Raw genomic sequence first — 56,899 nt, forward strand, 5'->3', positions numbered from 1 at the left:
CGGTGTCACCGGCCGCCAAGGTCAGCGCCACCATCACCACGCGGTCCTCGAAGCGCTCGAGATAGCGCTTCCCGTCGAAGGTCTTCAGCGTGTAGGAGGTGTAGTACTTGAACGCGCCGAGGAAGGTCGGGAACCGGAACTTCTTCGCATAGGCCCGATCCAGCAAGCTCTTGACGAAGTTGCGGCTGTACTGGTCGAGCACCTCGCGCTCGTAGTATTCCTTCTCGATCAGGTAGTCGAGCTTCTCGTCCTGGCTGTGGAAGAACACCGTGTTCTGGTTGACGTGCTGCAGGAAGTACTCCCGCGCCGCCCGCACATCCTTGTCGAACTGGATCTTGCCGTCGGCGTCGTACAGATTCAGCATCGCGTTGAGCGCGTGGTAATCAGTCTCTCCGGGCAGGGCGTGCCCGGCGTTGGTTACAGGCTCTGCAGCTGTGACGGTTGGTGGCACGTCTGATCCTTCCAAAAGTCTTTCAACCCCGCGCGGACTGCTTCGACATCGTCCGGGGTTCCCATGAGTTCGAAGCGATACAGGTACGGCACACCGCATTTGCGCGAGACCACATTGCCCGCGTACGCGAACTCCGCACCGAAGTTGTTGTTGCCCGCGGCGATCACGCCGCGGATCAACGACCGATTGTGTTCATTGTTGAGAAATGCGATGACCTGCTTGGGGACGTATCCCCCGTTGTTGATGTCCGGCGTGGCACGGCCGCCGCCGTAGGTGGGAAGGATCAGAACGTAGGGTTCGTTCACCTCGATGCGGCCGTGCAGCGGGATCCGGGTGACGCGGTCTTCGGGCCACTCCAGCTTCTGGACGAAGCGGTGGGTGTTCTCCGAAACGCTGGAGAAGTAGACGAGGTGGCTCATCGCGTCCTCCGTTCCTCTCCCCTGGTGGTGATGCCTTCCGTTACGCGGTCGCCGCGACCGAGCTCAGCGCCTTGATCCGGTCGGGGCGGAAGCCCGACCAGTGGTCGTCACCGGCCACCACGACCGGGGCCTGCAGGTACCCGAGCGCCATGACGTAGTCACGCGCCTCGCTGTCGAGGGTGATGTCGACCTTCTCAAACTCGATGCCCTGCTTTTCCAACGCCTTGTAGGTGGCGTTGCACTGCACGCATGCGGGCTTGGTGTACACGGTGACGGTCATCTTCGGTACGGCTCCTCTTGCGGAAAGTGAACAAGTGACTGGCAACTGATCGGGTCTTACGTTTCGCTTAAGTTCAGCGACCTTCGGGCCGCCAAAATTCCTGCCGGTCGAAGCCGCCCTCCGGCCGGTCTTGAAACCGACTCAGCCGGATTCGCTGCGCTCCGGCCGGCCCCCGAACTGTGGTGGCCTGTCGGTCTCACAGACACTACACCTAGTGGCCGACAGTTCGAAGTCATACAACATGTTCTGAATAACATTTCTGAAATTCCCAGGTCGTAAGCTTGCCAGCAACCACACCCACGGCGTGTCGCGCTCGACTTGACAGACCGTGTCGCGCCGCAGCCCTAGATGTAGCACCAGCCACCGACAAGTCGGGTCTCGCGGAAGCGCAACGTCCCCCAATAGCAAAGCCGCCGGCCGGGTCGGGACGACCCAGCCGGCGGCAGGAATTTTGCCGGAAAGCGACGCGGACGGCAAAACGCGATGACGGCCCCTCAGCGGACCTCAGATGTGAGCTTGCCCACAATGTCACGAAGCGCTCCGGCGACCTCGGCGTTCTCCCGCGGATGCTTGTCGTCGAGCGTCTTCGACGGCACGGAGAGCTTGAGGTCCTCGACCACGCGCGGCCCGGCGATACCGATGGACTTCCGCGTCTCGTCGTGAGCCCACACGCCGCCGTACTGCCCGAGCGCGGCACCCACCACCGCCACCGGCTTGTCCTTCAGCGCGCCGTTGCCCCACGGCCGCGACAGCCAGTCGATGGCGTTCTTCAGCACGCCGGGAATGCTGCCGTTGTATTCGGGAGTGACCACCAGCGCGGCGTCGGCCTCGGCGGCCGCGGCGCGCAGTGCGACCACGGGCTCGGCCACATCCGCGGTGTCGATGTCCTCGTTGTAGAACGGCAACTCGCCCAGCCGATCGAAGATCCGCAGTTCCACCCCCTCGGGCGCCTGTTCCACCNCCACCGCCACCGGCTTGTCCTTCAGCGCGCCGTTGCCCCACGGCCGCGACAGCCAGTCGATGGCGTTCTTCAGCACGCCGGGAATGCTGCCGTTGTATTCGGGAGTGACCACCAGCGCGGCGTCGGCCTCGGCGGCCGCGGCGCGCAGTGCGACCACGGGCTCGGCCACATCCGCGGTGTCGATGTCCTCGTTGTAGAACGGCAACTCGCCCAGCCGATCGAAGATCCGCAGTTCCACCCCCTCGGGCGCCTGTTCCACCGCCAGTTCTGCGAGCTGCCGGTTGATCGAGGCCGCACGCAGGCTTCCTACCAACACCAGGACCTTGTTATCGGCCATCTTTCTCTACTCCTTAGTTCGGCTCGTCCGATCTTCGCAACGATCAACCGGACTGTGGTCCGATTAATTCCGGCTGAGTTAAAGTGCAGTTGTGGCAGCCTCCGACCGCCCGACCCGGCTCATGGGCATCGACCCGGCGCCACCAGAACGCGGCCCAACACGTATCGACGCCGCCCGAAACCGCGCCCTGATCCTCGACGCCGCGCGCCGGCTCATCGCCGAACGCGGTCCCGACGCAGTCAGCACCGACGATATCGCGGTCGCTGCGGGCGTCGGGAAAGGAACAGTTTTCCGTAGGTTCGGCAGCCGCGCAGCGCTGATGATGGTGCTGCTCGACGAGGACGAGACCGCAGAACAGAACGCCTTCATGTTCGGCCCGCCCCCGCTCGGTCCCGGCGCACCCCCACTCGAACGTCTCCTGGCCTACGGTGCAGACCGTCTGAGGTTCGTACACTGCCATCAAGCGCTCATGTCCGATGCGATCAGGGACCCCGAACTGCGCTATACCGGTCCGTTCACCCTGCACCGCACGCACGTCCGGATGCTGCTCGAATCGGCAGGAACCACAGGCGATCTCGAAGCTCAGGCCGATGCGCTGATCGCACTGCTCGACCCGGACTACGTGGCACACCAGATCTCGGCCGGCCGCAGTCTCGACGAACAGACCACCGCGTGGCAGGACACCGCCCGCAAGTTGTGCGGCCACTAGGGCCATGACCGCCTGGGTGCTGCATGTCGACCTGGACCAGTTCCTGGCCTCGGTCGAACTGCGCCGCCACCCCGAGCTGGAAGGCCTCCCGGTCATCGTCGGCGGCAGTGGTGATCCCACTGAACCACGCAAGGTGGTTACCTGCGCGTCGTATCAGGCCCGCGAGTTCGGTGTACACGCCGGCATGCCGCTGCGCACCGCGGCCCGCAAGTGCCCGGACGCGACGTTCCTGCCGTCGGACCCCGACGCCTACGACGCGGCCTCCGAACAGGTGATGGGCCTACTCCGCGATCTCGGCTATCCGCTGGAGGTGTGGGGCTGGGACGAGGCCTATCTGGGCGCCGAGGTGAGCGACCCGGTCGAGCTGGCCGAACGCATCCGCACCGTGATCGCCGCCGAGACCGGCCTGTCCTGCTCGGTGGGTATCAGCGACAACAAGCAACGCGCCAAGGTGGCGACCGGACTCGCCAAGCCGAAACGTGGCACAGAGCACGCGCCGGGCATTTACGTCCTCACCGAGGCCAACTGGATGTCGGTGATGGGCGACCGTCCGCCCGATGCGCTGTGGGGCGTGGGACCCAAAACCACCAAAAAGCTTGCCACCATGGGGATCACCACGGTCGCCGATCTCGCCGCCACCGATGCGTCGGTGCTGACCGCGGCCTTCGGTCCCACCACCGGGTTGTGGATCCTCTTGCTGGCCAAGGGCGGCGGCGACAGCGAGGTCAGCTCCGAGCCCTGGGTTCCGCGGTCCCGCAGCCACGTCATCACGTTCGCGCAAGATCTCACCGAGCGCGGCGAGATGGACGACGCGATCCGCGACCTGACCCGCCGGACGCTGGACGAGGTGGTGGAACAGGGCCGCATCGTCACCCGGGTGGCGGTCACGGTGCGCACCAACACCTTCTATACGCGCACCAAGATCCGCAAGCTGGGGGCGCCGAGCACCGACGTCGACGTCATCACCGCCACCGCACTGGCGGTCTTCGATCAGTTCGACCTGGACCGCCCGATCCGGCTGCTGGGGGTGCGCCTCGAACTGTCCATGGACGAGCTTCCCACCGCCCCGGTTGTCGGGACCGACCAATAACCTCGACCCCATGCTGCAGACCATCGCGATCCGGGGCTACCGCTCGTTGCGAGAGGTGATCCTGCCGCTGACCGAACTCACCGTGGTCACCGGCGCCAACGGCACCGGCAAGTCGTCGATCTACCGCGCCCTGCGGTTGTTGGCCGACTGCGGGCGGGGCCAGGTGATCGGGTCACTGGCACGGGAAGGCGGTCTGCAGTCGGTGCTGTGGGCGGGCCCGGAGCAACCGTCCGAGGAAACCCAGGGCACCACCCGGACCCGGCCCGTGTCCCTCGAAATGGGCTTTGCCGCAGATGATTTCGGTTATCTGGTGGATCTGGGGCTGCCGCAGATGGCCGGGTCGGGCGGTGAGCCGTCGGCGTTCGCCCTCGACCCCGAGATCAAGCGCGAGGTGGTGTTCGCCGGGCCGGTGCTGCGTCCGGCTTCGGCGCTGGTGCGCCGCACCCGCGAATACGCCGAGGTCGCCGCGCAGACCGGCCGGGGTTTCGACGAGCTGACCCGGTCGCTGCCCTCCTACCGCAGCGTGCTCGCCGAATACGCGCACCCGGACGCGCTGCCGGAACTGTCGGCGGTGTCGGACCGGCTGCGCGACTGGCGGTTTTACGACGGGTTCCGGGTCGACGCCGGCGCGCCCGCCCGCATGCCTCACGTCGGCACCCGCACCCCGGTGCTCTCCGATGACGGCTCCGATCTGGCCGCGGCGGTGCAGACGATCATCGAGACCACCTTCGACGACCTGGCCCGCGCCGTGGCCGATGCCTTCGACGGCGCCACGATCTCCGTCGCGGTCAACGACGGGCTGTTCGACCTGCAACTGCGTCAACGCGGCATGCTCCGCCCGCTCCGTGCCGCCGAATTATCCGATGGCACATTGCGTTTCCTACTCTGGGCAACGGCCTTGGCCAGTCCCAGACCGCCCTCGCTGATGGTGCTCAACGAACCCGAGACATCCCTGCATCCCGACCTGGTCCGGCCGCTGGCCGCCCTGATCCGCACCGCGGCGCAGCGGTCCCAAGTGGTGGTCGTGACGCATTCACATGCGCTGCTGGATTTCCTGGAAACCACGCCGGCGGCCGACGAGCAGCGTGGCCCCGCGATCGAGGTGGAGCTCTACAAGCAGTGGGGTGAGACGAAGGTGGCGGGGTTCGGCATGCTCAACACACCGTCGTGGCACTGGGGAAAGCGTTAGCGCTGCACGCTTTTGGGCCGCAACGCCCGGGTGAACAGCACATTGACCTGCCGCATCGCCACACTGTAAGGCCACCACGCCACCCGCTTGAACGCGTAGAGGGCGCGGATATCCGACGAGGTGTAGATCAGGAAGCGGTTACGCCGCACCCCGGCGAGGATCTTCTCGGCGGCCTTCTCCGGCGAGATGGCGTGGCCGGCGAACCGGTCCACCCATTTCTGCACGTGGGGGTCCTCGCGATCCACCCCGGCGATCTGAACGGTCTGCACCAGACCGGTTTTCACCGCGCCGGGGACCACGACCGAAACCCCGATGCGGTTCCGGGCCAGGTCGAAGCGCAGCACTTCGCTCAGCCCGCGCAGGCCGTACTTGCTGGCGCTGTAGGCGCTGTGCCAGGGCAACGCGACGATGCCGGCCGCGGACGAGACGTTCACCAGATGCCCGCCGCGGCGGGCCCGCACCATGGGCGGCACGAACGTCTCGATCACGTGGATCGGCCCCATCAGGTTGACGTCGATCATCGACCGCCAGTGCTGATGCGTGAGTTGGTCGACGGTTCCCCAGGCCGACACCCCGGCGATGTTCATCACCACATCCATCGGCGAATGGGCCGCGTGGATGTCGGCCGCGAAGGCCGCCACCTGGTCGTAATCGGAAATGTCGAGGGCCCGGTGCGCGGGCACCTGCGCGCCCAGCGCGCGGGCATCGGAAACCGTGTGGGCCAATCCGACTTCGTCCCGGTCGGTCAGGTACAGCTCGGCACCGTGTGCGGCCAGTGCGAGGGCCGTGGCCCGGCCGATCCCGCTGGCCGCACCCGTGATCAGGCACCGCTTTCCCTGGAAGTGCTCCCGAAGCTTGGCCCGACCGTTACCCGCGGTATCGCTCCCCATAGCGGTGACCTTACCGGTGACGCTAACCGCCCTGGCCACCCCACAGTGCGTTGAGCCACAGTCGCTCGACCACATCGAGGGCACGGCTCGGGTCGGTACCGCGCCCGACGAAGGCCGAGTCATGGGACAGCGTCATCGCGGTGGTCGCCACCAGGGTGCGTACCAGGGCGGGAAGGTCGTCGGAGATCGGCTGTGCGCCCTGGTCCTGCTCCACGAGGCCGACGATCTGGTCGATCACGGCGTCCTCGTAATCGTTCATGAGTTCCCGGATCTGCGCGTCGGTGTTCTGCGCGACGGTGCACGCCGACATGATCGGGTCGTTGGTCGCGAAGACGGTCGCCGCGCTGCCGACCATCCGCTTGGCGAAGGCCGCCGGAGTTTCACCGGCGTCCCGGGGCGCGTAATTGTGGGTCAGCGCGGCGAGTTCCTCCATCGCGTCGGAGACGATCACCGCGAGCACCGCGTACTTCGAGTCGAAGTAGAAGTAGAAGCCCGACCGGGCCACCCCGGCACGTTCACTGATGGTGCTCACCGACAGATCGGCGAACGACTTCTCCTCGAGCAATTCCCGCACTGCCGTCACGATCGCCTCGCGCTGCCGGTCCCCCCGGCTGCGGCGGGCCTGCGGGCGCCCGGTGGCGCTGTCGCCGTCCCCCGGTATCGATTCGGCGGTCATGGCATAAGACCTTTGCACCCGCGACGCGCCAGTTCAAAACTTGACATGCGTCAAGTCTGGCAGCCAGGATGGCCTCAAGTGGTGACATCGACCACAATTCGTCAGCCCTTGTACGGTCAGGAGCGGCCCATGGCAACCATCAGCACCCCGCACTACCTGCTCGATCAGGCCAAGCGCCGGTTCACCCCGACGCCCAACACCCTGCCTGGCATGGGCGCGCTGGAGAATCGGCTGAAGGCCAAGCAGTGGGACCAGTTCGTGTTCGCCGAACCGCCGGCCGGCAGCGGCCTCAAGCCGATCAGCGGCGATTCTGGTTTGCCGATCATCGGGCACATGATCGAGATCTTCCGGGGCGGTCCCGACTTCATCGTGGAGCTGTACCGCAAGCACGGGCCGATCTATTACGCGCAGTCACCCGCGCTGTCGTCGGTGATGGCGCTGGGCCCCGATGCCACCCAGGCCGTCTTCTCCAACCGCAACAAGGACTTCTCCCAGCGCGCCTGGGATCCGGTGATCGGCCCGTTCTTCGAGGGCGGCCTGATGCTGCTCGACTTCGACGAGCACATGTTCCACCGCCGGATCATGCAGGAGGCGTTCACGCGCACGCGGCTGTCCGGCTATATCTCCCACATCGATTCGGTGGCCACGAGCGTGCTGGCCAACGACTGGGTGGCCAACGATCCGCGCTTCCTGCTGCACCCGGCGATGAAGGAGCTCACGCTCGACATCGCCTCCGAGGTGTTCATGGGCGTGCCGGCGGGTACCGACCGCGCGCTGGTCACCACGGTCAACAACGCCTTCACCACGACCACGCGGGCCGGCAATGCGATCGTGCGGACGCCGGTGCCACCGCTGAAGTGGTGGCGCGGCATCCAGGCGCGCAAGACCCTTGAGGAGTACTTCGCCAGTCGCATCGACGAGAAGCGCCGGTCGGAGAGCACCGACATGTTCAGTGTGCTGTGTCATTCCGCTGACGAGGACGGGCAGTCGTTCACCGACGACCAGATCATCAGCCACATGATCTTCCTGATGATGGCCGCCCACGACACGTCCACCTCGACGATGACGACGATGTGCTACCACCTCGCGGCCAACCCGGAATGGCAGGAGCGGCTGCGCGACGACTCCGCGCGGATCGGCGACGGGCCGCTGGACTTCGAATCGCTGGACAAGCTGGAAACTTACGATCTGGTGATCAACGAGGCGTTGCGGATGATGACGCCACTGCCGTTCAACTTCCGTCAGGCGGTGCGCGACACCGATCTGCTGGGCTATTTCATCCCGGCGGGGACGAGCGTGGTGACCTGGCCGTCGATCAACCACCGGTTGCCCGAGCTGTGGACCGACCCGGAGAAGTTCGACCCGGACCGCTTCGCCGAGCCGCGCAGCGAGCACAAGAGGCACCGCTACGCGTTCGCCCCGTTCGGCGGTGGCGCCCACAAGTGCATCGGCATGGTGTTCGGCCAGCTGGAGATCAAGACCGTCATGCACCGGCTGCTGCGCCGCTACAAGCTCGAGCTGGCCAGCCCGGATTACCGGCCGCGTTACGACTACGGCGGCATGCCGGTGCCGATCGACGGCATGCCGCTGGTGCTGCGCCCGTTGCACTGATCACCGGGCGCCGGCACTCACGCGGTGGCGGCCATCAACCGGTTCGCACAGGCGATCACGGCGCGCAGGGCCGATTGCACCGGGTCGGCGGCCACACCGATGGCCCATTCGGTGTGCATGCCGTCGCAGCCCTTGAGGAACGTGGCGGTCCGCCCGGCGGTCGGCAGCTGGTGGAACGAGGTGGTCTCGACGCTGACGCCACGTTCGTGCAGCATCGCGGTCAGCGCGGCCACCGGCCCGCTGGCCGCCGCCGTCGAGGTGGCAATCGTGTCACCGATGGCCAGCGTGGCCCGGTAGGTGCGAGCCTGTGGCCCCAGACCGCCCGGCGAACGCTCGTCGGCACAGCTGAACTGCCCGAGCCGCAGCGGTCCCGCGAACTGCGCGTACTCGTCGAGAAACTGGTCCCAGGAGGCGTTTTCGCCGGCCGCGCGGAGGTCCCGGGGCAGCGGGGCGGCGAAGTGTGCTGCGAACGGCATCGAATCACCCGAATGCGCTGCTGATGAAGTGAGAAACATGTGCCGGCCTTCTCTGGCTCAGAGGAAGTGACCGACGAAGTAGCGAACGACCCACAGCGAGGGGTCGGTCCGATCAGACCCCGCTGCGGGTTGCTACTACGAGTCGCCTTGGCACGTTGGCGATGCTAGACGCAGCGTGCCCGGTGGCGCAAACACTTTTGGTGCCTACGTAGGCTCGGCGGGGTGGAAGCCTCATGAGTGCCGGTGAGGCGGTTCTGCTCCTCGTCGCCGGAATCGGCGGCGGGCTGACCGGCAGCATCGCCGGTCTGGCGTCGGTGGCCACCTATCCCGCGCTGCTGCTCATCGGGCTGCCCCCGGTCACGGCGAATGTCACCAACACCGTCGCGCTGGTGTTCAACGGTGTCGGTTCGGTGCTGGGTTCCCGGCCCGAACTCGCAGGCCAAGGTGCCTGGATCAAGCGGATCATTCCGGTCGCGGCGGCCGGCGGTGCGGTCGGGGCGGCCCTGCTGTTGTGTACCCCGGCCGAGGGATTCGAGCGGGTGGTCCCCGCGCTGCTGGCGTTCGCGTCGGTGGCGATCCTGCTGCCGCGCAGCCGCCAGCGCGAGACCCGGGTGGCCGATCATCGCGAGCACCGGGTGAAGGTCACCGTGGAGGCCGGCGCCATCTTCCTGATCACCATCTACGGGGGCTACTTCGGCGCCGCTGCGGGAGTGCTGCTGTTGGCACTGATGCTGCGCACCGGTGAGGCGACACTGGCACATGCCAACGCCTCCAAGAACGTGATCCTCGGGGTGGCCAACGCCGTGGCGGCCGTGGCGTTCGCAGTGGTCGCACCGGTGTACTGGCCGGCGGTCCTGCCGTTGGGCATCGGGTGTCTGATCGGTTCCCGGCTCGGGCCGGTGATCGTGCGACACGCCCCGGCGACGCCGCTGCGATTCCTGATCGGCGCGGCCGGCGTCGCCCTCGCGATCAAACTCGCCATCGACACCTACTGATGTCACCTACTGACCGCACCCGCCGGCGATCACGTGAAGGGGTTGTCGCCCTTGGTGACCCGGGTTCCCAGCGTGAGGAGATTCTCGGCCGAGGCGTGCAGTTGCTCACCGGCATCGCGGCTGGCCCGCCCGGCCAGATATCGCGACCAGGTGCCCTCGATGACGATGCCGAGCTTGAAACAGGCCAGGGCCACATACCAATCCAGCCGGTCGGTCTGCCGGCCCCCGGCCGCACGGTGCGCCTCGATCAATTCGCTGCGGTGGGCCAGGCCCCCGAGCTCGGCCAGCGCCGACCCGGCATTGATCGGATTCGGATCGTCCGGCCAGCACACCAGCATCCACCCGAGGTCGAGCAGTGGATCGCCGATCGTGCACATCTCCCAGTCGATGAACGCGGCCAGCTCGGGTGACTCCCGGCGCAGCAGAACGTTGTTGAGGTGCGCGTCGCCGTGCATGATGCCCGGCTCGGCGTCCGGCGGCCGGTTGCCCTCCAGCCACTGCGCCAGCTCCCCCACACCGGTCAGCGATTCGGGTGAATAGCCGTCGTGGCGGTAGCTTTCCAGCAGGCCCAGGAACTGCGGAATCTGGCGCGCCAAGAACGATCCCGGCCGGCGGATCGCGGCGAGTTCGCTGTTCTCCCAGGCCACATTGCCCAGTTCGGCCAGGCTCGCGGCATACGACAATCCGACGCGGTGACGCAGGTCGGCGTCCTCATAGGCGGGCGCCACCTCGGTGCCCGGGTTGAAGCCGTCGACCTCCTCCATCAGGTAGAAGACCACGCCGATCACGTCGAGGTCGGTGCAGGCGGCGATGAATCCCGGATGCGGCACGGCCGAGCCGGCCAGGGTGCGCAGCACCGCGATCTCGCGGAGCATGGTCTTGTCGCTGGTGGGCCGGGGATGTAAAGGCGGGCGCCGCAACACCATTCGGCGGCCGTCGACGCACATTCCGACCACGATGTTCTGCGTCCCACCGGTCAGCGGGGCCACGTCGGTCAGGGTCGTCCCGATCCCCTGATCCTGCAGCCAGCGTTGAATCGCGTCCTGATCGGTGTCACTGAGCGTCGGCAACTGCGCTACATCGTCGGGCATGCAGCCATGGTGCCAGCTGCGGGCTGCGATCAGCGCACGTTCGCGACGGTCAGCAGGTACTCCCACGGCATCGATGATCCGGTGCGGAACCGGTCGCCCAGTGCGGCGATCTCGGCGTCGAGTGCGGCCACCTTGTCGGCATCGGCGGCGATGGCCCGGTACGCCGAGATCGTCGGACCGTAGTTGGCCTTGAAATGGTCACGGAACGCCGCCCCGTCGGCATATGCGCGAACGTCGAGTTCCCTCCGCTCACAGCTCAACTCGCCGACCCGGTCACCCAGCAGGGTCCGCACATACTCCTCGCCACCCCACAGCGGTGGCGGGGACACCCCCGGTGGCGGCGCGGGCACGTACGGCTTCATCGTGGCGAACAGCTGCCCGATGAATCCCTCCGGGGTCCAGGAGATCAGCCCGATCCGCCCACCGGGGCGGGTCACCCGGACCAGTTCGTCCGCGGCTTGCTGATGGTGCGGCGCGAACATCACCCCGATACACGACAGCACCGCGTCGAACGAAGCGTCGTCATAGGGCAGCGCCTCCGCATTGGCCTCGGTCCACTCGACCGCAACGCCGGCCTCTGCGGCCAGCACACGTCCCTGTTCCACCAACTCGGGGCACAGGTCACTGGCACTCACCCGGGCACCGGTCGCCGCGGCGGGGATCGCGACGTTGCCGGTTCCCGCCGCCACGTCCAGGACGCGGTCACCGGGCCCGACCCCACTGGCCTCGACCAGGACGGGCCCGAGTGGGCGCACGATATCGGCGGCGATGACCGCATAGTCACCCAGCGCCCACAGGGCGCGGTGCTTGGCTTCGAGTTCGCCATCGGTGATCACGGCGTCCATGGGAACGCTCCTTTCGCAGGTTGGTTCCATGGTCGACCTGTGCGGTGCGCCGTTCCAGTACCAGATCTGTAGCGGGCCGGGTTCTATATCTGTACTGGCTTCCGAGCCCCGACAGCGGTGTACTTAGAGGGCCGCGCACTCTCCGGGGAGGAAGACCGCCGATGTCGACGTATGGCCAGTTCTGTCCCGTGGCCAAGGCCATGGAACTGCTCGACGAACGCTGGACCCTGCTGGTGGTGCGAGAGCTGCTGCTCGGCAGCGCGCACTTCAACGATCTGCGCCGCGGCGTTCCGAAGATGTCGCCGGCTCTGTTGTCCAAGCGGCTGAAGTCCCTGACCCGCGCCGGGGTCATCGAACGCACCGAAATCGACGGACGGACAAGCTATTCCCTCACCGAATGCGGTCGGGAACTCGCCGGCGTGGTCGACGCCCTCGGGTCGTGGGGGGTGCGGTGGATCGGTGAACTCGGCGAGCAGGATCTCGACCCTCACCTGTTGATGTGGGACATGCGCCGCACGATCCCGATCGCGGACTGGCCGCGCTCGCGCACCACGATCGCGTTCGTGCTCGACGGCGTGGCGCCGAAGGCGGCGCGGTGGTGGCTGGTGGTGGCCGACGGCCAGGCCGACGTGTGCGATTTCGATCCGGGGCACGAGGTGGCGGGCACGGTGCAGACCAGCCTGCGCACCTTGACCGAGATCTGGCGCGGCGATGTCGGGTGGGCGCGGGCGGTGCTCGATGGCCGGGTGGCGCTGTCGGGATCGGCCGATGTCCGCCGAGCCATCCCGAAATGGCTGGGCCAGAGCAATGCGGCCGCGATCCCGCGGCCGGCCTGAGTCCTCGGTCAGTCCAGGATGCGTCGGGCGACGTTGGTGGTGACCAGGTCCAGCAGCTCGTCGGCCCGACCGGCGAGAATGGTGCGGATCGCGTAGAGCGAGAAACCCTTGGCCTGTTCGACGGTGATCGCCGGCGGGATCGACAGCTCCTGACGAGCGGTGTGGACGTCGACGACGGCGGGTCCGTCGTGGGCCAACGCGTCGGAGATCGCGCGTTCGAGGTCGGCCGGTTCGGTGACCCGCCTGCCGAACATCCCCATGGACTGGGCCACCGCGGCGAAGTCGGGATTGACCAGGTCGGTGCCGAACGTGACGATGCCGGCGGCCTTCATCTCCAACTCGACGAAGTTCAGCGAGGAGTTGTTGAACACGATCAGCTTGACCGGCAGATTGTTCTGGATCAGCGTGACCAGTTCGCCGAAGAGCATGGTCAGCCCGCCGTCGCCGGCCAGGGCGACCACCTGGCGCCCGGGAAACGCGGTCTGCGCGCCGATCGCGTGCGGCAGCGCGTTGGCCATGGTGCCGTGGTTGAACGACCCGATCAGCCTGCGGCGGCCGTTCATCGTCAGGTACCGCGCGGCCCACACCACCGGGGAGCCGACGTCGCAGGTGAACACCGCGTCGTCGGAGGCCAGCCGATCAGCAAGTGCGGCAACATATTCGGGACGGATCGGGGTCTTGTCGCGGTCGTTGACGGCCAACGAGTCCAGCTGAGCCCGGGTCTTGCGGTAGTGCTTCAGGGACCGGTCGAGATGATCCCGGTCCGCCTTGGGCCGCAGCAGCGGTTGCAGTGCGGCCAGGGTGTCGGCGACGTTGCCGCGCAACCCGAGATCGATCGGTGTGCGCCGTCCGAGGTTGCGCCCGCGGATGTCGACCTGGATGACGGTGGCACCCTCGGGATAGAACTGCTGATACGGGAAGTCGGTCCCGAGCATCAGCAGGGTGTCGGCCTCCTTGATGGCCTTGTAGCCGGAGGCGAAGCCGAGCAGCCCGGTCATGCCGACGTCGTACGGATTGTCGTATTCGATGAATTCCTTGCCCCGCAACGCATGCACGATCGGCGCCTGCAGCGTCGAGGCCAGCTCGATCAACGCGTCGTGTGATCCGGCCACGCCGGCGCCACCGAGGATCGTGACGCGCTGCGCCGCGTTGAGGATGTCGGCGGCTCGGCGCACGGACTCGTCGTCGGGGCGCACGATCGACCGGGTGGGCCGGACCGGACAGGTCGCCCAGCCGGTGTCGCCCGCACGCTGCAGGAAGATCTCGCCGGGGATGACGACGACGGCGACGCCGTTCTCCTCGACGGCGGCCCGCATCGCCATCTCGAGGATGCGCGGCGCCATCTCGGGGGTGCTGACCAGTTCGCAGTACACGCTGCACTCGCGAAACAGGTTCTGGGGATGGGTTTCCTGGAAGTACTCCGAGCCGATCTCGGTGCGCGGAATGTGCGCGGCGATGGCCAGTACCGGGACGCGACTGCGCTGCGCATCGAACAGGCCGTTGATCAGATGCAGATTGCCCGGGCCGCAGCTGCCCGCGCACACCGCCAGCTGACCGGTGAGTGCGGCATCGGCCGCCGCGGCGAACGCCGCCGTCTCCTCGTGACGCACGTGCTGCCAGGTGATCTCGCCACTACGGCGAATCGCATCGGTGAATCCGTTGAGACTGTCACCGGGAAGGCCGTAGACCCGTCGTACCCCGCTCACCGTCAGGGCGGAGATGACTTGATCTGCGATGGTCGCCATGATGCCTCCCCGGTATGCGATTTCGGGGTGATCGGCGGCGGCCGGCGCCGCTGATCACCCCGAAATCACTCTACTTGGGGGCGAAGCGCTGGCCGGCGTCCAAGCGCAGGCACTGGCCGTTGAGCATCGGATTCTCGGCGATCGCCACGGCGAGCTTGGCGTACTCCTCTGGCTTACCCAGCCGCTTGGGGAACGCGGCGTCCTTGGTCAGCACCGTGGCGAACTCGTCGGGGATGCCCTCGGTCAGGCCGGTGGCGAACAGGCTGGGCGCGATGGCCAGCACGCGAATACCGAGGCTGCCCAGGTCGCGCGCCATGGTCAGGCACATGCCGGCGATGGCGGCCTTGGACGCGGTGTAGGCGACCTGCCCGATCTGGCCCTCGAAGGCGGCGATCGAGGCGGTGTTGATGATGACGCCGCGCTCCTCGGCCTCGGCGTCGACGGGCTCGTTCTTGCTCATGTGCCAGGCCGCCAGGCGGCTGATGTTGAACGTGCCGATCAGGTTGAGGTCGATGGTGGAGCGGAACGAGTCCAGGCTGTGCGGGCCGTCCTTCTTGATGGTGCGCTCGCCGATGCCGCCCCCGGCGGTGGTGACGATGATGTGCAGGCCGCCCAACGCCGCGACGGCCTCTTCCAGCACCTTCTCGGTGCCGTCGAAGTCGGTGACGTCGACGGCGAAGAATGAGCCACCGATCGCGTCGGCTACTTCTTGGCCCTTGGACTGCGGACGGTCCAGGACGGCCACGCTGGCGCCGCGCTTGGCCAATGCCTCGGCAGTGGCCCGGCCGAAGCCCGAGGCGCCGCCGACGACGATCGCCTTCTTGCCTTCGATCTCCATCTAGCTTCCTTTCCAAAAATGACCGAAATCGTAAAGCAACCTATCCCATCGACCCTTCCCGTAAGCCTTTCGGGTTCGCCTCGCCTCTCCCCTTGCACCGCGACCGTGCGTGTTTGTCCCCCCACACGCCGCATTTTGTCGACACGCAGCGCACGGTCGCCGTCGACGAGCGTGCATAAATCCCTCGACGCCGCCACCCGAGACCGAATAGGTTCGCCTGCCATGACACCCGCAGAGCTGTGGCGCGAGCGGCTGCGCCGGTCGCTGCTGTCGGCGCGCAAGTCCCGCGACGCCACCGGCGTCACCGCCATCCGATCGGCATTGAGCGCTATCGACAACGCCGAGACCCCGCAGCCCGATCAGACCGATACCCGCACCGGCGAAGCGATCGCCGGCGCGGTGTCGGGTGTCGGCTCCACGGAAATGGCGCGCCGGGTGCTCAGCGACGACGAGGTGCGCGTCCTCATCCGGGCCGAGATCGACGAACGGCTCGTGGCCGCAGACCAGTACAGCGCGAACGGGCATCTCGACCGCGCCTCGGAGCTGCTGTCGCAGGCCGATGTCTTGACCCGGCTGCTCGGCCAAACCCCGGAGGCTGTCTGACCCCCGTGGCACGCTGAGCGTGTGCTGCTCGCCGAAATCGCCGCCGCATCCGCCGACATCGCGGGAACCTCGGCGCGGCTGGCCAAGATCAACCGCATCGCGGCCCTGCTGTCCCTGGTCGCCGCGGAGGGCGATGCCCGTTCGGTCGCGGTGACGGTGTCCTGGCTGTCCGGCGAACTCCCGCAACGCCAGATCGGTGTCGGCTGGGCGGCGTTGCGGGCCTTGCCGGAGCCGGCAGTGACACCGACGTTGACGGTCGACGCGGTCGATGAGCGCTTCACCCGGATCGGCGCGGTCTCGGGCAAGGGCTCCCAGGCCCGGCGCTCGGAGTTGGTCCGCGAGTTGTTCGGAGCGGCGACCGAGAACGAGCAGGCCTTCCTGCGCCGGCTGCTGAGCGGCGAGTTGCGCCAGGGCGCCNCTGAGGTCCGCCGGGCGGCCATGCTCGCCGGCGATCTGCCCGTCGTGGCCGCGGCCGCCTTGACCGGCGGACGGTCCGCGCTGGCTGAGTTCGGATTGCAGGTGGGGCGTCCGGTCGGCCCGATGCTCGCGCAGACGGCGACCGGTGTCGCCGACGCACTCGAACGGCTCGGTGGCACAGCGGTTCTGGAAGCGAAGCTCGACGGTGCCCGTGTGCAGATCCACCGCAAGGGCGCCGAGGTCTCGGTCTACACCCGCAGCCTCGATGACGTCACCCACCGCTTGCCCGAGGTCGTCGAGGCGACGCTGGCGCTGGCCGCCACCGACCTGATCGCCGACGCCGAGACCATCGCGCTGCGTCCCGACAGACGCCCGCACCCGTTCCAGGTCACCGCCGCCCGGTTCGGCCGCAAGACGCCGAACGGCCTCGAACCGTTGTCGGTGTTCTTCTTCGATCTGCTGCACCTCGATGGCCAGGACCTGCTCGACCTGTCCACCGAACACCGCCTGGCCGCACTCGACGCGCTGGTACCGCAGGACCGCCGTGTCGATCGCGTCATCACCGCCGACGCCTCCGTCGCACAGCAGTTCCTGGACCGCACGCTGGCCGCCGGCCATGAGGGCGTGATGGCGAAGTCGCCGACGGCCCCCTACGAAGCCGGCCGTCGCGGCGCCGGCTGGCTCAAGGTCAAGCCGGTCCACACCCTGGATCTGGTGGTGCTGGCGGTCGAATGGGGGTCAGGACGACGCACCGGCAAACTGTCCAACATCCACCTGGGCGCCCGGGACCCCGAGACCGCCGGATACGTGATGCTGGGCAAGACATTCAAGGGCATGACCGACGCGATGCTGGCCTGGCAGACCGAGCGGTTCCGAGAACTGCAGGTCTCCGACGACGGCTGGGTGGTCACGGTCCGGCCCGAGCAGGTCGTCGAGATCGCGTTCGACGGCGTCCAGCGGTCCACCCGCTACCCGGGCGGTGTCGCCCTGCGCTTCGCCCGAGTACTGCGCTACCGGGACGACAAGACCCCCGGCGAAGCGGACACGATCGACACCGTGCGGGGCTTCCTCGCCTGAGCGTGACCGCCCCGGGAGGCTGCCCGCCCTGACGTCATTGCGATTTCCTGGTTAGGGTTCGGAAACCGTTGGCTCGATGAAAAGATCGAACGACGCGTACCACCATGGGCGAGCGAGGAGAGACCGTGGCAACACCGGATGCCCCACCAACGGATCGCATCAAGGAGCAGGACGGCGACGTCACCTATATCCGCACCGACAAAGACCTTCCGCCGGTGGCCATAATTGATCGTCGCGGTGTCACTGCGAAACACAAGGCCATCTTCGCGATCATCGCGGTGCTCGGAGCGGTCGCCTGGGCGGTGATCGCGTTCTTCCGCGGTGAGACCGTCAACGCGGTGTGGTTCGTCATCGCCGCGATCTGCACCTATGTCATCGGCTTCCGGTTCTACGCCCGGCTGATCGAGATGAAGATCGTCCGGCCGCGCGACGACAATGCCACTCCGGCAGAGCTTTTCGAGAACGGCACGGACTACATGCCGACCGATCGGCGGGTGCTGTTCGGTCATCACTTCGCCGCGATCGCCGGGGCGGGGCCGTTGGTCGGCCCGGTGCTGGCCATGCAGATGGGCTATCTCCCCGGCACCATCTGGATCATCATCGGCGCGGTCGTGGCCGGCTGCGTCCAGGACTACCTGGTGCTGTCGATCTCGGTACGCCGGCGCGGCCGCTCGCTCGGTCAGATGGCCCGCGACGAACTCGGCGTGGTCGGCGGTGTGGCGGCGATCGTCGGCGTGCTGGTCATCATGGTGATCCTGCTGGCGGTGCTGGCCTTGGTGGTGGTCAACGCGCTGGCCGAGAGCCCGTGGGGCGTGTTCTCGATCGCGATGACGATCCCGATCGCCATCTTCATGGGCCTGTACCTGCGCTTCCTGCGGCCCGGCCGGGTTTCGGAGGTCTCGCTGATCGGCGTGGTGCTGTTGCTGCTCGCGGTGGTCGCCGGTGGGTGGGTCGCCGAAACCTCTTGGGGAGCAGACTGGTTCACGCTGTCCAAGGTGACGCTGTCGTGGTGCATCATCATCTACGGCCTGGCCGCCTCGGTGCTGCCGGTCTGGTTCCTGCTGGCCCCACGCGATTATCTGTCGACGTTCATGAAGGTCGGCACCATCGCGCTGCTGGCCGTCGGCATCCTGATCGCGCGGCCGGTGATGGAGGCGCCCGCGATCTCGACCTTCGCCGGCAGCGGCACCGGCCCGGTGTTCGCCGGCTCCCTGTTCCCGTTCCTGTTCATCACCATCGCCTGCGGTGCCCTGTCGGGCTTCCACGCGCTGATCTCTTCGGGCACCACGCCCAAGCTGCTGGAGAAGGAAAGCCAGATGCGGCTGATCGGTTACGGCGGCATGCTGACCGAGTCGTTCGTCGCGATCATGGCCCTGATCACCGCGGCGATCCTCAACCAGCACCTGTACTTCGCGATCAATGCGCCGACGGCGGCCACCGGCACCACCGCCCAGACCGCGGCCGATTACGTCAACGGTCTCGGCTTGTCCGGCCAGCCGATCACGGCCCAGGAGATCACCGCTGCCGCCGAGGGGGTCGGGGAACAGTCGATCGTGTCGCGCACCGGCGGCGCACCGACGCTGGCCTTCGGCATGTCCGAGGTGCTGCACCAGGTGTTCGGCGGGGCCAGTTTGAAGGCGTTCTGGTACCACTTCGCGATCATGTTCGAGGCGTTGTTCATCCTCACCACGGTCGATGCCGGCACCCGCGTCGCGCGGTTCATGTTGTCCGACGGCCTGGGCAACCTCGGTGGGCCGCTGAAGAAGCTGCGCAATCCCAGCTGGCGGGTGGGCGCCTGGGCCTGCTCGGTGATCGTGGTCGCCGCGTGGGGCTCCATCCTGTTGATGGGCGTCACCGATCCGCTGGGCGGCATCAACACCCTGTTCCCGTTGTTCGGTATCGCCAATCAGTTGCTGGCCGCGATCGCGCTGACGGTGGTCACCGTGGTGGTGATCAAACGTGGGTTGGTGAAATGGGCGTGGATCCCCGGTCTTCCGTTGTTCTGGGACCTGACGGTGACGATGACGGCGTCGTGGCAGAAGATCTTCTCGGGTGATCCCAAGGTCGGTTACTGGAAGCAGCATTCGCAGTATGTCGCGGCCAAGGAGGCCGGGCAGTCGTCGTTCGGGGCAGCCAAGAACCCCGACCAGATCGACGCCGTCATCCGCAATACGTTCATCCAGGGCACGCTGTCGGTGGTGTTCGCACTATTGGTCTTGATCGTGTTCGTCGCGGGCGTGGTGATGGCGCTGCAGGCGCTGCGCGGTACCGGCAGGCCCTTGACCGAGGACGAGGAGGTGCCGTCGCGCATCTTCGCCCCGTCCGGGCTGATCGCCACATCGGTCGAGAAGGAGGTGCAGAAGCAGTGGGACGCCTTGCCCGGAGCACACGCCAGGCCGCACGCCACATCGGGTGGTACTGGTCAACATTGATGGGCGACAACCACTATCGCCGCTACGTCACACACCGGCAGCGCACGCATCCGGGTGAGCCGGTGCTGTCCGAGCGCGAGTACTGGAAGTTGCGGCACCGCAACACCGAGGCCAACCCGGGCGCGCGCTGCTGCTGAGCCGACGAATCTGCTGATCGCCTGGCCGGGACCTCACGCGCGCGGCTAAACTGTTGGCCATACGGTAAGGCAGTCGTGAATGGAGTGGGTTCGTGAACAAAGACGACATGATCCTGATCAGCGTGGACGACCACATCGTCGAACCACCTGACATGTTCAAGAACCATCTACCCAAGAAGTACGCCGACGAGGCACCGCGATTGGTGCACAACCCGGACGGCAGCGATACCTGGCAGTTCCGCGACATCGTCATCCCCAACGTGGCGCTCAATGCCGTTGCCGGCCGCCCGAAGGAGGAGTACGGCCTGGAACCCCAGGGCCTCGACGAGATCCGCAAGGGTTGTTACAACGTCGACGAGCGGGTCAAGGACATGAACGCCGGCGGCATCCTCGGCTCGATCTGCTTCCCCTCGTTCCCCGGCTTCGCCGGCCGACTGTTCGCCACCGAGGATCCGGAGTTCTCCCTGGCGCTGGTGCAGGCCTACAACGACTGGCACATCGACGAATGGTGCGGCGCCTATCCGGCCCGCTTCATTCCGATGGCACTCCCGGTGATCTGGGACGCCGAGGCGTGTGCCGACGAGGTCCGTCGGGTGTCGAAGAAGGGCGTGCACGCGCTGACGTTCACCGAGAACCCGGCCGCCATGGGTTACCCGAGTTTCCACGACGATTATTGGACGCCGCTGTGGAAGGCGTTGTGCGACACCAACACCGTGCTCAACGTGCACATCGGCTCGTCGGGCAAGCTTGCCATCACAGCGCCCGACGCGCCCCTGGACGTGATGATCACCCTGCAGCCGATGAACATCGTGCAGGCCGCGGCGGACCTGTTGTGGTCCAAGCCGATCAAGGACTACCCGGATCTCAAGATCGGGCTGTCGGAGGGCGGCACCGGCTGGATTCCGTACTTCCTGGAGCGCGCGGACCGCACCTACGAGATGCACTCGACGTGGACACACCAGAACTTCGGCGGCAAGGTGCCGTCCGAGGTGTTCCGTGAACACTTCCTGACCTGCTTCATCTCCGACCCGGTCGGGGTGGCGCTGCGCGACAAGATCGGCATCGACAACATCAGCTGGGAGGCCGACTACCCGCACAGCGATTCGATGTGGCCGGGTGCGCCCGAGGAGCTGTGGGATGTGCTGACCGAGAACAACGTTCCCGACGACGAGATCAACAAGATGACGCATGAGAACGCGATGCGCTGGTACTCGTTCGATCCGTTCACCCACATCTCGCGCGAACAGGCCACCGTCGGGGCGCTACGCAAGTCCGCCGAGGGCCACGACGTGTCGATCCGGGCACTCAGCCACCACGCCCAGGGTTCCCGGGGCGACGCGCTGCACGCGGCGGCCAAGGCCAACTCCGGTTCCGAGTAGTCGCCTTCTCCCGCGAGCAGACGCAAAACTGCCCTTTTTCATGCGAAAAGGTACAGTTTTGTGTCTGCTCGGCGAGCCCTACCGCAGCGAATACCGCACCGGGAGATGCTTGAGCCCGCCGACGAACGTGGTGGCCATGTGCTGCGGCACGCCGGCAAGCTCTGCGGAGCGTAACCGTGGCAGCAGCTCGGAGAAGAAGCTGTTGATCTCCAACCGGGCCAGTGCGGCACCGAGGCAGAAGTGCACACCGTAGCCGAACGCGATGTGTTTGTTGGGATCTCGCCCGACATCGAAGCGGAACGGATCTACGAAGACGTCCTCGTCGCGGTTGCCCGAGACATAGGACAGCAGCACCGACTCGCCCTTCGCAATGTGTACACCGCGAATCTCGTAGTCCTCCTGCGCGGTACGCATGAACTCCTTGACCGGTGTCGTCCACCGGACCATCTCTTCGACCGCCAGCGGCATCAGACTCATGTCGTTCTGGAGCCGGGCCAGTTGGTCGGGATTCTGCAGCAGGGCGTGCATGCCGCCGGAAATGCTGGCACTACTGGTGTCGTGGCCGGCAGCGGCGATGATCGCGTAGTAGGACACCGTGTCGATGTCGGACAACGGCTCCCCGTCCAGGGTGGCGTTGGCGATCGTCGAAGCCAAGTCGTCGGTCGGACTGGCCCGACGCGAGGCGGTCAGTTCGGTGAAGTACTGAAACATCTCGAGTAGCGCCATGCCCTGCTCTTCCATGCTGGTGCCGCGCTTGAACTCGTCGTCGTCGCTGCCGAACAGTTCTTGGGTGAGCTTGAGCATGAACGCGAAGTCGGACTCGGGCACGCCGAGCAGCGTCATGATCATGTACAACGGATAGTTCACGGCGACCTGCTGCACGAAATCGCATTCCGGGCCTTCATCGACCATCCGGTCGACGAACCGCTTGGCCAGTTCGTCGGCGCGATCCTTCAACGCGCGCATGGCCTTCGGCCGAAACCAGTTGGCTCCGATGGCCCGTAGGTCGCGGTGCAGTGGGTCGTCCGTATGGATCAACGTCCGGATGCCGATCGCGGCCTGCTGCTCGTCGCCCTCGCGGGTGACCAGCACCGGACGCGGCGAGTTGGTGAAGATGTCGTTGGCACGCTCGATCTTCATGATGTCCGCGTGCTTGGTGATCGCCCAGAACGGGGCATAGTCGGGGACCTCGACCCACGACACCGGGGCGTTGGCCCGCAGGTGGGCGAGATCCGCGTGCAATGTCGCCTCGTCGGCGTACGCCGACGGGTCGGCGAACATCTTGGCGGCATCGTCGATCACGCGTGTGCTCACGAACAACTCCTCAGTTCCTCTAGGACGGCCGTCACGGTGGACTGCGGAACGGCGGCGGGAAAGCTCGGCAGGACGCGGTCGATCACGCCCGCGCAACGGCGGCGCAGGGCCGCAGCCAATGTGTCGACCGGCTCGACGACGGCGAATGCGCCGAGCACGTCGTCGTCGATCAGCGTGCCCATCAGATCCCACTCACCGCGCTTGGACAGGCCGTGCAATTCGGTTTGCAGGTCACCCCATCCGTGCAGTTCGAGCACCCGGCGATAGGCCGGCGTCGACGCATAGAAGGCGATCTGCTTGCGCACCGGTTCAGCGGCCGAGCGCATCTGCGCCTCGTCCTGCCCCGTCACCACGAACACCGGACAGGACACCGCGACGTCCGCGCGGGACCGGCCGGTGCTCTTCATCCCGCGCTCCAGCGCCGGGACGGTGACCTCGTCGAGGTATCGGCGCGTGGTGAAGGCATGCGCCAGTAGACCGTCGGCAACCTCGCCGCACATCTCGGTCATCAGATCGCCGACCGCGGCCACGAATACCTTTGGCACACCGTGCGGCTGGGCCTCCGGGGTGAACATCGGTGTCATCAGGGTGTGGGTGTAGAACTCGCCGTCGAAGCTCAGCGTCGTCCCGTGGTGCCAACAATCCCAGATGGCATGCAGCGCCAGGATGTACTCGCGCATCCGGCGCACCGGATGGCTCCACGGCATGCTGAACCGCTTCTCGATGTGCGGCTGGATCTGAGATCCCAGACCGAGGATGAAGCGGCCCTGAGAGTAGGCCTGCAGATCCCAGCCGAGGTGGGCCACGGTCATCGGGCTGCGGGCGAAGGCCACCGCGATACTGGTACCGATCTGCAGCCGCGTGGTGTGTTCGGCCGCCAGCAACAGCGGAAGAAACGGGTCGTGGCTGAGTTCGCCGGTCCAACAGCCGTCGTAGCCCTGGCTCTCCACGGCGGTCGCGACCTCGGGAACCCGCCGCAGGTCACTGGGAACACCCCGATCGATCCTGAGCCCGGACGCGCTACCGCCACCCATGGCCGCAGACGCTACAGTAAGCAATTCAGTATGGTCAACGGCGGTAGGCTTGGGACCCGATGGCGAACGCTCGACAAGTGAGGACGGCGCGATGACGAATGACCCGGAGTGGAAGGAAACTCTCGAGGATCTCGCGGCCCGGCGAGCGCGCTCCCACGGCATGGGCGGAGCCGAACGGCTGACCAAGCACCACGGCAAGGGCAAGCTCGATGCCCGGGCGCGGATCGCCCGGCTGCTCGATCCCGACACCTTCCAGGAGTTCGGCACGCTGGTGGGCGGCGACATCGCCGCCGACGGTCTCGTCGCCGGCTCGGGCCGCATCGACGGCACGCCGGTGATGGTGGGCGCCGAGGACTTCACCACACTGGCCGGCAGCATCGGCCCGGGCGGCAATGCCAAGCGGTATCGCCTGGCCGAATTGGCGCTGCGCAACAAGATTCCGTTGGTGATGCTGTTGGAGGGCGCGGGTTTTCGCCCCAGCGGGGAGCACTACGGGCGCACCCCCACCGACCTGATCGCGCAGGCGAAGTGCTCGGGGAAGGTGCCCACGGTATCGGCCATCCTCGGCCCGTCGGCCGGTCACGGCGCCCTGGTGGCCCCGGTGTGCGATTTCACGATCATGAGCCGCCAGGGGGCCATCTTCACCGCGGGCCCGCCGGTGGTGAAAGAGTCGACCGGAGAGGACATCTCGAAGGAGGACCTCGGCGGGCCGGACGTGGCGCTGTCCAGCGGCGTGATCCACAACTACGCCGAGGACGACGAGACCGTCATCGACGACATCCGGCGCTACCTGTCCTACTTCCCCTCCAGCGCATGGTCATATCCCCCGACCCGGCTTGCCGACGACACCGCCGACCCACGACTCACCCCGGAGATTCTCGACATCGTCTCCCGCGACAACCGGCAGATCTACGACATGCGGGCGGTGCTCGACGAGATCTTCGATCGTCCCGACTGGTTCGAGGTGCAGCCGAAGTTCGGCCGCGCGATCATCTGCGCGCTGGCCCATCTCGGCGGCTATCCGGTCGCGGTCGTCGCCAATCAGCCGCAGGTGATGGCCGGTTCGATCGACGCCGACGCTGCGGACAAGGCCGCGCATTTCATCACGGTGGCCGACTCGTTCCACCTGCCGATCGTCTTCCTGGCCGACAATCCGGGCATGTTGCCCGGGAGCCGATCCGAGCGCAGCGGCGTGCTGCGAAGCGGGGCCAGGATGTTCGCCGCCCAGACCGCGGCGACCACCCTCAAGCTGCACGTCACGCTCCGTAAGGCGTTCGGATTCGGCTCGATGGTGATGTCGCTGTTGGGCTTTGACGATCAGGTGGCGACGTTCGCCTACCCCGGAGCGACCATGGGCGCGATGGGTGCGGCGGCACTGAGCGCTGCCACCCACGCCGGCGAGGACTACACCCAGGTGCTCAAGCGGATGGAGCTCGAGGCGTCCTTCCGCTCGGCCGGCCACCTCGGGTTCGACGAGCTCATCTCCCCCGAGGAGACCCGCAACGCGCTGCTGGTCACCCTGCAACACGGCATCTTCAGCCGTCAGGCCGTCGCCGAACCGGTGTCGCGCACGCTGATCATGCCGTAATCCTCGTCTTGCACCGCGAGCGTGCGTGTCTGCCGGTCGAAACGCCGTGCCCCATCAGCATTCTGCGCACACTCGCGCAGGACCGACCGTGCCCAGACCGTCAGCATCAGCATGCCTCAGCGCCGAACCACCTCTGCAGGTGGTCCGCAAGGTCCGCCTGCGCGTCCCCCACCCACGCCACATGCCCATCGGGCCGTAGCAGCACCGCGGGCACATCCAACTCCTCACTGGTGTCGACGACATGGTCGACACGGTCGGCCCACCCGCCCAGCGACAGCCGGCCGGTTTGATCGAGCAGCAGTCCCCGCCCGGCGTGCATCAATCCGTAGAGGCGACCCCGGGTGAGCTCGATGTCACGCAACCGCCGGCCGACCAGATCATGGCTGTCGCCGAAGTCGTAGCGGATGGTGATCGCGATGATCTTCTCGGTCAAGCGACGGCTCACCCCGGGGAAGTCCATCAACTCGGCCACCAGTCGACGCACCGCCTGCGCTCCGGGTTCCAGCGACATCAGCTCCATCTGTGCCCGCGTGTTGTCGAGCACATCGGCGGCCACCGGACGACGTTCGGCCTCATAGCTGTCCAACAGATCCGCGGGCGCCCAGCCGTTCACCGACGCTGCCAGTTTCCACCCGAGGTTGAAGGCATCCTGGACCCCGAGGTTGAGGCCTTGGCCGCCGGTCGGCGGGTGCACGTGCGCGGCATCGCCCGCCAGCAGTACTCGCCCGCTGCGGTAACGCTCCGCCAGCCGGGTCCCGTCGCCGAAACGCGACAGCCAGCGCGGGGAATGCACACCCAGATCCGTGCCTGCGGTGTGCACCAGCTGTCGCCTGAATTCGTCGAGTGTCGGTGCCGTGGCACGATCCTCGGTCACCCGGTCGGCCGGAACGATCACGCGGTACACCCCGTCACCGAGTGGCATGGCCCCGAATCGCAATTGCGTCTTGCGAACCTCGGCCGTCACGGCATCGAGGGTCTCCGTCGGCACATCCAGCGCGACCTCGCCGAGCAGCGTCTCGACCGTGGCGGGTTCTCCGGGGAAGTCGATGCCCAGCAGTTTGCGCACCGCACTGCGGCCGCCGTCGCAGCCGACCAAGTACCGCGCCCGCACCTGCGTCCCGTCGGACAACTCGACCGTCACCCCATCGTCATCCTGGTTCAATCCGACCAGCTCGCATCCGCGCCTGATCTCGGCGCCCAGTTCGATGGCGTGTTCGGTCAACAGGCGCTCGGTGATGGTCTGCGGAATCCCGAGCACGTAGGCATGGGCGGTGTCGAGGCCCTCGGGCTGCGGTTTGGGGATCCCGGCGAAGAACCCGCCTACCGGATACTTCTGACCGCGCTCCAGAAAACGAGCCAACAAGCCGCGCTGGTCCATCACCTCGATGCTGCGCGCATGCAGCCCGAGCCCGCGGACCACCTTGGAGGGCTCGGCCTCCTTCTCCACCACGAGCACGTTCACCCCGTGCAGCCGTAACTCGGCGGCGAGCATCGTGCCGGTCGGCCCCGCGCCGGCAATGATCACGTCGAACATGAATCCCCCTGTTTCCGCAGCTGAGCACTGCGGGAGGAGATTCTGCACCAACCTCGGGGTCTTGCCGCAAGACCCCGGGTGCGCTATATGTTGAAAGTGGCAGGGAGCGTATGACGCCCCTGCTGTTTTATTTTCCGGTTGCCGACGATGCCTCGGTCGCCCGGTATTCGGCGACGATCGGCTCGAGCTCGTCGGGGGTGGCCCCGTGCATGATCACCGCGTCGGCTCCGTAGTCGAACTCCTTGCGGATTCGGTCGACGCACTGGCCTGCCGATCCGGTGGCCGACGGTTCCAGCCATTCGTCGGGGATCAACGTGGCGATGTGTTCGATCTGCTCGGCGCTGGCCTTGTGGTCGATGCCGCCCGGAATCGACGTGACCACCGGATCCTCCCGAAATCGTTGCAGCACAGCCGGATCCCAGTTGTTGGTGCTTACCAGCAGGTCACCGTAGCCCTGCAGGTAGGTGGCCAGCCGGGCCACGGTCTTCTTGAGCCGTAGTTCCTCGGGCAGGTGATCGCCGACGGTGGCGAAGCACGACCACACCCGCACACTGTCCGGGTCACGGCCCGCCTGCGCTGCGGCGTCCTTCACCGTCTTGACCGCGCGCTGCAGTGTCTCCGGGGTGAAGTAGGTGTGCAGGATGACGTCATCGAACTCCCGCCCGCCCAGTGCCAGGGTCTGCGGGCCGAAGGCGACGATGGCCAGGCGGATGTCTTCGTTGAAGTCGGGGTCGAGGAACAGCACCTGATACTTGCCGATCGGGCCGTCGTGGTTGAAGATCACCTCGCCGTGCCACAGCTTGCGCATGACCTGCGCGAAATCCTCCATCTGTGCGGTGGTCACCGCGGGCACCCCGAACGCGTTGTACATGGCCGCGATGCCGCGGCCGATGCCCAACGTGAATCGTCCCTGAGACAGCCGGTGCATCGTGGTGGCCCAGGACCCGGTGATCAGCGGGTGGCGGGTGTTGTGATTGGTTGCCGCCGTGGCGATCTGCATCCGTTCGGTCACCGCACAGGCGGCGCCGACGAGCGAGGACGCTTCCTTGACGTTCCACCGCTCGGAGATGAACGCAGTGCCGAAGCCGAGTTCCTCACCACGGCGAGCCTCGTCCATCAACGTGGCCGGCCCCTCGCCGCCCGCGCCTGCCAACAGGTAGTAGCCAAGCTCGTCGAGAACTCGCTCACTCATGCCCAAACTCCTTGTTTGTAACCACAATTCCAGACTTCGGTGATCCGGCCATCGACGACGCGGAAGATCTCCATGCTGCTGATCGTCATGGAGTTTCCGTCGGGGAACGACATCGGCGATTCGTAGACGATGGTGACGTGTTCGCCGTCGTCGCCGGCGATCACCAGCTTGAGGTCGAAGCGGATGGTCTCGAACATCGCCCAGTGGTCGACGATTCGCTGCACCGCCTGTCGATGGGTCAGCGTCTGGGCCTCCCCCACGTCGTGACGGATCACGGTGTCGCCCATCAGTTCTTCGGCCAGTACGAAGTCGCGCTCATTCCAGACCACCAGGTTGTAGAGCTCGACGACTTCGCGGGCGGTACGCGCATTCACGCGAACACCTCCAAGGCGTCGATCTCGTCGATGCAGGCGACGGCCCGGTCGACCAGGGTCAGACACAGTTGTCGCGAACGCTCCGGCATCGCATCCCAGCCCACCAGCGTGATGACGGGCAGCACCATCAGATAGGCGACGGCGAACCGGTAGTGCCGCCACGCTTCGTCGAAGCGATAGTCGGTCAATCCGTGGCCGCGCAATCGGTCGAGGTATTCGCGTACCAGGACCTGATCCTGACCACGCCGAGTGTCGGTGGGCAGCCCCTGGCTCACCAGGTAGCCGATATCGGCCGCACCCGCGCCGTGGCTGGCGAATTGGAAATCCACCACCTTCAGGCGATCTCCGTCGAAGAACATGTTGTCGGCCCGGATGTCGCCGTGCAGCAGCATGGTCCGCTCGGTGAGCGCCGCCAGGGCCTGCGGGGCCAACTCGACGAAGTGCTCGGCGAACCGGGCCACTCTGGGCGGGAGGGCCATCGACGAATGTTCGCGGTAGACCTGCCATCCCAATCCGAAGACCGGCAGGAACAGGTCGCTGGCCATCGGCGTGTCCAAGCTCGGGAACTCGTCGACCAGCACCGGGTCGGCCTCCGTGACCGACCACGCATGCAGGCCGGCGAGTTCGTCGATGGCGATCCGGGCCCGGTCCAGCGACAGGCCGGCCAGGTGGTCAGCATTCACCCAATGCTGCAGATCTTCCATCACCAGGACGAAGTCCGCCGTGCCCTCGACCATGCGTGCCGTGTGCACATGCGGCGTGGACATCGGCGCATGCCCGGCGACCCGCTGGTAGAAGGCGAGTTCGCGACGATAGCCACCGAGCATGTCCATGGCGCCGCGAGCCTCCGACTGCGCCGGCAGTTTGACGATCACCGTGGGTGGAACACCCACACCGCGCAGGTGCACTCGGTACAGCAGGGACGAGAAGCCGCTGTCCATCGCGATCTGCTCGGCGCGGATGTCGGTCACGATCGCGGTGTCGGGTACCGCCGGGTCGGTCTGCAGCACCTCGGTCAGCCAGGCGGCGGTGACGGCATCGATCTCGGTCGGCACGCCGGCGGCGTCCCGGGCGTGAGCGTCGGTTACCATCGCACTCCCCGGAGATTAGTTGACAACGGCATATAGCGGCTCAAGAAAGCGATTGGTCGCGCTCTGGACCGGTCCGGAGAACAAGTGCCCGACGTGACCGCCGTCGTGCCAGTGCAGTTCACCGCCCCACCGATCGTGCAGGGCCACAGCTGATTCACGCATCGCCATCCGGTCATGCCAGGCCCCGACGATCAACCGGCGTTCGGCACGCGGAACGGTAGTCAGCGGATCGATCACCGACGTCAGTGCGGTCACGACGTCTGACTTCAGCAGACTGCCGGCAGCTCGCCCGGCCGTGCCCCACCGGCCGAGATGCAGTCCGATCATCGTATTGAGACCGAGGATGGGCGTGTACACCGCAACCGCCGCGACCCGGGCGTCGAGATGCGAAACCAGGGCCGCCACAGCGCTACCCAGCGACAACCCGGCCATCGCGATCGACGACGCCTGCGGCTCCAGCCAGCCGATGAATGCCCGCACCTCCGACACCGCGCGCATCATGCCTGCCACATTGGCCAGCGGATCGCGGGCCGGGTATTCCGGCCAGTCCCGCCGGCGTGGCCCGTGGCCGGGCTGTACCGGCAGCGCAACATTGAATCCGAGTGCACGCAGCTGACGCACCCGGGCCACCAGGAGGTCCATCGGATCCCCCTGACCGGCGCCGTGCACCCAGATCAGCCAGGGCCGAGCATCGTCGCCGCAGCGGTACAGCCGCACGCGTGCGGTGGCCGTCCCGCCGTGGCCATCGGCCATCACCGACGCAGGCAACGCGGGCTCGTGGTCGAAGACCAGTTCCTCGAAGGTCAGGGCACCGAAGCGGCGCGGCCGGATGTGCTTGACGTCCAGGGCATCCGGGTCCGGGTGCGCGCCGTCGATGCCTAGTGCGGCAAGCTCAGCCGCGGCGTTCTCATAGTCGGTGAGCGGGCGGGGCAACCGGGGCGGCGGACCGGTCAGCGTCATCCCGGTGACCACCAGCTCGTCCATCGCGACCTCACCGAGCTGGCGCAGGCCGGTCACCGACAGCGCCCGCCAATCCCCCGCGTCGATGAGTGCACCGACCGAACGGGGCACCACGCCACCGAGTTCCCAGGCAATCCGCGCTGCCCTACTCAAGGGTGAATCCCACATAGCCGTCAGCGGCGATCTCGTCACAGCGGCGACGGTACTCCGGGATTCCGGCGGTGTATCCCAGGTACATCCGCTTCTTACCGGGCACATTGCCGCCGTTGTACCAGGAGTTACAGCTCGGGTGCACCAGTACGGTGGGCGCCACCAACGCGGTGGTGTGCTCGATCCATTCGGCCTGAGCCTGTGGCGTCGCCTCGATGCTGCGATGTCCACCGCCCCTCAGGTACGTGATGCAATCCGCGATCCATTCTACGTGCTGCTCCAGGGCCGCCACGAAGTTGGTTGCGGCCGAGGGACTTCCCGGTCCCTGGATGGTGAACAGATTCGGAAACCCGGCGACGGCCAGCCCCAGGTAGGACAGGGCACCCTCTTTGGACCAGTACTCGCCCAGCACCAGGCCGTCACGGCCACGCACATCGATCCGGCTCAACGCGCCGGTCATGGCGTCGAACCCGGTGGCGTACACGATCACGTCGAGGTCGAAATCGCCCCGCTCGGTGGAAATCCCAATTTCGGTGATCTCACGGATCGGGCCCTTGCGCAGGTCGACGAGAGTCACGTTGGCGCGGTTGTACGTCTCGTAGTAGCCCTGATCGATGATCGGCCGCTTACATGCGAACGGATGGCTGGGCGTCAACGCCGCCGCCGTATCCGGGTCCTTGACGATACGGGCCACGGCCCGGCCGTACAGTTCGGTGGCCATTCGGTTGGCTTCGATGTCGAAGAAGACGTCGCCCCAGTTCAGCGCGCCCATCACCCCGTGTTCCTCGACCGCACGCTGTTTCTCTTCGGGCGTAGCCGATTTCACCGGCGGTCGAACCAACATGTCCAACAGCACCGAGAACGCGCTGAGCCGAGCCGCCCCGACCGGATGTTCCCGCTGCGCGGCCCGGATCTCGTCGTAGTTTGCCTTGAGCGCGTCGAGCTCCCCGGGTTCGAATGGCCGGACCTGCCAGGGCAGCGTGAAAGCCGGGGACCGCTGGAACACCGTCAGCTCTGCCGCCTGCGAGGCCACCACCGGGATCAGCTGGACACCGGTGGAGCCGGTGCCGATCACCCCGACGCGCTTGCCGGCCAAGTCGATGCCTTCACGCGGCCACCGACTGGTGAACAGCGACGTGCCGGTGAAGCGACGCATCCCGGGAATGTCGGGTTCGAGAGGGACGGACAGGATTCCGGTGGCGGCCACCACGAATGGTGCGTGCAGCGTCTTTCCGTCGGCGGTGCCGACGCGCCACTGTGCAGCGTCCTCGTCGTAGGTCATCGCCACGACGTCGGTGCCGAATGCGATGTCGCGGCGTAGGTCGAGCCGATCGGCGACGAAGTTCAGGTACGCCTCGATCTCGGGTTGGGCCGGCATCGTCTCGGTCCAGACCCAGTCCTGCTGGATCTCTTCGCTGAAGCTGTAGGAGTATTCGATGCTCTCGATGTCACAGCGGGCGCCCGGATAGCGGTTGACGAGCCAGGTGCCGCCGACCGCGTCGGCCTTTTCCAGCACTCGCACCCGCAGCCCGGCTTCCCGCAGCCGGTGCAGCGCGTACAGGCCGGAGAACCCGGCGCCGACGACGACAACGTCCAAGTCCGGGGCAGTCACAGGTCGATGACCTTCTCGTTGCGGTCCTTGCGCTCGACATAGAACTGCGCGGCGCGGGCGATGAATTCCGCGGTCGGCGCCGGCTTCCATCCCAGGTCTCGAGTGGCCTTGCTGTGATCGGCCGGCGAGGTCAGCCACATCAGCCGCGCTGCGGTTAAGTTCATCGGAATGTCAGTGCCGAACAGCCGGTTCGAGAGTCCGGCCAGCCAGCCGAAGACATACAGCGGCGCCATCGGTATTCCGAATCGGGGCGGCCGGGCGCCTACTGCCTCGGCTGCCACGGTGAACATCTCCCGCTGGGACAGGTAGCGCTCGGACACGACGTAGCGTTCACCGATCCGCCCGTGCTCGGCGGCCAAGACCAGTGCCTGTGCCGCGTCATCGATCCCGACCACCTCCGAGCCGACGCCGCGCACGTAGACCGGTAGCTTGCCGAACGCGGCCATCGCGACCAGCGCTCCCTGCTTCGGCTGCCAGTCGGGCGGGCCGTACGGGTTGGACACACACATCGCCACGGCGGGCAGGCCACGCTCCCGGGCGTAGGACAGCACGAGGTCCTCGGCCTGGCGACGGGATTCGATGTACGGCCCACCTTTTCCGGCCCAGTTGAACGGGGTGTCCTCGTCGACGGTGGCGCCGTCGTCGCCAACCGCGATGGTTCCGATGGTGGACAGGAACACGAAGCGCTGCAGGTCGACGCCCACCGCGACGTCGAGAACATTGCGCAGGCCCTCGACGTTGGTGGAGAACAGCGGCGCCGGGTCGGACAGATGGGCGCGGGTGTCGACGACACAGTAGAAGGCCACGTCGCGGTCGGCCATGGCCGACGCGACCGCCTGTGTGTCGAAGATGTCGCCGTAACAGCGCTCGACGTCGAGGCCGTCGATACCCTTGGTCGAACTGCTCTCACGCAGCAGCACCCGCACGTCGTCACCTCGCTCGACGAGCTGTCGGGTGACACAGGCGCCCACGTTTCCACTGGCGCCCATGACGAGCACTTTCCGTCGGCGATCCATGCCCCGCTCCATCCCGGTCGACATCAAAGATGGATGCTACGGTAATGCTTACAGTATCAACCGGGAAACGCGTCAGAAACCTGGAGATCGATGAAGTACACCCTCGAATATCCCAGCGAGCTGCCCACCGCACCTGACGATTTCCTGCAGCCCGAGGTCATCCGCGCGGTCGCCGCCCAGGCCGAAGCGGCGGGATTCTCAGCCGTCGCCCTGAGCGAGCATCCGGAGCGCCTGCACAACCGGCTCACCGAGGCCGGCCGTGATCCGTCAGTCGTCGACATCCAGGTGGTGTGCCCACATACCGATCTCGACGACGAGGCCTCGCGGCGCCGCGCGCGCGAGGTTCTTGCCGAACTCGCCGGACACGGTGCCACCTGGGCCGTCGTACACGTGGACGGCAGCGGCCCCCCAGGCCTCGCTCGATTACATCAAAGCGTTCGGCGAGGCGATGGGCCTGGTGGCAGAACGGGATATCTCGGCTTCGCGTTTGTGACGTGGTGGCGGTGATTCACGCGATTTTTCGCCACCGCGTTACGCGCGCGACCGCCTATGCGGACGTGAACTTCAACAGCGTGCGGGTCAAGTGCAGACTGGTGATCTGCCATGTGCCGTCACGCTTTTCATAGGTCTCGTGATAGTGACCTGCGCCGTGTAGCTCGTTGCCGTTGGCGAAGAACAGCATGTCCTCCATGGCCCAGATGCCGGTGGCGGTGGTATCGGAGGTCAGCATGATCTCGGGGGTGTGGCAGTGGTGCACGGTCGCCGCATGCTCCACCCCTCCCCACACCACGGGGAAGAATTCCTCGAAGCCGTTCAGCGGTGGAGCGGTCTGCGGATCGGCACCGCCGGTCGAGACCGCCATGTCGAGCTTCACCACGACGTCTTCGGCGAACAGACCCCGCCAAGAGTCGATGTCCTTGGTGTCCAGGTAACGGCAGTATCGAGCCTTGAGCTGCTTGATCGCCTCGATGTCGTCGGACATATGCGCCTCCTGTTGACGGGGTGAGATACACGGTAAGCATGGCCGTCGGCGCTCTTTCACCCACGTCCACTTTCGATGCAGTAAACACTACTGTAATGTCTTCCGTACACAATGCGGGAGCAGGGAAACAGGAGGCAGCTGGCCATGAAAGTGCCGTTCACCTGGAAGGTCACCGGCTGGTTCATGATCGGTTGGTCGGCGGAGTTCGCCATCGGTGAGGTGAAGGCGCTGAAGTACTTCGGCGAGGACCTCGCGGCCTACCGCGACGAGTCCGGAGACCTTCATGTGCTGGAAGCCCATTGCAAACATCTGGGGGCCCACATCGGGCACGGCGGCAAGGTGGTGGGCGACTGCGTCGAGTGCCCGTTCCACGGCTGGCGCTGGGGACCCGAAGGCAACAACACCTACATCCCCTACCAACCGGACAAACCCAACCGCGGCCTGCGCCTGCGCTCCTATCCGGTCAAGGAGCAGTACGGCTGCATCTTCATGTGGTACCAGCCTGACGGTAAGGAACCGCAGTGGGAGCTGCCCGACATCTTCCACAAGTTCCCGCAGTTCGAAACCGATCCGAATGCGTACTACCGGCCCTACCCGGAGTTCTCCAGCCGGGCCGATGCGATTCCGGTCCACCCGCAGATCGTGGCGGAAAATGGCCCGGACAGTTCGCATTTCCGCTATGTGCACGGAGCCACCGTGACGCCGGTGTGCCTGCACTGGGAGCATGTCGACGAGGAATGGCGCTTCCTGACCGGCTGGCCCGATGCCCGCAGCGACGATCCGGACAAGATGGCGCTGCGGATCCACAGCCACTTCTCCGGACTCGGCTTCGCCATGAGCGCCTTCGAAGGTTCGTCGAACCACCGGTTGATCTTCGCCTGCACTCCCGTCGACGACGAGGTGTCGGACATGTTCTATTCCATCTGGTGGCCCAAACTTCCGGGTGAGACTTCCGATGTCCCGCCCGAGCAGGTGCGCAAGCAGGTCGAGAAGCAGTTCCTCAAGACGGTGTGGGAGGACTGCGACATCTGGCGCTACCAGAAGTACGTCGAGCCCCCGCCGCTGGCCAAGATCGACGCGAAACCGTATATGGCCATGCGTAAGTGGGCCACCCAGTTCTACGAGGCACCTCCGGTCGGCGCCCCGGCATGACACCCGATCTGACCGAGCTCGTCGCACCCGCGCACACCGCGATCGTCACCCAGGAATGCCAGGGCGCCGTCGTCGGCCCCGACGCCGGGCTGGCCGCACTCGCCGACGAAGCCCGCCGCGAGGCGCTCCCCAACATCGCGCGCCTGCTGCCGGCCGCCCGGGCTGCCTCGGCACAGGTGGTGCACTGCTTGGTCCAGCGACGCCCGGACGGGCGGGGCTCCAACCACAACGCCAAGATCTTCGCCATCGGCCGCAGCGAGGTCGGCATCCTGCCCGGCAGCCCGGGCGCCAGCCTGCTCCCTGAATTCGGCCCGAAGCCAGACGATCTCGTCCTATCACGCTGGCACGGCCTGGGTCCGATGGGCGGCACCGACCTGGATGCGATCCTGCGAAACCTCGGGGTGAGCACCATCGTGGCCGTGGGCGTCTCGGTGAACATCGCGATCATCAATCTGGCGATGGACGCGGTCAACGCCGGATACCGAGTGGTCCTGCCACGCGACGCCGTGGCCGGAATTCCGAAGACCTATGCCGACGCGGTGATCGACAATACGTTGTCCCTGCTGGCCACTGTGACCACCACCGAAGACCTACTCCGCGCCTGGCAGCGCTGACCGCTCAAGAGGAGATACCCGTGCAGTTCACCGTTCCGGCCGTCGCCGAAGCCGTCGCCGCCGCCATCGGAGACCGCCCGCTGATCGTCCAGGGCGACCGCCGATACACCTACCGGGAGATCGTCGACCGGTCGAATCGACTGGCGGCCTATCTGCATTCACGCGGGCTGGGCGCGCAGACCGAACGGGATGAACTCGCCGGCCACGAGGTGGGGCAGGATCTGCTGGGCATCTACGCCTACAACGGGCCCGAGTACGTCGAATCGATGCTCGGCGCGTTCCGGGCCAGGGTGGCGCCGTTCAACGTCAACTACCGGTACGTCAAGAACGAATTGCAGTACCTGCTGGCAGATTCCGGCGCATCGGCACTGGTGTATCACGCCGCGTTCGCGCCCCGGGTGGCCGAGATCCTTCCCGAGTTGCCCGCGCTGCGCGTGCTGATCCAGATCGCCGATGGCTCCGGCAACGAGCTGCTCGACGGCGCAGTGGATTACGAGTCGATCGTGGCCGGCACCGAGACGTCCGCGGCGGCCCCGGTGCAACCCAGCCCCGACGACCTCTACGTGCTCTACACCGGCGGCACCACCGGCATGCCCAAGGGTGTGTTGTGGCGCCAACACGACATCTTCATGACCGCGTTCGGGGGCCGCAACATGGTCACCGGCGAGAAGGCGCAATCCGTCGACGAGATCGCCGCCAGAGCCACCGAGAATCCCGGCACGAAGCTGATGATCCTGCCTCCACTGATCCACGGCGCGGCGCAATGGGCCGCGATGACCGCGATCAGCACCGGCCAGACTCTCGTATTCCCCACCGTGGTGGACCGATTCGACGCCGAAGACATCGTTCGCACCATCGAACGCGAACAGGTGCTGGTGGCCACCGTGGTGGGTGACGCCATGGCACGCCCGCTGCTGGATGCCATCAGGGCCGGCACGGCCGACGTGTCATCGCTCTCCGTGGTGGCCAACGGCGGCGCGCAACTGACCCCGTATGTCAAACAACAACTCATCGACGCCAAGGACAACCTCATCGTCGTCGACGGGGTCGGGTCTTCCGAAACCGGCGCCCAGATGAGCCACATGTCGGCACCCGGTGCGGTGTCCACCGGAACCTTCAATGCCGGGCCCGATACCTGCGTGGTCGCAGAGGATTTCACCACGGTACTGCCCGCCGGGCACGACGGACTGGGCTGGCTGGCACAGCGCGGGTTCGTGCCGCTGGGCTATAAGGGCGATGCCGCAAAGACCGCGGCGACCTTCCCCGTCATCGACGGGGTGCGCTATGCGACACCCGGTGACCGGGCCCGCCACCTGGACAGCGGGGCAATCGAACTGCTCGGCCGCGACTCCGTCACCATCAATTCCGGTGGGGAGAAGATCTTCGCCGAGGAAGTCGAATCCGCGCTCGCCTCCCATCCCGCGGTGCGCGACGTGGTGGTCACGGGCCGACCGAGTGAACGCTGGGGCCAAGAGGTGGTGGCCATCGTCGCGTTGAGCGGAAACGCGCCCGCCACCGCCGACGAGCTGATCCGGCATGCCGAATGCTCGATCGCCCGTTACAAGCTGCCCAAGGCCGTGTTGTTCCGACCGACCATCGAGCGCAGCCCGGCCGGCAAGGCCGACTACCGGTGGGCCCGCCAGCAGGCGATCAGCGAAACTTCTTGAGCCGTGCTGCGGTTCGGCCGCGCGCCCGCCGCAGGGCGAGGTTCGTGCTGAACCGCATCGGCGCGGTGAAGGGGTTGGCCGCATGGCCGGTGACGCTGAACGGCAGGTCGGTGCCCACCACGGTGCGGTAGTGGCTGAACGCATCGAAGCCGGCCTTCCCGTGATAGGCGCCCGTCCCGCTGCGGCCGACCCCGCCGAACGGGGCATCTGACGGGATCATGTGTGCGGCAAAGTCGTTGCGGGCCACCCCACCGCTGCGGGTGTGGCTGACGAAGTGCCGGAAGTCGGCGTCGTCCGGCCCGAACCAGTAGGCCACCAGGGGCGACGGGTTCGCATTGATGTGGTCGACGGGCTCCTCGAGCCGTGAGTAGCCGCGGACCACGAGCACCGGCCCGAACACCTCTTCAGTCGCGATCCGCATCCGGTGATCGACGTCGCGCACGATGGTCGGGGCAATCTTGCGCGAGCCCGGATCGGGCAGCGTCTCCCCCGGTGGCACCACGGCGTCGATCCGGGCCCCGTTGGTGCGGGCGTCGGCGATCAGCCCGACCACCCGGTCGAAGTTCGCCTGGTTGACCGAGGCGCAGTAATCGGGATTGCCCACGATGCTCGGGAACAGATCGCTCCACGTCCGGCGGGCCACCGCGACGAACCGGTCCACCTGGGCATCCGGCACGAAGACGTAGTCCGGGCAGACGCACACCTGCCCGCCGTTGACCATGCGCGCCTGGGCGATTCGGCTCGCCGCCCGTTCGATGTCCGCCCCGGGAGCCACGACCACAGGGTTCTTGCCGCCCAACTCCAACGTCACCGGGACGAGGTTGTCGGCGGCGGCCCGGGCCACCAGCGCCCCGATCGACGGCGAACCCGTGAAGAACAGGTGGTCGAACGGCAGACCGGCGAACTGCGCGGCCACCTCCGGACCGCCGGTGACGACCTGGAGTTCGGTTGCGTCGAAATACCTCGGAGCCGTCTGCGCCATGAGTTCGGCGGTGTGTGGAGTCACCTCGGACATCTTGATCATCACCCGATTCCCCGCGGCGAACGCCGCCGCCGCGGGCAGCACCGTCAACTGGATCGGGAAGTTCCACGGGCCGATGATGCCGACCACCCCGAGCGGGCTCGGAAGCACTTCGGCACGCAGGCCCGCGAACCGAGCGACGCGCATCAGCTTCGTCGCGCGCATCCACCGCGGGATATGCGCCCTGGTGTGCTCGATGACCGAGAGCATGCCAAGGATCTCGGCCAGGAACGCGGCAGAACGTGACCGCGATCCGTAGTCGGCCTCCGTGGCGGCGACGAAGTCCTCGGAGTTGTCCAGGATCATCGCCAGCAGACAGTCGATTCGATTGCGGCGCAACGTCACATCGGGTGGGCCGGCGGCGATGAACGACTGGCGTTGGGCAGCCAGCATCTCATCGAGGCCGGCGTACTGCGGCCGCGTCGCCGCCCGTTCTTCGATCGCACTCATCGATTCCGACCTCTCACCAGGCACGTCGCCCGAGCCTCCGAAACCCCTCCGGTAAGGCTAACGGTAGCACCTGGAAGTACGTCGGACTCGATTGTCCAGCTTGGTCGAATTGTTTACAGTCATCCTTACTGTCGCTCATTCAGTTGGAGGTCGGCCATGCCGGAAACCGCACGCAGAATCGTCGTCGTCGGCGCTGGATCCGGGATCGGAGCAGCCGCCGCGGCGCACTTCTACCACCGCGGCGACCACGTCCTCGCGGTGGACCTGCGTGCCAACGACACGCCGGCATCCGAACACGCCACCTGCGACCTCCGAGACGCCGGCGACATCGCCCGACTGCTGTGCGAGATCGGGGACGGCTGGGACGCGCTAGCACACGTGGCCGGAGTACCGGGCACAGCGCCGGCTGCCGATGTTCTGAAGGTCAACTATCTCGGCATGCGGCTGATGGCCGAGGGGATGCTGCCGCTGCTGCGTCACGGCGGGTCGATCGTCACCGTGGCCTCCACAGCGGCGCTGGGTTGGCAACAGCGCCTCGACATCCTGGACGGATTGCTCGAGCTGACCGATGGAGATGCGGTGGCGCAGTGGCAGACCGGGCAGGATCCAGATTTTCCGGTCTACACCACCTCGAAGCAGGCTGCGATCCTGTTCACCAAGCGGGTGGCCGGACCCGCCTGGACGAAATTCGGGGTACGGGTCAACACCGTCAGCCCGGGGCCGGTCGAGACCCCGATCCTGTCCGACTTCGAGCAGACCATGGGCAAGGACGTCCTCGATTTGGTGCGCACGACGGTGGGCCGGCACGCCACCGTCGACGACGTGGTGCCCCTGATCGCGTTCCTGACCTCCCCCGAGGCACGGTGGATCAACGGTCAGGACATCCAGGTCGACGCCGGGTTCATCGCGACGATGACCCACGGTGCGCCGATCCCGCTCTGACGGTAGGCAGAGCAGCGCAGATTCCATTACTGTAATAATTACAGTAATATGCATCAGGATGACGGATCCGTTCCGAGTGGTGGGGTGAGCTGTGGGTAGTGAAGTTCAGGATGTCGTCGAGGAATCGGCCGCCGACGACACCGCTGGTCTGCTCCGCGACCCGTACCCGATCTTCGCGCGACATCGTGCCGCGCACGGGGTGTTCCGCGGCTCGGTGATGGATTGGTCCAAGACACCGGAAGCCCTGATGCCGGAACACCAATTCGCGGCGGTGTCCTTCGACGCGGCCAACACGGTGTTCCGGGACGGCAAGTCGTTCAACTCACGGATCTATGACAGCACCATCGGACTGTTCATCGGTCCCACCATCCTGGCCATGGAGGGCAAGACCCACCGCGACCACCGCAACCTGGTCTCGGCCGCATTCAAATCCCGCTCCCTGCAACGCTGGGAGCCCGAGATCGTCCGCCCGATCTGCGAGGCACTCGTCGACGAGTTCATCGAGGCCGGCACCGCTGATCTGGTGCGCGACTTCACGTTCGAGTTCCCCACCCGGGTCATCTCGAAGCTGCTGGGCCTGCCCGAGGAAGACCTGCCCTGGTTCCGGCAGCGCGCGGTGGAACTCATCAGCTACACGGTGAAGTACAAGCGGGCGTTCGAAGCCTCGGCGGCGCTGAAGGATTACTTCCTCGATCAGATCGAGCGGCGCAGATCCACCCCCACCGAGGACATCATCGGCGACCTCGTCACCGCGGAGATCGACGGCGAGAAACTCACGGACGAGGCCATCTACTCATTCCTGCGGTTGCTGCTGCCGGCCGGGCTGGAGACCACCTACCGGTCCTCGGGCAATCTGCTCTACCTCCTGCTCACCCATCCCGATCAGTTCGCCGCCGTACAGGCCGACCAGGAGTTGATCGGCCAGGCCATCGAGGAGGGCCTGCGTTACGAAACTCCGCTGACCACCGTGCAACGCTCGACCACCCAGGACACCGAGCTCGGCGGGGTCACACTCCCCGCGGGCGCGGTGATCGACGTCTGCATCGGGTCGGCGAATCGCGACGAGAACCGCTGGGAACGCCCCGAGGAATTCGACATCTTCCGGAAGCGATTACCGCACATCACCTTTGCCGCGGGCGAACACACCTGCCTGGGCTTACACCTGGCCCGGATGGAAACCCGGGTGGCGCTGGAATCGCTGCTCGACCGGGTCACCGACCTCGACCTGGTCACCGACGACGATCCGCACATCTTCGGACAACCCTTCCGGTCCCCCACCGCCATTCCCGTCACCTTCAAGCCGATCCGCTAGGGGACGCTGACATGGCCGGGCCCGAGGGCGCAGGTGGTCGTCGACGCCGCGAACGCGGATCGATCAGCGTCGACGAAATCCTGCGTGGCGCTTTTGAACTCGCCGGCGAGGAATCGATCGACCAGCTCAGCATGCCGCAACTGGCCCGTCACCTCGATGTCGGGGTGACCAGCATCTACTGGTACTTCCGCCGCAAGGACGAGCTACTCGACGCGATGACGGAACGCATGCTGCACGACTACGACTTCAGCGTGCTGGCCATCGATCCCGGCACCTGGCGCGAATCCCTACGGGCCCACGCTCATCGCATGCGGGAGATGTTCACGCGCAATCCCATTGTCTGCGACCTCATCTTGATCCGCGGCACCCGTGGCCTGCCCGCCGCGCGGACAGCACTGGAAAAGATCGAGCAGCCGGTGGCCGCGCTCGTGGCGGCCGGGCTCACCGCCAGGCAGGCCTTCGACACCTACACCGCCATCGCCGTGCTGGTGCGCAGCTCGGCGGTGCTGCAACGGCTGCAGACCCGCACCGCCGAGGTCGAATTCCCCCGGGAGTACTGGGAACAGGTGATCGACCCCGAGGCAATGCCGCTGATCGCGTCGATCCCCGGACGGGGTTACCGGATCGGCATGGCCGACGATATCAACTTCGACCACATCCTCGACAGCATCCTCGATCGCGCGGCATCCTTCGCCTGACTTCTACTGCCGGGGCAGCCGCCAGCCGATCGTCTTGGTCTCGGTGTACTGCGCGAACCCCTCGATGCCGCACTGTCTTCCGATGCCGCTGTTCTTGTACCCGCCGAACGGCGCATCGGCGCCGTAGTACATGCCGCCATTAACTCCAATGGCCCCGGTGCGGATGCGCCGGGCGATGCCCATCGCGCGCTCGGGTGACGCCGATACCACCGCCCCGGCCAGACCGAACGCGCTGTGGTTGGCGATCCGCACCGCCTCGTCGTCATCGTCGAACGGCAGCATCACCAGCACCGGCCCGAACACCTCGTCCTGGGCGATGGGCGATCCCGGGTCCGCCCCGACGATGACGGTGGGCGCGACGAAGTGGCCGTCGCGCAGGTGATCATCCAACCCCGCGGCCTCACTGCCGCCCACGACGACGTCGGCGCCGTCACGACGGGCACCGTCGATGGCGTTGAGCACGCGTTGCTTTTGCGCGGCACTGATCAGCGGGCCGACGAGCGTGGTCGGTAACGCCGGATCACCCACCGGGACCGCGGCGAACGCCATGGATACGTTGGCGACGGCCTCGTCGAACAGGCTGCGGTGCACCAACATCCGCGTATTGGCCGCGCACGCCTGTCCGGCGTGCACGCAGGCACCGATGGCGCCGGGGATGATGTGACCGGGCTTGGCGTCGTCGAGCACGATCATCGCCGACTTGCCGCCGAGTTCCAAGAAGGTCCGCTTCATGGTGTCGGCGCCCACCCGCATCAGATGCCGGCCGACCGCCGTCGACCCAGTGAACGACACCAGGTCGACGCGGGGGTCGGTGCCCAACTGCCCGGCCACCTCGTTGGACGGGGTCGGCACCACGTTGACGACGCCGGCCGGGATGTCGGTGCGCTCGGCGATCAGCCGGCCCAGCCGGGTGGCGTTCCACGGCGTATTCGGATCCGGTTTGAGTACCACCGTGTTTCCCGCCGCCAGGGCCGGCCCGAGCTTGTTGAGGATCACCTCGATCGGGAAGTTCGACGGCGTGATCGCGGCGACCACCCCGACCGCCTCCTTGACCACGGTGCGGGCGTTGCGCTCACCGAACAGCCCGCCGCCGTCGAGCCGGCGCTCCCATTCGAATTCGTCGATCAACCGGGCCGGGTACCGCAGAGCGTCGGCCAACGGCCAGTCCAGTTGAGCATTCTCGGTGGTCATCACCGGGCAACCGACCTCAGCGATCAGTTCCTCACGCAAATCGTCCTTTTCGGCCTCGATGGCGTCCTGCAACTGCGCCAGCACGCGCTGACGCAGCCCGCGATTGGTGCTCCAGTCGGATTCGTCGAACGCGCGCCGGGCCGCCCCGATCGCGGCGTCCATATCCTGCGCTTCGGCGGCCGCGGTCGTGCCCAGTACCAGTCCAGTGGCCGGGCTGAGATTGTCGAACTCCGCTCCGGACGCCGCGGCCACGAGCTCACCGTCGATCAGCATGCGCTTCTCGGCTCGTCCGGCGGCACGCCGGCCGATGTCCACACTGGTGACGACCTCGTCCGCGACTTCGCTCACGCACTTAACTGTAACACTTACAGTAAGGTGTCAGTGTCCTTCCACCTGCACCGGAATGCCGGTCAACCAGGACATGCCGGCCAGCGCCTCGACGTCGGACGGATCGCTCGACATCAGCTGGTTGACGTTGGCCCCGCCGGCCTGATTGGCGAGTCGCCAACCGCCGCTGCCCTTGTGGCCCCAGCCGTGCGGTATGGCGACCGTGCCGCGCACGATGTCGTCGGTGAGCGAAACCGTGATGTCGATCTGGCCGTGCGGCGAGCTCACCCGCACCTCGTCACCGTCGACCAGCCGCCTCGCCGCCGCATCGTCGACGTGCATGAGTGCTCGATGGATCCTCTTGCCGCGCATCAGCAACGGCGAGTTGTGCATCCACGAGTTCTCCGAGCGCGGTTCCCGCATGCCGATCATGCGCAGCGGATAGCCGTCGGGTTCGGCACGTCGGGACAGCGCGGTGATCTCTGAAGCGATGTCCGTGTGCTCCAGTCGGATCCGGCTCTTCGGGTACACCACGACCTCACCGAGCACCCCGGTGCGGATATCGGGTGCCACGACCACACCGTGCGGATGCTGCTCGGCAAGTCGACGGAACGTCAGCCCGCCGCGGCGCAGCCCGAAGCGGTCGCCACCGTCGGCCATCCGGATCATCATGTCGATCATCGGCCGCGGGCTCAGCCGTTTCCCGCGTCGCGCGGCCCGCCTGGCAGCCAGCCGAAGCGCCACGAAAACCGGTGTGCGCACGCTCATCCGGCTCACCAAGTCGACGACGATATCCCATTCGGTGCGGGCCTGGCCTCGGGGCGCCACCACCGCGTCGGTGGCCTGACGGAACGGTGTGGCCTGGAACATCTGGAAGGTGACAGCGAAGTCGTCGCGCTCGTACATCGTGGTCACCGGCAACACGTAATCGCAGTGCGCCGTGGTCTCGTTGACGTAGAGATCCAGCCCGACAGAAAGATCTGTCGCCTCCAACGCGTCTTCCAACTCCGCGCCGTTGGGGACTGACAACACCGGATTGCCCGCGCCGATGAACATCGCCCTGACCCGGCGTGGGCCGGGCGTGGTGATCTCCTTGGCCATGCATGCCGCCGGCTCGGCCCCGATCACCAACGGGAATCCACCGACCCGGGTGCGTTTGTAGCGATAGCTGCGGCGCAACGAGGCCCCCATCGCCATCGATCCCCACTTCTGCCCGGGGATTCCGAGCGTGCTGAACACACTGCCGCCCGGAGTGTCCAGATTGCCCGCGACGAGATTGACGGCGTCGAGCAGGTAGGTGGTCAACGTGCCGTTGCGGCCGACGCAGGTACCCAACCGGCCATAGACCGCGGCCCGTTCGGTGGCGGCGAGGTCACCGGCCAACGCGCGCACGGTGTCCGGGTCGATGCCGGTGTGCGGTTGCGTGCGTTCGGGGGTGAACGGTGCGCACTGGTCCCGCAGCCACTCCAGGCCATCCGCCTGGGCGCTCGCCCGCGGGCTGACGAGGTTCTCGGCGAACAGCACCTGCAACGTCGACAACAGCAGGTAGGCGTCCGTATCCGGAACGATCCCGAGCCAGTCGAACTGGGCGGCGGTCTCGCTGCGCCGAGGGTCGACCACGATGACCCGACCGCCGCGCTTGACGATGTCGTGCATGCGGTCCTTGATCCGCGGCGCGGTGAGGAAACTTCCGTGGGATACCACCGGATTCGCGCCGAACATGACCAGCAGATCGGTACGCATCAGGTCCGGGATCGGCACCGGGAACGGCGCTCCGTAGAGGAACTGGTTGGCCAGCAGCCGGCTGCTGGTGTCCTGGGTGGACGAGCTGAAGAAATGACTGGCTCCACCGATGCCCTTGGCGAAGGCCATCGCGGCGAACAGGTGCGAGTAGCTGAATGCCGCCGGGTTACCCATGTACCACGCCACCGCGCCCGACCCATGACGGCGGTGAATCTCGGAGAGCCTGGCCGCGATGTCGTCGAGCGCAGCGTCCCAGCTCACCGGCTCGAACCCGTCAGCGGTGCGCTTCAGCGGTGTGGTGACCCGATCGGGGTCATTGACCACCTCGGTGAACGCAATGCCTTTCTGACAGGCAAACCCGGCCGAGAGGGGGTGGTCCTTGTCGGGCCGCAGGGCGGTCAGGCGCCCGTCCTCGACCGTGGCGATCATGCCGCACAGCGGCTCACAGATCCGGCAGAACGTCGCCTTGGACTCAGCCTTGCTCCCGATCACCGGAACTAGGTTACTGTAAGTATTACAGTTGCTATACCCTTTCGGTGGAACACAGATCACCTTCGCCTTCGCCTCCAGAGGAGCCTGATGAACGACGTCGCGATCATCGGAGTCGGTATCCACCCGTTCGGCCGCTTCGAGGGCAAGTCCGCGATGCAGATGGGCGTCGACGCGATCTTCGCCGCCGTCGCCGACGCGGGTGTGGAGTGGAAGGACATCGGGGCCGCCACCGGAGGTAGCTGGACCGTGGCCAATCCCGATGCCATCGTCGGAATGGTCGGGCTGACCGGCGTCCCGTTCACCAATGTGTTCAACGCGTGTGCCACCGCCGCCAGTGCCACCAAGGCCTGCGCCGACGGGATCCGGCTCGGCGACTACGACATCGGCATCGCCATCGGCCTGGACAAGCACCCGCGCGGTGCGTTCACCGAGGATCCGGCCCTGGTCGGGATGCCGAGCTGGTACGCCGAGAACGGCCAGTACCTGACCACCCAGTTCTTCGGCATGAAGGCCAACCGCTATCTGCACGAGCACAATATCTCCCAGCGCACGCTGGCCAGGGTGGCCAACAAGAACTTCCGTAACGGCGCGCTGAACCCGAACGCGTTCCGGCGCAAGCCGATCAGCGAGGACGACATCCTCAACTCGGCGATGCTGAATTACCCGCTGACGCAGTACATGTTCTGCGCCCCGGACGAGGGTGCCGCCGCGGTGGTGATGTGCCGCGCCGACATCGCCCACCGCTACACCGACAAGCCGGTGTACCTCAAGGCCGTCGAGGTCCGCACCCGCCGATACGGCGCCTACGAGGTCAACACCACCTGCGCACCGGTCGAGGAGGATGTGGCACCCACGGTCTACGCCGCACGTGCGGCGTTCGAAAAGGCCGGGGTGGCACCCGACGACGTCGACGTCGTCCAGCTACAGGACACCGACGCCGGCGCCGAGGTCATCCACATGGCCGAGTGCGGCTTCTGCGCCGACGGCGACCAGGAGAAGCTGCTGGCCGACGGCGCCACCGAGATCGGTGGGTCGCTGCCGATCAACACCGACGGCGGCCTGATCGCCAACGGCGAGCCGATCGGCGCATCCGGACTGCGCCAAATCCACGAGCTCGTGCGCCAGTTGCGCGGCGAGGCCGGTGACCGGCAGGTGCCGGGCAACCCGCGCGTCGGTTTCGCCCAGCTCTACGGCGCCCCCGGCACCGCCGGCGCCACTGTCCTGACCCGCTGAGGAATGACGATGACCGAACAGTTCCGGGATGCACCGATTTTCGATGCCGACCAGCACATGTACGAAACCGGCGAGGCGCTGACGAAGTTCCTCCCGGAGAAGTACTCACGCGCTGTGCAATACGCGCAGATCGGCCGCCAGACGCGGGTGGTGATCAACAACCGGGTGACCGATTTCATCCCCAATCCGACGTTCGAGCGGGTCGCCGCACCGGGCGCGCACGAGAAGTTCTTCGCCGGGGAGAACACCGAAGGCCTGACCCTGCGCGAGATGCAGGGCAAGGCCATCGAGGCGCCCGAGGCCACCCGCAATCCGGAGGCCCGAGTCAAGGAACTGAATCGGCAGGGGGTGGTCGAGGCGCTCAACTATCCCACTCTGGGCAGCCTGGTCGAGCACTCCAGCGCCGATGACCCACAACTGACCCTGGCCATCGTCCACGCCCTCAACGAGTGGATCCTGGAACACTGGACGTTCAATTTCGCCGACCGGGTGTTCTCCACTCCGATCATCAATCTGTCCGAAGTCGATGCGGCACAACGCGAACTGGAATGGATCCTCGATCGAGGCGCCAAGGTCGCGCTGATCAAGCCCGGCCCGGTCAACGGCCTGCACGGGTGGCGCTCCCCCGCCCTGCCCGAGTTCGACCCGTTCTGGCGTGACGTCGAGGCGGCCGGCCTGCCCATCGTGCTGCATGCCAGTTATCCGCCGCTCGACGACTACGTCAACAAGTGGGAACCGCCCTACACGCAGAACTTCATGACGCAGAGCGCGTTCCGCTGGATGGTGCTGGGACATCGTGAGATCGCCGACATGTTGACCGCGCTGATCTGCCACGGCACCCTGACCCGCTTTCCCGGGTTGCGCATCGCCAGCGTCGAGAACGGCAGCAGCTGGATCTTCCCGCTGTTCCACGATTTCGCCGACCTGTACAAGAAGATGCCGCAGAACTTCCCTGAACACCCGCACGATGTGTTCCGCCGCAACATCTGGGTCAGCCCGTTTTGGGAGGGTTGCGTGTCCGACGTCGTGGAGACGGTCGGCTGGGACAAGGTGCTGTTCGGCTCGGACTATCCACATCCCGAGGGCCTGCCGGAACCGAACGGTTTCTGGAAGTACGCCGAGGGCATGGATATTCGCCGCACGTACGACTTCATGGGCGACAACGCCCGCCGGTTCATGGGGCTGCCCATCGCCAATCCGGATCCCGCAGCCGTCAAACCGCCGGCCTTGACCGGCGCCTAACCCGACCGATCGGGCAGCGGCGGAAGCGGCTGGGCGTCGGCGGGATTGAGGGCATCCAGCATCAAGCTCAGATAGCGTCGACGCAGTTCCGAAGGTTGATCGAGCGCCACCGAGGCCGCCGTCACCATCGCGACGAACGTCGGCACATCATCGACGGTGAGGTCGGCGCGCAGGTCCCCGGCCGCCTGGCCCTGCGTCACGAGTGTCTCGAGCAATTCGCGCTTGCGATTGAACAGCCTCGAGGTCAGCTCGGTGAGATGACAGCGACGGCAGTAGCGGACGTTGCACGTACATGAGTTCGGCCAGCCGCTCGATCACGTCCTCCCGCGGGGCATCGCTGTCGATCAGCGCCCGCCGCTGACCAGACGCAAAACTGCCCAGTTTCGAGAGAAATTGGGCAGTTTTGTGTCTGCTCGCGCTAGGACGCTTTCGCCTTGGGCGCCGAGTAGTTCGGCTTACCCAGGCCCAGCACATGCTGGGCGATCATGTTGCGGAACACTTCCAGCGTCCCGCCGTAGATGCCGACCAGCGGCGCGAAGCGGTAGACGTACTCACTACGGTCGTCGGCACCCCCGTCGGCCCCGATCGGCAGTGCCGCAACGGAACCCGCGATATCCATCAGATCCGGTGCGATATCACGCATGGTCTGCGCCAGCGCCACCCGACCGAAGATGCTCGGTGCGGACAGCGATGCCTCCAGGCGAGCCACGCTGCGGCCCAACCGATACGCGACGGAGCCGTCGTCGACGGCGCCGGACCGGCCCACCAACGCAGCGACGTTGTCGGCGGCTTCGGCCATGAAACCGGCCTGGTGCATCATGATCGCCACGTCCGCCAGACCGTCGTCAGCGGCCGCGACCGCCCCGTGCTCGGCGTCGAGCGGCTCCCGCACCACCGTCCAGCCGCCGTTGACGTCGCCCAAGCGGTACTTGTCGTCGACGCGTACGTCGGAGTAGTAGACGATGTTGGTGCGGTCGCCGTCGACGGTCCGGATGCCCTGGATCTCGATGCCATCGGAATCCAGGGGCACCAGGAACATGGTGAGGCTCTTGTGTTTCGGCGCGTCGGGATCGGTGTTGGTGATCAGGAAGACGTACTGGCAGTTGTGGGCACCGGTAGTGAACATCTTGGAGCCATTGATGATCCACTGATCGCCGTCACGGACGGCGCGGGTCTTGCACGTGGCGACGTCAGAACCGCCTTCGGGCTCGGTGTAGCCCAGGCACAACCGCACGGTGCCGTCGAACACGCCGCGCAAGACGTCATCGCGGATCTCCGGCGAGGCGAACTTCGCCACCGAGCGGGCCACCATCGCGGTGGTCCCCCACGTCACCCACGGAACCTCGGCTCGGCGCTTCTCCAGCTCCCAGATGCGGCGACGCACCCGCGAGAACCCGCCGTCGGCCTCGGTCTTCCATTCCTTCTCCAGGTAGCCGGCGGCACCGAGGGCCAAATGCACGCCCTCGTCGAAGTTGTCACCGGTCTCGCGGTCTCGCCGGATGACGTCCGCTGTCACGACACTCGCCAGGAACTCACGCACCTCGGTGCGGAACGCCTCGTCCTCGGCGGACAGTTCAACTGTTGAGAAGTCCATGTCTAAACCTTGCTTTCGCGAGCGGCCACGATCTGGGCGATGCGCACCGCGGTGGTGCCCGGGTCTCCGCCGGCCAGCGCCCAGCCGCGGGCCCGGACCAGATAGGCGGTGGCCGCCGCTTCCGCGGACACTCCGAGTCCGCCCTGGACGTGCACCGCCATGGTGGCGGCTTTGGCGGCCTCCTCGGCCATGAAGACGAAGGCCGAGGGTGCCAGCTCCGGGCGCTCATCGGGCTCGTTATCGAGGAACCAGGCTGCCCGGCGTACGAGGCCGCGTCCGCTCTGGACGGTGATCGCGATGTTGGCCAGCGGATGCGAAATGCCTTGCAGCGTCCCGATCGGAACGCCGAGGGTGTAGCGGGTCTTGGCGAACTCCGCGGCGATGGTCATGGTCTCTTCGACAAGACCGACCAGTGCTGCCGCGGTCAGCAGACGCCATTCATCCAGCGCACGTTGATATTCCGCCGAGACATCCGCACCGGCGGCCAGCACCGCCCGAGTATCGGCAGCGGCCGGGTCCACCCAGGCCATCGGCAGCTTGCCGATATTGTCGACGCGGGCCGGACGGGTGGAGAAACCGAGGAGCACCACAGCGCCATTTTCGTTGCCGTCCCGGACGACGATGTGGTCGGCGATCGATCCGGACGGGATGAGCCGCGGCCCGGTCGGAGCGACCTGATGCGCATCGAGCGCGACGATCTGGGTGCCGTTGACGATCTCCTCGAAATCACAGGCGCCGAGGCGCGCCAGCAGTCGCGCCGCCACCACGTGGTCGATCCACGGCACGGGGGCCAGCGAGCGTCCGAGCTCCTCGGCCACCAAGGTGAGGTCGACGAGCGTGGCGCCGTCGCCACCGACGGACTCCGGTAGCGCCATGGTGGTGGCGCCCATGGCGCACAACCGTTCCCACAGGCTCTTGTCGAAGCCCGACGGTTCGGACGCGCGCACGGCCTCGATGTCGGAATGCGTCTTGAAGAACTGCCGGTAGGCGGTCTGCAGCGCGACGTGGTCCTCGGACAGGCTGTAGTCCAGCCTGCGTAGCTCGTAGCGGTCCATCAGCTCTCCCGATTCTCGCCGAAGAAGAACTCGGCGGCATTGTTGTAGAGGTAGTTGTCCAGCACATCGTCCGGAAGGTCGAGCGCCAGCGCCTCGGGCACCACGCGCTGCATACGCAGCACCGGGAAGTCCGAGGCGAAGATGACCTTGTTCTTCCCGCGGGTGCGCATGAAGTGCAGCAACGAGTCGGGTAACCGCTTCGGCGACCAGGCCGAGGTCATCAGGCGGAGGTTCTGGTATTTGATCAGCATCCGGATGGCGATGTCCCACCACGGATCCGCGCCGTGGATCATGCACAGTTTCAGTTCGGGGAACCGCACACACACCCGGTCGAGGTGGATGGGGTTCTGCACCTCACCCGGGATCGGCGGGCCGGGGATGCCGGTGTTGACGCACAGCGGCAGTCCCAGCTCGGCGCATTTCGTGTAGAGCGGGTAATACACCGCATCGCTGGGCGGATACTGGCCGTCACCCCAGAAGCTCGGGCCGACAACGGCATACGCGACCGGCAAGTCGGCGGCAACGGCCGCCAGCTCACGCAAGGACGGGATGGGACGCAGCAGATTCACCCCGCCCATCGCCAGCGCGAAACGGTCAGGGTGGGCCTCGACGAACTTCCGCGCGGTCACCGACGGCTTGACCAGGGAGTCCATCAAGATGGCCTGCTGCACCCGGTGGGTGTCCATCTCGTCGAGCAGCTCCGACAGGTCGATCGGGTCGTACATCGACGCCGGACCCTTGAAGTAATCGTCGCGCACCTTCGTCATGAAGGTCGGCTGGTTCTCGGTTTCGCTGAAGTGCACGTTGACCAGGCAGTCAATCACCTTGTGGGTCATACCTTCACTCCTCCCGACGCGTATTCCTTGGCCCAGCGGTAATCGGCCTTGCCGTTGCCCAGCCGGCGCACCGAATCGACGACCATCACCACCTTGGGCAGCTTGAACCGGGCCAGCCGGGCCGCACAGTGCTCGCGTAATGCACTGGCGTCCACCGCGCCGCGGATCGACACCAGCGCGACGATTTCCTCGCCCCACCGCTCGCTGGGCCGTCCCACTGCCAGCGCGTCAACCACGTCCGGGTGGCCCCGCAGCACTTCTTCGATCTCCTCGACGAAAACCTTTTCCCCACCGGTGTTGACCACCAACGAATCCCGGCCGAACAACCGCAAGGTGCCGTCGACCTCCAGCGAGGCGCGGTCCCCCGACACCACCACCCGCTCCCCGGACACCTCGGGGAACGTCTTCACCGTCGCCGCCTCATCGTCGAAATAGCCCAGCGGGATTCGTCCGTTGCGGGCGGCCCAACCCACCTCCGCGTCCCCGGGCTCCAGGAACCGGGAGTAGTCGTCGGCCAGCACCAGGCCACCGGCCCGCAGCTGGAACGTCTCGGCGGTCGGGGTTTCCCGCTGGGTGTGGCCGAACCCCATGTTGCCGGTTTCCGACGAGCCGAAGCCGTTGATGATGGTGATCTGCGGGAGGTGTTCCAGCAGGGCACGTTGATGTTTCGGATTGGTCGCCGCCCCGCCGGTCCCGATGGCGAACATCGACGTCAGGTCGTAGGACCGCCGGCCCAACTCCTCGACGATCGGTCCGGCATAGGCGTCGCCGACCATCGTCATCAGCCCGATCTTCTCCCGCTGCGCGGTCTCGAGCACCGTGCGTGGGTCGAACCGCGACTTGGTGTCATGCAGCACCACGGTCTGGCCGGACAGCAGCCCGGAGAACGCGGTCCACATGCCGGCGGCGTGCATCAGGGGCGATACCGCGAACCAGGGCGGGCCGGCGTGGGCCACTTTGTCGTGGATCTCGCTGACCTGGTCGTGGTCGGCGCCGTTCATCGATGAGACGTAGATGTCGCCCTGCCGCCACATCACGCCCTTCGGCCGCCCGGTGGTACCGCCCGTGCAGACCATCAACAGGTCATCGGGCGACGGAGGCACTGCCTGATCGGTATCGCCTTGGGCCAGCGCGTCTTCCAGCCTGATCGCACCGGGTAGCTCGGCCCCGTCACCGTCGTCGACGCAGATCAACACCTCCGCTGCCAATACGGAGGCGAACTTCGCTCCCAGCGACCGGTGGTAGATCACGGCGCGGGGCTTCAGGTAGGCCAGCAGATCGGCCACCTCACCCGGTGTGTAGTAGTAGTTCACGTTCACCGGGACAGCACGCGCCTTGAGGCAGCCGATCACCATCTCGGGGTACAGGTCGTTGTGCATGACGAGTGCGACCACGTCCTGACCGCATTCCCACCGATTGAGGTCCCGACGTTCCCGGTGCGCGCCCAGCCCGCGGGCGGCCAGGAAGTTCCCCAGCCGACGGGTCCGCTCAGCGCCCTGCGCGAAAGTGGTGCGGCGGCTGCCACATACCGTCATCTCCCGGTCGGGCACGGCCTCGGCGATTGCGTCGACGACGGCGCCGATCGTCCATTCCCCCATGAGCGGCTAGGCCGATACCAGGTGCGAGACACCAGGAGCGACCCGGCTCACGTCGCCGAGCAGCTCGAGTGCGTTGTCGCGCATCACTTTCCGGGTGTCCTCCAGGCTGAACTCGGGGAACTGCGGGATGTCGGCGGTGAAGGTGGTCGGGTCGGCCAGGCCCTCGCCGTGCGGCCAGTCCGAGCCGAACAGGATCTTGTCGACACCGATGGTGTCGGCGAGCAACTTCACGTCGTCCTCGTAGTACGGGGCGATCCACACGTTGTTGCGCAGCTGCTCGACCGGATCCTCCTTGAAGTGGTACGGCGCATTGTTGGCCGCCTTCTTCAGCCGCTTGATCAGCCGGTAGACGAAGTAGGAGCCGTTCTCGATGCTGCACACCTTGAGCTCGGGATGCCGGGTGAACACCTGGTGCACGATCATCGAGGCCATCGTGTCGTGGATCGCGCGGTCGTCCATGATCACCATGTCGAGCGGATCGCGTTTGCCGAAGCCCTTGAATACCCCGCTGCCGCCCCACAATGCCGGAACCGCCATGTACCCGGAGTCCGACAGATGGAAGACCACCGCGACACCTGCCTCGGCCAGCCGAGCCCACACCGGGTCGTGCACCGGGTCCCCCAGGGACCGAGGCCTGACCTCACCCGGTACCGGGGCCGGTCGCACGCACACCAGTTTGGCACCACGGCCGATGACGAACTCGGCCTCCTCGATCGCCTTCGCCGGGTCGGCCAGCGAGATGATGGGTGCCGACAGGAAACGGCCGTCGGGCCGGTCGAAGCCCCAGTCCTCGTCCAGCCACAGGTTGAAGGCGTGCACCGAGGCCATGGTGGCCTCGATGTCGTGCTTGAGCCCTTCCTCCACGCCGCACGCGAAAGTCGGGAGCATGAACACGGATTCGAGGCGCTGCCGGTCGAGCACCTTGAGCCGGGCCTCGCGATTCTGATACTCGGGGTGATCGGCCAGCCGGTCGACCTTCATCAGGGACGCGGGGTCGACACCCTCGGGGATCTCGCCGCGGAACAGCAGATCCAGACAGCCCGGCTCGATGATCGGATCGAAGGTCGGGTTCGGGATGAAGTGGTTGACCGTCCCGCCCATCACCGCGAGGGTTCGTTTGCCGTCCTGCACCATCTGCACACCGCGGCTCCTGAACTCCTTGGGCAGGTGCCGGGTGAACGCGTCGATCGGCTCGTAGTAGTGGTTGTCGACGTCGACGGCCAGGTACGGAAGCCGCTCTGGAGCTTCGGTCATGTCATCAACCTTCTTTCAGGGGCGGGAAGTTCGGCGGCCGTTTCTCGAAGAACGCGGTGATGCCCTCGATCAGGTCGGGCCGCACCATGGATTCGTGCATCAGGGTCTCGGCGCGAGAGCTGACCGCGCGTACGTCGTCGTGGGCGTCGCCGTACAACTGGCGTTTGATCACCGCCATCGAGGCGGGCGAGCAGTTGCGGGCCAGATCTTCGGCGTACTCCAGCGCGCGCGGCAGCAGATCCTCGGGTGCCACGACCTCTTTGACCAACCCGAGCTGAGCGGCTTCCTCCGCGAGAAACGTTCGGCCGCTCAGCAACAGGTCGGCCGCGACGCCCCAGCCGGCCAGGCGCGGCAGGATCCAGGTGATGCCGTACTCCCCGATCAAGCCGCGGCGTGGGAACGCGGTGGCGAATTTCGCTCCGGCAGCGGCGAATCGGACATCGCACATCAGCGCGTGGGTGAGACCGATGCCCACGCACGCCCCGTTGATCGCGGCGATGACCGGCTTGCTCAGCACGGTGAGGAAGTGCGGGTGTCGTTCGCCGACGATCTTGCTGACATCGGTGTCCTCGCTGATCGATTCGCCGAGCGAAGCCATGGCGCCCATGTAGGCGCCGGCACAGAATCCGCGGCCCGATCCGGTCAGCACGATCGCCCGGACCGCCGGATCCGCCTCGGCGCGATCGAAACTCGCGTAAACGCCGGCGGAGATATCGGCACCCCAGGAGTTCAGCCGATCGGGACGATTGAGCGTGATGATCGCGACCCCGGTCTCGGTGAGGTCATACCGCACCGCCTCGGTTCCCACGTCGTCGGCGAGTGTCATCCGCCGAACACCTCCCGCCGCGCCGACCGTTCAGACATACATACTGTATACCTATCGGTAGTGCATTCCGCAAGGGTTGACTCGACGCTATGACCTGCATAAAAGCGACTCAGGCGTCGATCAAACCGAGCTTCCGATGAGAGGTTTCGATCCGAGCCTTCGCTGCCGCGGGGAGCATCGCCTGCGGCGGGCGCGAATGCGGGTAGTTCCCGACGGGCAGTCCCAGTCCGGGACTTCGGCCGTTGCCATGAGCACACTCCTCAGATGAAGTCGCTACCGCCGTCCACGTTGACGTTGGCCCCGGTCATGTACGAGTTACGTTTCGAGGCCAAAAACGCCGCAACGGGCCCTATTTCACCGGGCAGCCCGGCACGCGGCAGGTGGGCGGGATGCCCGAAGTGCTCGTCGATGGCCGCCATCAACGCGTACGGATCGTTGCCGTCGACACCCACCGTGTCGGCCCAGCCCCGCAGCGCCTCCGACGAGATGCTGCCCGGGGAGACCACATTGACCATGATCTCGTCCTTGGCCAGCAGCAGGGACAGGTTCTTGGACACGCTGTTCACGGCCGCCTTCGCCGCGGTATAGGCCGGCAGCCGGGTGCTCTGCCGCTGGGTGGAGTGGGCGGAGAAGTTGACGACGCGGCCCCAATCGGCGTTGCGCAGCAACGGCAGAGCCGCACGCACGCACCGCACCATGCCCATCAATCCGGCGTCGAACGCCTGCTGCCACTGGGCGTCGGTCAGCTCCTCGAAATTGCCCGCCGCGCCCGGGCCGACGGTGTTGATCAACGCGTTGAGTTCGCCCCAACGGTCGCCGACCTCGCCGAAGGCCCGATCGACCTGCGAGCTGTCCGAGGTGTCGGCGACGATCGCCACCGCGTCCGGGCTGCCGAGGCGCGCCAGCTCCGCGGCAGCGGCGTCGAGCACGTCACGGGAACGACCGACGATCGCGATCCGGGCGCCGTCCTCGGCCAGGCACTGCGCCGTCGCGAAGCCCATCCCGCGGCCACCACCGACGACGACAGTGGCCGCACCCGCGAATCCGAGATCCATGGCCTAAAAGACTCCCCGGTCGCTTCGCTCGTGCCTGCCGGACTCAGGAGCCGGTCCAATTGGGGGCGCGTTTCTCGGCGAACGCGATCGCCCCCTCCTTGGCGTCGTTCGAGGCGAACACCGGGCCGAGCAGTTCGCCCTGTTTCTTCCACATCTCGTCGGCCGACCACTCCGAGGACGACGCGATGATCTCCTTGGTGACCGCGACGGCCAGCGGGCCGTTGGCGGTGATCCGATCGGCGAGCTCGAGGGCACCATCGAGCGCC

General features: G+C 66.5%; 53 protein-coding genes and 2 pseudogenes (2 of these 55 running past the window's edge). 21 read left to right on the forward strand and 34 right to left on the reverse strand.

Annotation, left to right across the window (positions count from 1 at the left end; genetic code table 11):
* The 5 genes and pseudogenes from nrdE to BN4332_RS33875 form a co-directional block, all read right to left on the reverse strand.
* Positions 1-451, reverse strand: the 5' portion of a protein-coding gene (nrdE, locus tag BN4332_RS28305) for a class 1b ribonucleoside-diphosphate reductase subunit alpha (protein WP_074133214.1). The gene continues 1,718 nt to the left of window position 1, outside the view; the window shows 451 of its 2,169 coding nt (coding positions 1-451); it begins with the start codon at positions 449-451; its stop codon lies off the left edge, out of view.
* Positions 418-870, reverse strand: coding sequence for a class Ib ribonucleoside-diphosphate reductase assembly flavoprotein NrdI (gene nrdI, locus BN4332_RS28310; protein ID WP_066902913.1), 453 nt, complete (start codon positions 868-870; stop codon positions 418-420). Before nrdI ends, nrdE begins: the two co-directional genes overlap by 34 nt.
* Positions 871-910: 40 nt before the next feature.
* Entirely contained in the window at positions 911-1,150 is a 240-nt protein-coding gene (locus tag BN4332_RS28315) for a redoxin NrdH (RefSeq protein ID WP_066902915.1), read from the reverse strand.
* 494 nt (positions 1,151-1,644) lie between these two features.
* Positions 1,645-2,115: pseudogene (locus tag BN4332_RS33870) on the reverse strand (NAD(P)H-dependent oxidoreductase); the annotation flags it as partial.
* Positions 2,116-2,124: 9 nt separating this feature from the next.
* Positions 2,125-2,448: pseudogene (locus BN4332_RS33875) on the reverse strand (NAD(P)H-dependent oxidoreductase); the annotation flags it as partial.
* 91 nt (positions 2,449-2,539) lie between these two features.
* Between BN4332_RS33875 and BN4332_RS28325 the strand changes: the two are divergent.
* From BN4332_RS28325 to BN4332_RS28335, 3 genes are read left to right on the forward strand one after another with little or no spacing between them, the layout of a single operon-like run.
* The gene (locus BN4332_RS28325; RefSeq protein ID WP_074133216.1) at positions 2,540-3,157 is read left to right on the forward strand and encodes a TetR/AcrR family transcriptional regulator; all 618 of its coding nucleotides are present in this window, start codon (positions 2,540-2,542) and stop codon (positions 3,155-3,157) included.
* A gap of 4 nt (positions 3,158-3,161) precedes the next feature.
* Positions 3,162-4,247: a DNA polymerase IV gene (locus BN4332_RS28330; protein WP_066902917.1), complete on the forward strand. Its 1,086-nt coding sequence runs from the start codon at positions 3,162-3,164 to the stop codon at positions 4,245-4,247.
* A 10-nt stretch (positions 4,248-4,257) separates the two neighbouring features.
* Complete coding sequence (locus tag BN4332_RS28335; RefSeq protein WP_066902919.1) at positions 4,258-5,436, forward strand: AAA family ATPase; 1,179 nt, start codon at positions 4,258-4,260, stop codon at positions 5,434-5,436.
* Here the strand turns inward: BN4332_RS28335 and BN4332_RS28340 are convergent.
* Together BN4332_RS28340 and BN4332_RS28345 are read right to left on the reverse strand one after the other, a co-directional pair.
* A complete protein-coding gene (locus BN4332_RS28340; RefSeq protein WP_066902921.1) occupies positions 5,433-6,326 on the reverse strand; it encodes an SDR family oxidoreductase in 894 nt (297 codons plus the stop codon). The two genes, BN4332_RS28335 and BN4332_RS28340, sit on opposite strands and share 4 nt — an antisense overlap.
* A gap of 22 nt (positions 6,327-6,348) precedes the next feature.
* Complete coding sequence (locus tag BN4332_RS28345; protein WP_066902923.1) at positions 6,349-7,002, reverse strand: TetR/AcrR family transcriptional regulator; 654 nt, start codon at positions 7,000-7,002, stop codon at positions 6,349-6,351.
* Positions 7,003-7,131: 129 nt separating this feature from the next.
* On the opposite strand from BN4332_RS28345, the gene BN4332_RS28350 reads away from it, so the two are divergent.
* Positions 7,132-8,613, forward strand: coding sequence for a cytochrome P450 (locus BN4332_RS28350; protein WP_066902925.1), 1,482 nt, complete (start codon positions 7,132-7,134; stop codon positions 8,611-8,613).
* A 17-nt stretch (positions 8,614-8,630) separates the two neighbouring features.
* On the opposite strand, the gene BN4332_RS28355 is transcribed toward BN4332_RS28350, so the two are convergent.
* On the reverse strand, positions 8,631-9,089 hold the full coding sequence (locus tag BN4332_RS28355; RefSeq protein WP_235654319.1) for a 2-isopropylmalate synthase: 459 nt from the start codon (positions 9,087-9,089) through the stop codon (positions 8,631-8,633).
* Between the two features lie 233 nt (positions 9,090-9,322).
* On the opposite strand from BN4332_RS28355, the gene BN4332_RS28360 reads away from it, so the two are divergent.
* Complete coding sequence (locus BN4332_RS28360; protein ID WP_066902929.1) at positions 9,323-10,084, forward strand: sulfite exporter TauE/SafE family protein; 762 nt, start codon at positions 9,323-9,325, stop codon at positions 10,082-10,084.
* Between the two features lie 29 nt (positions 10,085-10,113).
* On the opposite strand, the gene BN4332_RS28365 is transcribed toward BN4332_RS28360, so the two are convergent.
* Entirely contained in the window at positions 10,114-11,175 is a 1,062-nt protein-coding gene (locus tag BN4332_RS28365) for a phosphotransferase family protein (RefSeq protein WP_066902931.1), read from the reverse strand.
* 29 nt (positions 11,176-11,204) lie between these two features.
* Positions 11,205-12,020, reverse strand: coding sequence for a class I SAM-dependent methyltransferase (locus BN4332_RS28370; protein WP_066902933.1), 816 nt, complete (start codon positions 12,018-12,020; stop codon positions 11,205-11,207).
* A 161-nt stretch (positions 12,021-12,181) separates the two neighbouring features.
* Between BN4332_RS28370 and BN4332_RS28375 the strand changes: the two genes are divergently transcribed.
* Positions 12,182-12,856, forward strand: coding sequence for a winged helix-turn-helix transcriptional regulator (locus BN4332_RS28375; RefSeq protein WP_066902935.1), 675 nt, complete (start codon positions 12,182-12,184; stop codon positions 12,854-12,856).
* A gap of 8 nt (positions 12,857-12,864) precedes the next feature.
* Here the strand turns inward: BN4332_RS28375 and poxB are convergent, their stop codons facing one another.
* Complete coding sequence (gene poxB / locus BN4332_RS28380) at positions 12,865-14,601, reverse strand: ubiquinone-dependent pyruvate dehydrogenase (RefSeq protein ID WP_066902937.1); 1,737 nt, start codon at positions 14,599-14,601, stop codon at positions 12,865-12,867.
* Between the two features lie 70 nt (positions 14,602-14,671).
* Positions 14,672-15,439 carry an SDR family NAD(P)-dependent oxidoreductase gene (locus tag BN4332_RS28385; protein WP_065462743.1) on the reverse strand — a complete coding sequence of 256 codons (768 nt, stop codon included), beginning with the start codon at positions 15,437-15,439 and terminating at the stop codon, positions 14,672-14,674.
* A gap of 222 nt (positions 15,440-15,661) precedes the next feature.
* Between BN4332_RS28385 and BN4332_RS28390 the strand changes: the two genes are divergently transcribed.
* From BN4332_RS28390 to BN4332_RS28410, 5 genes are all read left to right on the forward strand, one after another.
* A complete protein-coding gene (locus tag BN4332_RS28390; RefSeq protein WP_066902938.1) occupies positions 15,662-16,042 on the forward strand; it encodes a GatB/YqeY domain-containing protein in 381 nt (126 codons plus the stop codon).
* 21 nt (positions 16,043-16,063) lie between these two features.
* Complete coding sequence (locus BN4332_RS28395) at positions 16,064-17,536, forward strand: ATP-dependent DNA ligase (RefSeq protein WP_066902940.1); 1,473 nt, start codon at positions 16,064-16,066, stop codon at positions 17,534-17,536.
* A gap of 125 nt (positions 17,537-17,661) precedes the next feature.
* On the forward strand, positions 17,662-19,968 hold the full coding sequence (locus BN4332_RS28400) for a carbon starvation CstA family protein (RefSeq protein ID WP_066903152.1): 2,307 nt from the start codon (positions 17,662-17,664) through the stop codon (positions 19,966-19,968).
* Positions 19,902-20,105 carry a YbdD/YjiX family protein gene (locus BN4332_RS28405; protein ID WP_074133217.1) on the forward strand — a complete coding sequence of 68 codons (204 nt, stop codon included), beginning with the start codon at positions 19,902-19,904 and terminating at the stop codon, positions 20,103-20,105. The genes BN4332_RS28400 and BN4332_RS28405 overlap by 67 nt, the downstream gene beginning before the upstream one ends.
* A gap of 92 nt (positions 20,106-20,197) precedes the next feature.
* Positions 20,198-21,484 (forward strand): amidohydrolase family protein, encoded by a 1,287-nt coding sequence (locus BN4332_RS28410; protein WP_066902942.1) that lies wholly within the window; start codon positions 20,198-20,200, stop codon positions 21,482-21,484.
* Between the two features lie 78 nt (positions 21,485-21,562).
* On the opposite strand, the gene BN4332_RS28415 is transcribed toward BN4332_RS28410, so the two are convergent.
* Positions 21,563-22,798, reverse strand: coding sequence for a cytochrome P450 (locus BN4332_RS28415; RefSeq protein WP_066902944.1), 1,236 nt, complete (start codon positions 22,796-22,798; stop codon positions 21,563-21,565).
* Entirely contained in the window at positions 22,795-23,832 is a 1,038-nt protein-coding gene (locus BN4332_RS28420) for an LLM class F420-dependent oxidoreductase (RefSeq protein ID WP_066902946.1), read from the reverse strand. The genes BN4332_RS28415 and BN4332_RS28420 overlap by 4 nt, the downstream gene beginning before the upstream one ends.
* Positions 23,833-23,923: 91 nt before the next feature.
* On the opposite strand from BN4332_RS28420, the gene BN4332_RS28425 reads away from it, so the two are divergent.
* Complete coding sequence (locus BN4332_RS28425; protein WP_066902948.1) at positions 23,924-25,420, forward strand: acyl-CoA carboxylase subunit beta; 1,497 nt, start codon at positions 23,924-23,926, stop codon at positions 25,418-25,420.
* A gap of 106 nt (positions 25,421-25,526) precedes the next feature.
* On the opposite strand, the gene rox is transcribed toward BN4332_RS28425, so the two are convergent.
* The 7 genes from rox to BN4332_RS28460 all read right to left on the reverse strand — a co-directional run bounded on the left by rox (position 25,527) and on the right by BN4332_RS28460 (position 33,349).
* Entirely contained in the window at positions 25,527-26,954 is a 1,428-nt protein-coding gene (rox, locus tag BN4332_RS28430; RefSeq protein ID WP_066902950.1) for a rifampin monooxygenase, read from the reverse strand.
* A 127-nt stretch (positions 26,955-27,081) separates the two neighbouring features.
* Positions 27,082-28,146: a TIGR03857 family LLM class F420-dependent oxidoreductase gene (locus tag BN4332_RS28435; RefSeq protein ID WP_066902952.1), complete on the reverse strand. Its 1,065-nt coding sequence runs from the start codon at positions 28,144-28,146 to the stop codon at positions 27,082-27,084.
* Positions 28,143-28,520: a nuclear transport factor 2 family protein gene (locus tag BN4332_RS28440; protein WP_066902954.1), complete on the reverse strand. Its 378-nt coding sequence runs from the start codon at positions 28,518-28,520 to the stop codon at positions 28,143-28,145. The genes BN4332_RS28435 and BN4332_RS28440 overlap by 4 nt, the downstream gene beginning before the upstream one ends.
* Entirely contained in the window at positions 28,517-29,611 is a 1,095-nt protein-coding gene (locus BN4332_RS28445) for a phosphotransferase (protein ID WP_066902956.1), read from the reverse strand. The genes BN4332_RS28440 and BN4332_RS28445 overlap by 4 nt, the downstream gene beginning before the upstream one ends.
* 15 nt (positions 29,612-29,626) lie before the next feature.
* Positions 29,627-30,739, reverse strand: a complete 1,113-nt coding sequence (locus tag BN4332_RS28450) for an alpha/beta hydrolase (protein ID WP_066902958.1) — start codon at positions 30,737-30,739, stop codon at positions 29,627-29,629.
* Positions 30,717-32,333, reverse strand: a complete 1,617-nt coding sequence (locus BN4332_RS28455; protein WP_066902960.1) for a flavin-containing monooxygenase — start codon at positions 32,331-32,333, stop codon at positions 30,717-30,719. The genes BN4332_RS28450 and BN4332_RS28455 overlap by 23 nt, the downstream gene beginning before the upstream one ends.
* Positions 32,330-33,349: an NAD-dependent epimerase/dehydratase family protein gene (locus tag BN4332_RS28460; RefSeq protein WP_066903154.1), complete on the reverse strand. Its 1,020-nt coding sequence runs from the start codon at positions 33,347-33,349 to the stop codon at positions 32,330-32,332. The genes BN4332_RS28455 and BN4332_RS28460 overlap by 4 nt, the downstream gene beginning before the upstream one ends.
* A gap of 90 nt (positions 33,350-33,439) precedes the next feature.
* Between BN4332_RS28460 and BN4332_RS28465 the strand changes: the two genes are divergently transcribed.
* The gene (locus BN4332_RS28465; RefSeq protein WP_066902962.1) at positions 33,440-33,856 is read left to right on the forward strand and encodes a hypothetical protein; all 417 of its coding nucleotides are present in this window, start codon (positions 33,440-33,442) and stop codon (positions 33,854-33,856) included.
* Positions 33,857-33,896: 40 nt separating this feature from the next.
* Here the strand turns inward: BN4332_RS28465 and BN4332_RS28470 are convergent, their stop codons facing one another.
* A complete protein-coding gene (locus BN4332_RS28470) occupies positions 33,897-34,331 on the reverse strand; it encodes a nuclear transport factor 2 family protein (RefSeq protein ID WP_066902964.1) in 435 nt (144 codons plus the stop codon).
* Between the two features lie 144 nt (positions 34,332-34,475).
* Here BN4332_RS28470 and BN4332_RS28475 point away from each other — a divergent pair, with 144 nt between their 5' ends.
* Genes BN4332_RS28475 through BN4332_RS28485 form a run of 3 tightly spaced genes read left to right on the forward strand, consistent with a single transcriptional unit; the run spans position 34,476 to position 37,764 of the window.
* Complete coding sequence (locus BN4332_RS28475) at positions 34,476-35,483, forward strand: Rieske 2Fe-2S domain-containing protein (protein WP_066903155.1); 1,008 nt, start codon at positions 34,476-34,478, stop codon at positions 35,481-35,483.
* Positions 35,480-36,097, forward strand: a complete 618-nt coding sequence (locus tag BN4332_RS28480; RefSeq protein ID WP_066902966.1) for a cysteine hydrolase family protein — start codon at positions 35,480-35,482, stop codon at positions 36,095-36,097. The genes BN4332_RS28475 and BN4332_RS28480 overlap by 4 nt, the downstream gene beginning before the upstream one ends.
* A 20-nt stretch (positions 36,098-36,117) precedes the next feature.
* Positions 36,118-37,764 carry a medium-chain acyl-CoA ligase Mig gene (locus BN4332_RS28485; protein WP_066902968.1) on the forward strand — a complete coding sequence of 549 codons (1,647 nt, stop codon included), beginning with the start codon at positions 36,118-36,120 and terminating at the stop codon, positions 37,762-37,764.
* On the opposite strand, the gene BN4332_RS28490 is transcribed toward BN4332_RS28485, so the two are convergent.
* Positions 37,748-39,235, reverse strand: a complete 1,488-nt coding sequence (locus tag BN4332_RS28490) for an aldehyde dehydrogenase family protein (protein WP_066902970.1) — start codon at positions 39,233-39,235, stop codon at positions 37,748-37,750. The genes BN4332_RS28485 and BN4332_RS28490 overlap by 17 nt on opposite strands.
* A 156-nt stretch (positions 39,236-39,391) precedes the next feature.
* On the opposite strand from BN4332_RS28490, the gene BN4332_RS28495 reads away from it, so the two are divergent.
* The 3 genes from BN4332_RS28495 to BN4332_RS28505 all read left to right on the forward strand — a co-directional run bounded on the left by BN4332_RS28495 (position 39,392) and on the right by BN4332_RS28505 (position 42,187).
* Positions 39,392-40,177 carry an SDR family oxidoreductase gene (locus BN4332_RS28495; RefSeq protein ID WP_066902972.1) on the forward strand — a complete coding sequence of 262 codons (786 nt, stop codon included), beginning with the start codon at positions 39,392-39,394 and terminating at the stop codon, positions 40,175-40,177.
* 91 nt (positions 40,178-40,268) lie between these two features.
* A complete protein-coding gene (locus tag BN4332_RS28500; protein WP_066902973.1) occupies positions 40,269-41,489 on the forward strand; it encodes a cytochrome P450 in 1,221 nt (406 codons plus the stop codon).
* A gap of 11 nt (positions 41,490-41,500) precedes the next feature.
* Positions 41,501-42,187 (forward strand): TetR/AcrR family transcriptional regulator, encoded by a 687-nt coding sequence (locus tag BN4332_RS28505; protein WP_066902976.1) that lies wholly within the window; start codon positions 41,501-41,503, stop codon positions 42,185-42,187.
* A 3-nt stretch (positions 42,188-42,190) separates the two neighbouring features.
* Here BN4332_RS28505 and BN4332_RS28510 read toward each other — a convergent pair whose 3' ends face one another.
* On the reverse strand, positions 42,191-43,651 hold the full coding sequence (locus BN4332_RS28510; protein WP_235654350.1) for an aldehyde dehydrogenase family protein: 1,461 nt from the start codon (positions 43,649-43,651) through the stop codon (positions 42,191-42,193).
* Between the two features lie 105 nt (positions 43,652-43,756).
* The gene (locus BN4332_RS28515) at positions 43,757-45,877 is read right to left on the reverse strand and encodes a molybdopterin-containing oxidoreductase family protein (RefSeq protein ID WP_066903157.1); all 2,121 of its coding nucleotides are present in this window, start codon (positions 45,875-45,877) and stop codon (positions 43,757-43,759) included.
* Positions 45,878-46,027: 150 nt separating this feature from the next.
* On the opposite strand from BN4332_RS28515, the gene BN4332_RS28520 reads away from it, so the two are divergent.
* Both BN4332_RS28520 and BN4332_RS28525 read left to right on the forward strand, forming a co-directional pair.
* On the forward strand, positions 46,028-47,173 hold the full coding sequence (locus BN4332_RS28520) for a thiolase family protein (protein ID WP_066902980.1): 1,146 nt from the start codon (positions 46,028-46,030) through the stop codon (positions 47,171-47,173).
* A gap of 9 nt (positions 47,174-47,182) precedes the next feature.
* Positions 47,183-48,415 carry an amidohydrolase family protein gene (locus tag BN4332_RS28525; RefSeq protein ID WP_066903159.1) on the forward strand — a complete coding sequence of 411 codons (1,233 nt, stop codon included), beginning with the start codon at positions 47,183-47,185 and terminating at the stop codon, positions 48,413-48,415.
* Here the strand turns inward: BN4332_RS28525 and BN4332_RS28530 are convergent.
* The 9 genes from BN4332_RS28530 to BN4332_RS28575 all read right to left on the reverse strand — a co-directional run.
* Complete coding sequence (locus BN4332_RS28530) at positions 48,412-48,615, reverse strand: hypothetical protein (RefSeq protein ID WP_096867153.1); 204 nt, start codon at positions 48,613-48,615, stop codon at positions 48,412-48,414. The genes BN4332_RS28525 and BN4332_RS28530 overlap by 4 nt on opposite strands.
* Positions 48,616-48,833: 218 nt before the next feature.
* Positions 48,834-50,009, reverse strand: a complete 1,176-nt coding sequence (locus tag BN4332_RS28535) for an acyl-CoA dehydrogenase family protein (protein ID WP_066902985.1) — start codon at positions 50,007-50,009, stop codon at positions 48,834-48,836.
* Between the two features lie 2 nt (positions 50,010-50,011).
* Positions 50,012-51,064 carry an acyl-CoA dehydrogenase family protein gene (locus BN4332_RS28540; RefSeq protein ID WP_066902987.1) on the reverse strand — a complete coding sequence of 351 codons (1,053 nt, stop codon included), beginning with the start codon at positions 51,062-51,064 and terminating at the stop codon, positions 50,012-50,014.
* Positions 51,064-51,900, reverse strand: coding sequence for an amidohydrolase family protein (locus BN4332_RS28545; protein WP_066902989.1), 837 nt, complete (start codon positions 51,898-51,900; stop codon positions 51,064-51,066). Before BN4332_RS28545 ends, BN4332_RS28540 begins: the two co-directional genes overlap by 1 nt.
* A complete protein-coding gene (locus BN4332_RS28550; protein WP_066902991.1) occupies positions 51,897-53,498 on the reverse strand; it encodes an acyl-CoA synthetase in 1,602 nt (533 codons plus the stop codon). Before BN4332_RS28550 ends, BN4332_RS28545 begins: the two co-directional genes overlap by 4 nt.
* 6 nt (positions 53,499-53,504) lie before the next feature.
* Positions 53,505-54,752 carry an amidohydrolase family protein gene (locus tag BN4332_RS28555; RefSeq protein ID WP_066902993.1) on the reverse strand — a complete coding sequence of 416 codons (1,248 nt, stop codon included), beginning with the start codon at positions 54,750-54,752 and terminating at the stop codon, positions 53,505-53,507.
* Positions 54,753-54,756: 4 nt separating this feature from the next.
* Positions 54,757-55,578, reverse strand: coding sequence for an enoyl-CoA hydratase (locus BN4332_RS28560; protein WP_066902995.1), 822 nt, complete (start codon positions 55,576-55,578; stop codon positions 54,757-54,759).
* Positions 55,579-55,838: 260 nt separating this feature from the next.
* Positions 55,839-56,633: an SDR family NAD(P)-dependent oxidoreductase gene (locus BN4332_RS28570; RefSeq protein WP_066902997.1), complete on the reverse strand. Its 795-nt coding sequence runs from the start codon at positions 56,631-56,633 to the stop codon at positions 55,839-55,841.
* Between the two features lie 43 nt (positions 56,634-56,676).
* Positions 56,677-56,899, reverse strand: the 3' end of a protein-coding gene (locus tag BN4332_RS28575) for a crotonase/enoyl-CoA hydratase family protein (RefSeq protein ID WP_066902999.1). It continues 539 nt past the right edge of the window; 223 of the gene's 762 nt are visible here — the last part of the coding sequence; the start codon falls outside the window, past its right edge; its stop codon occupies positions 56,677-56,679.

This window comes from Mycolicibacterium houstonense (assembly GCF_900078665.2).
Taxonomy (GTDB): domain Bacteria; phylum Actinomycetota; class Actinomycetes; order Mycobacteriales; family Mycobacteriaceae; genus Mycobacterium; species Mycobacterium houstonense.

What these genes read in the sequence shown, in the direction of transcription:
- nrdI (WP_066902913.1), bottom strand. Translation starts at nt 870, where the DNA reads ATGAGCCACCTCGTCTACTTCTCCAGCGTTTCGGAGAACACCCACCGC.
- BN4332_RS28315 (WP_066902915.1), bottom strand. Translation starts at nt 1,150, where the DNA reads ATGACCGTCACCGTGTACACCAAGCCCGCATGCGTGCAGTGCAACGCC.
- BN4332_RS28330 (WP_066902917.1), top strand. Translation starts at nt 3,162, where the DNA reads ATGACCGCCTGGGTGCTGCATGTCGACCTGGACCAGTTCCTGGCCTCG.
- BN4332_RS28335 (WP_066902919.1), top strand. Translation starts at nt 4,258, where the DNA reads ATGCTGCAGACCATCGCGATCCGGGGCTACCGCTCGTTGCGAGAGGTG.
- BN4332_RS28340 (WP_066902921.1), bottom strand. Translation starts at nt 6,326, where the DNA reads ATGGGGAGCGATACCGCGGGTAACGGTCGGGCCAAGCTTCGGGAGCAC.
- BN4332_RS28345 (WP_066902923.1), bottom strand. Translation starts at nt 7,002, where the DNA reads ATGACCGCCGAATCGATACCGGGGGACGGCGACAGCGCCACCGGGCGC.
- BN4332_RS28350 (WP_066902925.1), top strand. Translation starts at nt 7,132, where the DNA reads ATGGCAACCATCAGCACCCCGCACTACCTGCTCGATCAGGCCAAGCGC.
- BN4332_RS28355 (WP_235654319.1), bottom strand. Translation starts at nt 9,089, where the DNA reads ATGCCGTTCGCAGCACACTTCGCCGCCCCGCTGCCCCGGGACCTCCGC.
- BN4332_RS28360 (WP_066902929.1), top strand. Translation starts at nt 9,323, where the DNA reads ATGAGTGCCGGTGAGGCGGTTCTGCTCCTCGTCGCCGGAATCGGCGGC.
- BN4332_RS28365 (WP_066902931.1), bottom strand. Translation starts at nt 11,175, where the DNA reads ATGCCCGACGATGTAGCGCAGTTGCCGACGCTCAGTGACACCGATCAG.
- BN4332_RS28370 (WP_066902933.1), bottom strand. Translation starts at nt 12,020, where the DNA reads ATGGACGCCGTGATCACCGATGGCGAACTCGAAGCCAAGCACCGCGCC.
- BN4332_RS28375 (WP_066902935.1), top strand. Translation starts at nt 12,182, where the DNA reads ATGTCGACGTATGGCCAGTTCTGTCCCGTGGCCAAGGCCATGGAACTG.
- poxB (WP_066902937.1), bottom strand. Translation starts at nt 14,601, where the DNA reads ATGGCGACCATCGCAGATCAAGTCATCTCCGCCCTGACGGTGAGCGGG.
- BN4332_RS28385 (WP_065462743.1), bottom strand. Translation starts at nt 15,439, where the DNA reads ATGGAGATCGAAGGCAAGAAGGCGATCGTCGTCGGCGGCGCCTCGGGC.
- BN4332_RS28390 (WP_066902938.1), top strand. Translation starts at nt 15,662, where the DNA reads ATGACACCCGCAGAGCTGTGGCGCGAGCGGCTGCGCCGGTCGCTGCTG.
- BN4332_RS28420 (WP_066902946.1), bottom strand. Translation starts at nt 23,832, where the DNA reads ATGGGTGGCGGTAGCGCGTCCGGGCTCAGGATCGATCGGGGTGTTCCC.
- BN4332_RS28425 (WP_066902948.1), top strand. Translation starts at nt 23,924, where the DNA reads ATGACGAATGACCCGGAGTGGAAGGAAACTCTCGAGGATCTCGCGGCC.
- rox (WP_066902950.1), bottom strand. Translation starts at nt 26,954, where the DNA reads ATGTTCGACGTGATCATTGCCGGCGCGGGGCCGACCGGCACGATGCTC.
- BN4332_RS28435 (WP_066902952.1), bottom strand. Translation starts at nt 28,146, where the DNA reads ATGAGTGAGCGAGTTCTCGACGAGCTTGGCTACTACCTGTTGGCAGGC.
- BN4332_RS28445 (WP_066902956.1), bottom strand. Translation starts at nt 29,611, where the DNA reads ATGGTAACCGACGCTCACGCCCGGGACGCCGCCGGCGTGCCGACCGAG.
- BN4332_RS28450 (WP_066902958.1), bottom strand. Translation starts at nt 30,739, where the DNA reads ATGTGGGATTCACCCTTGAGTAGGGCAGCGCGGATTGCCTGGGAACTC.
- BN4332_RS28460 (WP_066903154.1), bottom strand. Translation starts at nt 33,349, where the DNA reads ATGGATCGCCGACGGAAAGTGCTCGTCATGGGCGCCAGTGGAAACGTG.
- BN4332_RS28465 (WP_066902962.1), top strand. Translation starts at nt 33,440, where the DNA reads ATGAAGTACACCCTCGAATATCCCAGCGAGCTGCCCACCGCACCTGAC.
- BN4332_RS28470 (WP_066902964.1), bottom strand. Translation starts at nt 34,331, where the DNA reads ATGTCCGACGACATCGAGGCGATCAAGCAGCTCAAGGCTCGATACTGC.
- BN4332_RS28475 (WP_066903155.1), top strand. Translation starts at nt 34,476, where the DNA reads ATGAAAGTGCCGTTCACCTGGAAGGTCACCGGCTGGTTCATGATCGGT.
- BN4332_RS28480 (WP_066902966.1), top strand. Translation starts at nt 35,480, where the DNA reads ATGACACCCGATCTGACCGAGCTCGTCGCACCCGCGCACACCGCGATC.
- BN4332_RS28490 (WP_066902970.1), bottom strand. Translation starts at nt 39,235, where the DNA reads ATGAGTGCGATCGAAGAACGGGCGGCGACGCGGCCGCAGTACGCCGGC.
- BN4332_RS28495 (WP_066902972.1), top strand. Translation starts at nt 39,392, where the DNA reads ATGCCGGAAACCGCACGCAGAATCGTCGTCGTCGGCGCTGGATCCGGG.
- BN4332_RS28505 (WP_066902976.1), top strand. Translation starts at nt 41,501, where the DNA reads ATGGCCGGGCCCGAGGGCGCAGGTGGTCGTCGACGCCGCGAACGCGGA.
- BN4332_RS28510 (WP_235654350.1), bottom strand. Translation starts at nt 43,651, where the DNA reads ATGCTGATCGACGGTGAGCTCGTGGCCGCGGCGTCCGGAGCGGAGTTC.
- BN4332_RS28515 (WP_066903157.1), bottom strand. Translation starts at nt 45,877, where the DNA reads ATGATCGCCACGGTCGAGGACGGGCGCCTGACCGCCCTGCGGCCCGAC.
- BN4332_RS28520 (WP_066902980.1), top strand. Translation starts at nt 46,028, where the DNA reads ATGAACGACGTCGCGATCATCGGAGTCGGTATCCACCCGTTCGGCCGC.
- BN4332_RS28525 (WP_066903159.1), top strand. Translation starts at nt 47,183, where the DNA reads ATGACCGAACAGTTCCGGGATGCACCGATTTTCGATGCCGACCAGCAC.
- BN4332_RS28535 (WP_066902985.1), bottom strand. Translation starts at nt 50,009, where the DNA reads ATGGACTTCTCAACAGTTGAACTGTCCGCCGAGGACGAGGCGTTCCGC.
- BN4332_RS28540 (WP_066902987.1), bottom strand. Translation starts at nt 51,064, where the DNA reads ATGGACCGCTACGAGCTACGCAGGCTGGACTACAGCCTGTCCGAGGAC.
- BN4332_RS28545 (WP_066902989.1), bottom strand. Translation starts at nt 51,900, where the DNA reads ATGACCCACAAGGTGATTGACTGCCTGGTCAACGTGCACTTCAGCGAA.
- BN4332_RS28550 (WP_066902991.1), bottom strand. Translation starts at nt 53,498, where the DNA reads ATGGGGGAATGGACGATCGGCGCCGTCGTCGACGCAATCGCCGAGGCC.
- BN4332_RS28555 (WP_066902993.1), bottom strand. Translation starts at nt 54,752, where the DNA reads ATGACCGAAGCTCCAGAGCGGCTTCCGTACCTGGCCGTCGACGTCGAC.
- BN4332_RS28560 (WP_066902995.1), bottom strand. Translation starts at nt 55,578, where the DNA reads ATGACACTCGCCGACGACGTGGGAACCGAGGCGGTGCGGTATGACCTC.
- BN4332_RS28570 (WP_066902997.1), bottom strand. Translation starts at nt 56,633, where the DNA reads ATGGATCTCGGATTCGCGGGTGCGGCCACTGTCGTCGTCGGTGGTGGC.